This is a genomic window from Dyella sp. AD56 (assembly GCF_002878475.1).
GTDB lineage: Bacteria > Pseudomonadota > Gammaproteobacteria > Xanthomonadales > Rhodanobacteraceae > Dyella.
Window position 1 is genome coordinate 166,431 of the sequence record NZ_NRDP01000025.1, and the last position, 55,514, is coordinate 221,944.

57 protein-coding genes, 1 other RNA gene and 1 riboswitch (2 of these 59 cut by a window edge) are annotated in these 55,514 nt (G+C 63.3%); of the genes, 26 read left to right on the top strand and 32 right to left on the bottom strand.

What is annotated here, in order from left to right; all coding sequences use genetic code 11:
- Window positions 1-68 carry the 5' portion of a phosphodiester glycosidase family protein gene (locus tag DyAD56_RS16970; RefSeq protein WP_102304019.1) on the bottom strand. 748 nt of this gene lie to the left of the window's left edge, so the window shows 68 of its 816 coding nt (coding positions 1-68); the start codon lies at window positions 66-68; the stop codon falls past the left edge of the window.
- Window positions 69-181: 113 nt separating this feature from the next.
- Here DyAD56_RS16970 and DyAD56_RS16975 point away from each other — a divergent pair, with 113 nt between their 5' ends.
- The 3 genes from DyAD56_RS16975 to DyAD56_RS16985 are packed head-to-tail and all read left to right on the top strand — an operon-like array spanning window position 182 to window position 1,489.
- On the top strand, window positions 182-547 hold the full coding sequence (locus DyAD56_RS16975) for a VOC family protein (protein ID WP_102303936.1): 366 nt from the start codon (window positions 182-184) through the stop codon (window positions 545-547).
- A gap of 46 nt (window positions 548-593) precedes the next feature.
- Window positions 594-1,082: an 8-oxo-dGTP diphosphatase gene (locus DyAD56_RS16980; protein ID WP_102303937.1), complete on the top strand. Its 489-nt coding sequence runs from the start codon at window positions 594-596 to the stop codon at window positions 1,080-1,082.
- Entirely contained in the window at window positions 1,079-1,489 is a 411-nt protein-coding gene (locus tag DyAD56_RS16985) for an NUDIX domain-containing protein (RefSeq protein WP_102303938.1), read from the top strand. Before DyAD56_RS16980 ends, DyAD56_RS16985 begins: the two co-directional genes overlap by 4 nt.
- Before the next feature lie 106 nt (window positions 1,490-1,595).
- On the opposite strand, the gene DyAD56_RS16990 is transcribed toward DyAD56_RS16985, so the two are convergent.
- On the bottom strand, window positions 1,596-2,810 hold the full coding sequence (locus DyAD56_RS16990) for a beta-ketoacyl-[acyl-carrier-protein] synthase family protein (protein ID WP_102303939.1): 1,215 nt from the start codon (window positions 2,808-2,810) through the stop codon (window positions 1,596-1,598).
- Between the two features lie 3 nt (window positions 2,811-2,813).
- Window positions 2,814-3,065, bottom strand: coding sequence for a phosphopantetheine-binding protein (locus tag DyAD56_RS16995; RefSeq protein ID WP_102303940.1), 252 nt, complete (start codon window positions 3,063-3,065; stop codon window positions 2,814-2,816).
- A gap of 233 nt (window positions 3,066-3,298) precedes the next feature.
- Here DyAD56_RS16995 and DyAD56_RS17000 point away from each other — a divergent pair, with 233 nt between their 5' ends.
- The 3 genes from DyAD56_RS17000 to DyAD56_RS17010 all read left to right on the top strand — a co-directional run bounded on the left by DyAD56_RS17000 (window position 3,299) and on the right by DyAD56_RS17010 (window position 6,151).
- Complete coding sequence (locus DyAD56_RS17000; protein ID WP_102303941.1) at window positions 3,299-4,357, top strand: GNAT family N-acetyltransferase; 1,059 nt, start codon at window positions 3,299-3,301, stop codon at window positions 4,355-4,357.
- A complete protein-coding gene (locus DyAD56_RS17005; RefSeq protein WP_102303942.1) occupies window positions 4,344-5,219 on the top strand; it encodes a hypothetical protein in 876 nt (291 codons plus the stop codon). Before DyAD56_RS17000 ends, DyAD56_RS17005 begins: the two co-directional genes overlap by 14 nt.
- A gap of 116 nt (window positions 5,220-5,335) precedes the next feature.
- A complete protein-coding gene (locus tag DyAD56_RS17010) occupies window positions 5,336-6,151 on the top strand; it encodes a type II CAAX endopeptidase family protein (RefSeq protein ID WP_158241373.1) in 816 nt (271 codons plus the stop codon).
- Between the two features lie 9 nt (window positions 6,152-6,160).
- Here DyAD56_RS17010 and DyAD56_RS17015 read toward each other — a convergent pair whose 3' ends face one another.
- From DyAD56_RS17015 to crcB, 10 genes are all read right to left on the bottom strand, one after another.
- On the bottom strand, window positions 6,161-7,408 hold the full coding sequence (locus DyAD56_RS17015) for a DegT/DnrJ/EryC1/StrS family aminotransferase (protein WP_102303944.1): 1,248 nt from the start codon (window positions 7,406-7,408) through the stop codon (window positions 6,161-6,163).
- A complete protein-coding gene (locus tag DyAD56_RS17020; protein ID WP_102303945.1) occupies window positions 7,359-7,802 on the bottom strand; it encodes an EamA family transporter in 444 nt (147 codons plus the stop codon). The genes DyAD56_RS17015 and DyAD56_RS17020 overlap by 50 nt, the downstream gene beginning before the upstream one ends.
- Window position 7,803: 1 nt before the next feature.
- Window positions 7,804-8,169, bottom strand: coding sequence for an EamA family transporter (locus DyAD56_RS17025; protein WP_102303946.1), 366 nt, complete (start codon window positions 8,167-8,169; stop codon window positions 7,804-7,806).
- 9 nt (window positions 8,170-8,178) lie between these two features.
- Window positions 8,179-9,018 carry an alpha/beta fold hydrolase gene (locus DyAD56_RS17030; protein WP_102303947.1) on the bottom strand — a complete coding sequence of 280 codons (840 nt, stop codon included), beginning with the start codon at window positions 9,016-9,018 and terminating at the stop codon, window positions 8,179-8,181.
- 293 nt (window positions 9,019-9,311) lie between these two features.
- Complete coding sequence (locus DyAD56_RS17035; protein ID WP_102303948.1) at window positions 9,312-9,827, bottom strand: hypothetical protein; 516 nt, start codon at window positions 9,825-9,827, stop codon at window positions 9,312-9,314.
- Window positions 9,828-9,971: 144 nt separating this feature from the next.
- A complete protein-coding gene (gene parC, locus DyAD56_RS17040; RefSeq protein ID WP_102303949.1) occupies window positions 9,972-12,209 on the bottom strand; it encodes a DNA topoisomerase IV subunit A in 2,238 nt (745 codons plus the stop codon).
- A gap of 167 nt (window positions 12,210-12,376) precedes the next feature.
- Entirely contained in the window at window positions 12,377-13,252 is an 876-nt protein-coding gene (locus DyAD56_RS17045) for a TraB/GumN family protein (protein WP_102303950.1), read from the bottom strand.
- Between the two features lie 104 nt (window positions 13,253-13,356).
- Entirely contained in the window at window positions 13,357-14,502 is a 1,146-nt protein-coding gene (gene cfa / locus DyAD56_RS17050) for a cyclopropane fatty acyl phospholipid synthase (protein WP_255409228.1), read from the bottom strand.
- 24 nt (window positions 14,503-14,526) lie between these two features.
- Complete coding sequence (locus tag DyAD56_RS17055; RefSeq protein WP_102303952.1) at window positions 14,527-14,871, bottom strand: DUF190 domain-containing protein; 345 nt, start codon at window positions 14,869-14,871, stop codon at window positions 14,527-14,529.
- Window positions 14,872-14,880: 9 nt separating this feature from the next.
- Window positions 14,881-15,264, bottom strand: coding sequence for a fluoride efflux transporter CrcB (crcB, locus tag DyAD56_RS17060; RefSeq protein ID WP_102303953.1), 384 nt, complete (start codon window positions 15,262-15,264; stop codon window positions 14,881-14,883).
- A gap of 77 nt (window positions 15,265-15,341) precedes the next feature.
- Window positions 15,342-15,422: riboswitch (Fluoride riboswitch) on the bottom strand.
- A 91-nt stretch (window positions 15,423-15,513) separates the two neighbouring features.
- Here crcB and DyAD56_RS17065 point away from each other — a divergent pair.
- The gene (locus DyAD56_RS17065; protein ID WP_102304020.1) at window positions 15,514-16,782 is read left to right on the top strand and encodes a multidrug effflux MFS transporter; all 1,269 of its coding nucleotides are present in this window, start codon (window positions 15,514-15,516) and stop codon (window positions 16,780-16,782) included.
- 58 nt (window positions 16,783-16,840) lie between these two features.
- On the opposite strand, the gene DyAD56_RS17070 is transcribed toward DyAD56_RS17065, so the two are convergent.
- Window positions 16,841-18,865, bottom strand: a complete 2,025-nt coding sequence (locus DyAD56_RS17070) for a serine protease (protein ID WP_102303954.1) — start codon at window positions 18,863-18,865, stop codon at window positions 16,841-16,843.
- A gap of 200 nt (window positions 18,866-19,065) precedes the next feature.
- Between DyAD56_RS17070 and DyAD56_RS17075 the strand changes: the two genes are divergently transcribed.
- The 3 genes from DyAD56_RS17075 to DyAD56_RS17085 all read left to right on the top strand — a co-directional run bounded on the left by DyAD56_RS17075 (window position 19,066) and on the right by DyAD56_RS17085 (window position 21,788).
- The gene (locus DyAD56_RS17075) at window positions 19,066-19,944 is read left to right on the top strand and encodes a pseudouridine synthase (protein ID WP_102303955.1); all 879 of its coding nucleotides are present in this window, start codon (window positions 19,066-19,068) and stop codon (window positions 19,942-19,944) included.
- A gap of 66 nt (window positions 19,945-20,010) precedes the next feature.
- Window positions 20,011-21,078, top strand: a complete 1,068-nt coding sequence (locus DyAD56_RS17080; RefSeq protein ID WP_102303956.1) for a methyltransferase — start codon at window positions 20,011-20,013, stop codon at window positions 21,076-21,078.
- The gene (locus DyAD56_RS17085) at window positions 21,075-21,788 is read left to right on the top strand and encodes a 16S rRNA pseudouridine(516) synthase (protein ID WP_102303957.1); all 714 of its coding nucleotides are present in this window, start codon (window positions 21,075-21,077) and stop codon (window positions 21,786-21,788) included. Before DyAD56_RS17080 ends, DyAD56_RS17085 begins: the two co-directional genes overlap by 4 nt.
- 26 nt (window positions 21,789-21,814) lie before the next feature.
- Here the strand turns inward: DyAD56_RS17085 and DyAD56_RS17090 are convergent, their stop codons facing one another.
- Entirely contained in the window at window positions 21,815-22,015 is a 201-nt protein-coding gene (locus DyAD56_RS17090; protein ID WP_102303958.1) for a hypothetical protein, read from the bottom strand.
- 224 nt (window positions 22,016-22,239) lie between these two features.
- Between DyAD56_RS17090 and DyAD56_RS17095 the strand changes: the two genes are divergently transcribed.
- A complete protein-coding gene (locus tag DyAD56_RS17095; RefSeq protein WP_102303959.1) occupies window positions 22,240-23,799 on the top strand; it encodes a YdiU family protein in 1,560 nt (519 codons plus the stop codon).
- Window positions 23,800-23,802: 3 nt separating this feature from the next.
- Here DyAD56_RS17095 and trxC read toward each other — a convergent pair whose 3' ends face one another.
- Window positions 23,803-24,240 carry a thioredoxin TrxC gene (trxC, locus tag DyAD56_RS17100; RefSeq protein ID WP_102303960.1) on the bottom strand — a complete coding sequence of 146 codons (438 nt, stop codon included), beginning with the start codon at window positions 24,238-24,240 and terminating at the stop codon, window positions 23,803-23,805.
- A 130-nt stretch (window positions 24,241-24,370) separates the two neighbouring features.
- On the opposite strand from trxC, the gene DyAD56_RS17105 reads away from it, so the two are divergent.
- Window positions 24,371-24,781, top strand: a complete 411-nt coding sequence (locus DyAD56_RS17105) for a hypothetical protein (protein WP_233202553.1) — start codon at window positions 24,371-24,373, stop codon at window positions 24,779-24,781.
- A 13-nt stretch (window positions 24,782-24,794) separates the two neighbouring features.
- On the opposite strand, the gene DyAD56_RS17110 is transcribed toward DyAD56_RS17105, so the two are convergent.
- The 6 genes from DyAD56_RS17110 to DyAD56_RS17140 form a co-directional block, all read right to left on the bottom strand.
- On the bottom strand, window positions 24,795-26,195 hold the full coding sequence (locus DyAD56_RS17110) for a glycosyltransferase (protein WP_102303961.1): 1,401 nt from the start codon (window positions 26,193-26,195) through the stop codon (window positions 24,795-24,797).
- Window positions 26,196-26,511: 316 nt separating this feature from the next.
- Window positions 26,512-27,291, bottom strand: a complete 780-nt coding sequence (locus tag DyAD56_RS17115) for an SH3 domain-containing protein (RefSeq protein WP_102303962.1) — start codon at window positions 27,289-27,291, stop codon at window positions 26,512-26,514.
- A gap of 67 nt (window positions 27,292-27,358) precedes the next feature.
- Window positions 27,359-28,672, bottom strand: coding sequence for an amino acid permease (locus DyAD56_RS17120; RefSeq protein WP_102303963.1), 1,314 nt, complete (start codon window positions 28,670-28,672; stop codon window positions 27,359-27,361).
- Window positions 28,669-29,757, bottom strand: a complete 1,089-nt coding sequence (locus DyAD56_RS17125) for an aromatic ring-hydroxylating dioxygenase subunit alpha (RefSeq protein WP_102303964.1) — start codon at window positions 29,755-29,757, stop codon at window positions 28,669-28,671. The genes DyAD56_RS17120 and DyAD56_RS17125 overlap by 4 nt, the downstream gene beginning before the upstream one ends.
- Before the next feature lie 928 nt (window positions 29,758-30,685).
- A complete protein-coding gene (locus DyAD56_RS17130; RefSeq protein WP_102304022.1) occupies window positions 30,686-32,512 on the bottom strand; it encodes a 3'-5' exonuclease in 1,827 nt (608 codons plus the stop codon).
- Between the two features lie 293 nt (window positions 32,513-32,805).
- Entirely contained in the window at window positions 32,806-33,729 is a 924-nt protein-coding gene (locus DyAD56_RS17140) for an oxygenase MpaB family protein (RefSeq protein ID WP_102303965.1), read from the bottom strand.
- A 253-nt stretch (window positions 33,730-33,982) separates the two neighbouring features.
- Between DyAD56_RS17140 and DyAD56_RS17145 the strand changes: the two genes are divergently transcribed.
- Window positions 33,983-35,080, top strand: a complete 1,098-nt coding sequence (locus DyAD56_RS17145; RefSeq protein ID WP_102303966.1) for a 3-deoxy-7-phosphoheptulonate synthase — start codon at window positions 33,983-33,985, stop codon at window positions 35,078-35,080.
- 12 nt (window positions 35,081-35,092) lie between these two features.
- Here DyAD56_RS17145 and DyAD56_RS23965 read toward each other — a convergent pair whose 3' ends face one another.
- Window positions 35,093-35,938 carry an intradiol ring-cleavage dioxygenase gene (locus tag DyAD56_RS23965; protein WP_158241374.1) on the bottom strand — a complete coding sequence of 282 codons (846 nt, stop codon included), beginning with the start codon at window positions 35,936-35,938 and terminating at the stop codon, window positions 35,093-35,095.
- Window positions 35,939-36,272: 334 nt separating this feature from the next.
- Here DyAD56_RS23965 and DyAD56_RS17165 point away from each other — a divergent pair, with 334 nt between their 5' ends.
- Entirely contained in the window at window positions 36,273-36,548 is a 276-nt protein-coding gene (locus DyAD56_RS17165) for a GNAT family N-acetyltransferase (protein WP_102304023.1), read from the top strand.
- A gap of 136 nt (window positions 36,549-36,684) precedes the next feature.
- Entirely contained in the window at window positions 36,685-37,374 is a 690-nt protein-coding gene (locus DyAD56_RS17170; protein ID WP_102303969.1) for a DUF1345 domain-containing protein, read from the top strand.
- Window positions 37,375-38,579: 1,205 nt separating this feature from the next.
- On the opposite strand, the gene DyAD56_RS17175 is transcribed toward DyAD56_RS17170, so the two are convergent.
- On the bottom strand, window positions 38,580-39,062 hold the full coding sequence (locus DyAD56_RS17175) for a YajQ family cyclic di-GMP-binding protein (RefSeq protein WP_102303970.1): 483 nt from the start codon (window positions 39,060-39,062) through the stop codon (window positions 38,580-38,582).
- 108 nt (window positions 39,063-39,170) lie between these two features.
- On the opposite strand from DyAD56_RS17175, the gene DyAD56_RS17180 reads away from it, so the two are divergent.
- Both DyAD56_RS17180 and DyAD56_RS17185 read left to right on the top strand, forming a co-directional pair.
- Complete coding sequence (locus tag DyAD56_RS17180; protein WP_102303971.1) at window positions 39,171-40,349, top strand: NAD(P)/FAD-dependent oxidoreductase; 1,179 nt, start codon at window positions 39,171-39,173, stop codon at window positions 40,347-40,349.
- A gap of 64 nt (window positions 40,350-40,413) precedes the next feature.
- Window positions 40,414-41,301 (top strand): NAD(P)-dependent oxidoreductase, encoded by an 888-nt coding sequence (locus tag DyAD56_RS17185; RefSeq protein WP_102303972.1) that lies wholly within the window; start codon window positions 40,414-40,416, stop codon window positions 41,299-41,301.
- 30 nt (window positions 41,302-41,331) lie between these two features.
- Here the strand turns inward: DyAD56_RS17185 and DyAD56_RS17190 are convergent, their stop codons facing one another.
- A complete protein-coding gene (locus tag DyAD56_RS17190; protein WP_102303973.1) occupies window positions 41,332-41,799 on the bottom strand; it encodes a YaiI/YqxD family protein in 468 nt (155 codons plus the stop codon).
- Complete coding sequence (locus DyAD56_RS17195) at window positions 41,796-42,677, bottom strand: PhzF family phenazine biosynthesis protein (RefSeq protein ID WP_102303974.1); 882 nt, start codon at window positions 42,675-42,677, stop codon at window positions 41,796-41,798. Before DyAD56_RS17195 ends, DyAD56_RS17190 begins: the two co-directional genes overlap by 4 nt.
- Window positions 42,678-42,808: 131 nt before the next feature.
- Between DyAD56_RS17195 and DyAD56_RS17200 the strand changes: the two genes are divergently transcribed.
- The 5 genes from DyAD56_RS17200 (at window position 42,809) to DyAD56_RS17220 (ending at window position 46,106) form a co-directional block, all read left to right on the top strand.
- Window positions 42,809-42,885: non-coding RNA, sX9 sRNA (locus DyAD56_RS17200), on the top strand.
- Between the two features lie 101 nt (window positions 42,886-42,986).
- A complete protein-coding gene (locus DyAD56_RS17205) occupies window positions 42,987-43,589 on the top strand; it encodes a rhomboid family intramembrane serine protease (protein WP_102303975.1) in 603 nt (200 codons plus the stop codon).
- Between the two features lie 129 nt (window positions 43,590-43,718).
- Window positions 43,719-44,459 (top strand): histone H1-like repetitive region-containing protein, encoded by a 741-nt coding sequence (locus DyAD56_RS17210; RefSeq protein ID WP_102303976.1) that lies wholly within the window; start codon window positions 43,719-43,721, stop codon window positions 44,457-44,459.
- Window positions 44,460-44,587: 128 nt separating this feature from the next.
- Entirely contained in the window at window positions 44,588-44,971 is a 384-nt protein-coding gene (locus tag DyAD56_RS17215; protein ID WP_102303977.1) for a hypothetical protein, read from the top strand.
- 97 nt (window positions 44,972-45,068) lie between these two features.
- Window positions 45,069-46,106 (top strand): aminopeptidase, encoded by a 1,038-nt coding sequence (locus tag DyAD56_RS17220; RefSeq protein ID WP_102304024.1) that lies wholly within the window; start codon window positions 45,069-45,071, stop codon window positions 46,104-46,106.
- Between the two features lie 8 nt (window positions 46,107-46,114).
- On the opposite strand, the gene DyAD56_RS17225 is transcribed toward DyAD56_RS17220, so the two are convergent.
- Window positions 46,115-46,930: a cytochrome c gene (locus tag DyAD56_RS17225; RefSeq protein WP_102303978.1), complete on the bottom strand. Its 816-nt coding sequence runs from the start codon at window positions 46,928-46,930 to the stop codon at window positions 46,115-46,117.
- A 336-nt stretch (window positions 46,931-47,266) separates the two neighbouring features.
- Here DyAD56_RS17225 and pncB point away from each other — a divergent pair, with 336 nt between their 5' ends.
- Window positions 47,267-48,463, top strand: coding sequence for a nicotinate phosphoribosyltransferase (gene pncB, locus DyAD56_RS17230; RefSeq protein ID WP_102303979.1), 1,197 nt, complete (start codon window positions 47,267-47,269; stop codon window positions 48,461-48,463).
- 124 nt (window positions 48,464-48,587) lie between these two features.
- Here the strand turns inward: pncB and DyAD56_RS17235 are convergent, their stop codons facing one another.
- The 3 genes from DyAD56_RS17235 to DyAD56_RS17245 form a co-directional block, all read right to left on the bottom strand.
- Entirely contained in the window at window positions 48,588-49,397 is an 810-nt protein-coding gene (locus tag DyAD56_RS17235) for a MetQ/NlpA family ABC transporter substrate-binding protein (protein WP_199179015.1), read from the bottom strand.
- A gap of 93 nt (window positions 49,398-49,490) precedes the next feature.
- Entirely contained in the window at window positions 49,491-50,174 is a 684-nt protein-coding gene (locus tag DyAD56_RS17240) for a methionine ABC transporter permease (protein WP_102303980.1), read from the bottom strand.
- The gene (locus DyAD56_RS17245) at window positions 50,171-51,199 is read right to left on the bottom strand and encodes a methionine ABC transporter ATP-binding protein (RefSeq protein ID WP_102303981.1); all 1,029 of its coding nucleotides are present in this window, start codon (window positions 51,197-51,199) and stop codon (window positions 50,171-50,173) included. Before DyAD56_RS17245 ends, DyAD56_RS17240 begins: the two co-directional genes overlap by 4 nt.
- A gap of 126 nt (window positions 51,200-51,325) precedes the next feature.
- Here DyAD56_RS17245 and DyAD56_RS17250 point away from each other — a divergent pair, with 126 nt between their 5' ends.
- Complete coding sequence (locus tag DyAD56_RS17250; RefSeq protein WP_102303982.1) at window positions 51,326-51,802, top strand: glutathione peroxidase; 477 nt, start codon at window positions 51,326-51,328, stop codon at window positions 51,800-51,802.
- A gap of 26 nt (window positions 51,803-51,828) precedes the next feature.
- Here DyAD56_RS17250 and dacB read toward each other — a convergent pair whose 3' ends face one another.
- Window positions 51,829-53,439 carry a D-alanyl-D-alanine carboxypeptidase/D-alanyl-D-alanine-endopeptidase gene (gene dacB / locus DyAD56_RS17255; RefSeq protein ID WP_102303983.1) on the bottom strand — a complete coding sequence of 537 codons (1,611 nt, stop codon included), beginning with the start codon at window positions 53,437-53,439 and terminating at the stop codon, window positions 51,829-51,831.
- Window positions 53,440-53,599: 160 nt separating this feature from the next.
- Between dacB and DyAD56_RS17260 the strand changes: the two genes are divergently transcribed.
- Together DyAD56_RS17260 and DyAD56_RS17265 are read left to right on the top strand one after the other, a co-directional pair.
- Window positions 53,600-54,082 (top strand): peptidylprolyl isomerase, encoded by a 483-nt coding sequence (locus DyAD56_RS17260; protein ID WP_102303984.1) that lies wholly within the window; start codon window positions 53,600-53,602, stop codon window positions 54,080-54,082.
- 98 nt (window positions 54,083-54,180) lie between these two features.
- Window positions 54,181-55,359, top strand: a complete 1,179-nt coding sequence (locus tag DyAD56_RS17265; protein WP_102303985.1) for an NAD(P)/FAD-dependent oxidoreductase — start codon at window positions 54,181-54,183, stop codon at window positions 55,357-55,359.
- Between the two features lie 6 nt (window positions 55,360-55,365).
- On the opposite strand, the gene DyAD56_RS17270 is transcribed toward DyAD56_RS17265, so the two are convergent.
- Window positions 55,366-55,514, bottom strand: the 3' end of a protein-coding gene (locus DyAD56_RS17270) for a phospholipase A (protein ID WP_102303986.1). It continues 973 nt past the right edge of the window; 149 of the gene's 1,122 nt are visible here — the last part of the coding sequence; its start codon lies beyond the right edge, outside the window; its stop codon occupies window positions 55,366-55,368.

A 55,514-nucleotide genomic window follows, 5' to 3' on the forward strand; every position in this document is an offset into this window, starting at 1 on the left:
GCACAGGGCAGCAACCAGCGCAGCGAACGGCGCAGACAGGGCAAGAGGTGGCCTGGGACGATGGACATGCCACGATGGTCGCCGCCCAGACCGGGCGGATGCAAGTCCGGCGAGACGCATGATTGAAGAAAGGAAGCCAGCTAGCATGTCTGGCCATCCCCATAGAGCTAAGGAGCGGCGCATGCGTGATCTGGATACGGTGGAGATCAAGGCGTTCGTCCCGGCGCGGGACTACGCGCTCAGCCAGGCGTTCTACCGCGACTTGGGCTTCGAGGAGGGCTGGTCTGATAGCAACCTCACCTACTTCCGGCGCGGCCACACCAGCTTCTTGCTGCAGAACTTCTACGAGGAGGCGTTGGCGGGAAACTTCATGATGCACTTGCTCGTGGCGGACGTGGATGCATGGTGGGCGCACGTACAAGACTGCGCCGTCATTGACCGCTATGGCGTGCGGTTTGTGCCGCCGCAGGATCAGCCTTGGCGCATGCGCGACTTCGTGCTGACCGATCCTAGCGGGGTACTGTGGCGGATCGCGCAGAACCTCTGACACCCGGCCTGACTATACTGGCTGCTTTCCCCACCGTAGCGTATCGATGCCATACACACCCATCGTCGCGACTCTCGGCTATGTGTTGTCGCCGGATCGTCGGCAAGTCCTCATGATCCACCGCAACTCGCGGCCCGATGACATGCATCTGGGCAAGTACAACGGGCTGGGTGGCAAGATGGAGCCCGAGGAAGACATTGCCGCCTGCATGCGCCGCGAGATTCTTGAGGAGGCTGGCATCATCTGCGAGTCGATGTCGCTGCGCGGCACGCTCAACTGGCCGGGTTTCGGCAAGCAAGGCGAAGACTGGCTGGGTTTCATCTTCGTGATCGACCGCTACAGCGGCACGCCCCTCACTTCCAACCCCGAGGGCACGCTGGAGTGGGTGCCCGTGGACCGGTTGATGGAGCTGCCGATGTGGGAGGGCGACCGCCACTTTTTGCCGCTGGTGTTCGACGGCGACCCGCGGCCGTTCCATGGGGTGATGCCGTACAAAGACGGTCGCATGCAGTCCTGGGCGTTTTCGCGACTGTGAGCGGACAGATCATCCGTATCGTTGCGGCGGTGATCCGCGATGAACAGGGCAGGGTGTTAATGGTGCGTAAGCGTGGCGCGGCCGTATGGCAGCAGCCGGGTGGCAAGCGCGACGCGGATGATCATGATGACTTGCACACGTTGGCGCGTGAGCTGCACGAGGAACTGGGGTGCGTCATGCGGCGTGAGGGTGCGCGATGGTTGGGGCGGTTCAGCGCACCGGCGGCTAATGAGCTTGGGCATGTCGTCGAGGCCGAGGTTTACGAGGTCGCGGCGGACGGGCCTTTCGTTGCACAGGCGGAGATCGAGGGCGTGTGTTGGGTCGATCCGGCGGCGCCGGGTGATTTGCCGATTGCGCAGTTGAGTCGGGTGTCGATTTTGCCGTTGGTGGTGGAGGGGGCTTTGTAGGGGGAGAGGGCGTTGCTGTTGGCTCTCTGAGCGAGGGGTTTGACGGGGTGCGCGTGAGGGTTTGTTGTTCTCTCTCCCTCTCCCCGCAGGGGAGAGGGACTAAACCTCACCCCATGCGCCTAACTGCGACCACCGCATTCAACCCGCCAAAAGCAAACGAGTTACTGATCGCCACATCCACCTTCCGCTCCCGCGCCACATTCGGCACATAGTCGAGGTCGCAGGCTGGATCGGGTTCGAGGTAATTGATCGTCGGCGGCACGATACCGTCATGAATCGCGCCAATGGCCGCCACCAGTTCCAGTGCACCACCAGCGCCGAGCGCGTGGCCGTGCATCGCCTTGGTGGAGGACACCAGCAGCTCCCGCGCATGTGCGCCGAACACGCGATGGATGGCACGCGTCTCGGTGCTGTCGTTGGCTACGGTGCCGGTGCCGTGGGCGTTGATGTAGTCCACGTCTTCCGGTGACAGGGCGCCATCGCGCAGGGCCATGTTCATCGCAGCGGCTGCGCCGACATCGGATGGCGCGGCGATATCACCTGCGTCCGAACTCATGCCGGTGCCGACCAGTTCGCAGATGATCTCCGCACCGCGCTTCTGCGCCGATTCGAGTGTTTCGATGACGTACATGGCTGCGCCTTCGCCCAGCACCAAGCCGCGACGGCCCTTGCTGAAGGGGCGGCAGGTGTCGGGTGCGAGCACACGCATGGCTTCCCATGCGCGCAGCGTACCTAGCGTGATGCAGGCTTCGGTACCGCCGACCACCGCGGCATCGACCATGCCGGAACGGATCATCATGGCGGCTTGTGCGAATGCGTGATTGGAGGACGCACAGGCGCTCGCCACCACGAAGGCGGGGCCGGTGATGCCGTAAACCATGCTCACCTGGCTGGCCGGCGCGTTCATCATCATGCGCACGATGCCAAGCGGGTGGAATCGGCCCTGGTGTTCGCCGTAAAGACGCTCGTAGAGATCGTCGCGTGTCGTTTCGCCACCGACGCCCGTACCGATGACCACCGCCGTGCGCGTTCCGGCCTCGCCCTGAAAGCTAATTCCCGATTGGCGAATGGCCTCGTTGGCGGCGATCAGCGCGTACTCGCTGAACGGGTCCAATAGCGTGCGGCGTGCTTCATCGAAGAAGTTGGCGGGATCGTAATCCGCGACTTCCGCCGCGATGCCGCCGTTACGCAGCTGTCCGGGCTGGATGTGGTGGATCGGGCCGATGCCGGCCCGGCCTTCGGTCATCGCTTTCCATACGGAAGGCGCGTCGTGGCCGAGCGCGCAGATGGCGCCCATGCCGGTGATCACGATGCGGCGCATGAGTTATTCGCTGGCCTTCAGGGCAACCTGGCGTTCGATGGCTTCGACGAGCTGGCCGACGGTACCGTTATCGAAGTCGGTGTCTTCGTTGGGCAGGTTGATGTTGAAGTGCTCTTCGATGTCGAAGATCACTTCGATGGCGTCCAGGGAAGCGATGCCCAGATCCTTCAGGGTGGACTCCGGCTTGATCGTGTCGAGCTCGATCTTGGCCTGCTTGGCGATGATGTCGAAGGTTTCCTGCTGAACATTGCTCATGTTTGCTTTCCTGATTCCCATAGCGCCGGGTCACGTGGCATCCCCCCGGATACCATTACCCAAGCCTGACGAACCGTCAGGACAAAGTCCAGAACGCTACCTCACAAAGCAGCACGTTCCATGCTCCCCCTGGTGCCTTTCACCAGTCTTTTCGGTGGCAAAAGCCTCGCTGACCGTGCTTGGGCGGGGTGGGGCGTCGTATCCTATGGCCTTGTGACTCGTGGGACTGTCGCGTGCGGTACCTCAATCAGCTCGAGCCGGACGCACTGGTGGCCCGGTTCGACGAACATCCACCTATCGATTTCAGTGTCATGCGGGTCGCGGATACGCCGGCCTTCGTCGCGCCGTTTGATCTCTTGACCACCGCCGACGATGACGTGCGGAAAAAGCTGACGGGGGCTCCAGGTTATCGCTGGTGGGGTCGCTTATTGCGCTGGCGTACCGCGTTTGTGGGGACTACGGTGTCCGAGTACGCGCTGTTTCCCCGCGATGCACAGCCTGACGCCTTGGCCAAAGCCTTGCGCGAGCAACTGGGCCGGCGCCAGCGGCTGATGATCGTGAAAGACGTTCCGCAGGCATCCCCGCTGTTTGACCGTGCCACCAACGACTGGTGCGCACAGTTCATGGATGCCTGTGATTCGAACGGTTTTGTGCTGCTCGAAGGGCAGGCACTGGCCTATGTCCCGATCGATTTTCAGAGCGAAGACGAATACCTCGCGCGCCTGTCGTCCGGCCGGCGCAAGGACATTCGCCGCAAGTTGCGTAAGCGTGATGACGTGGCAGTGGAAGCCATCCGTTGTGGCGACGCTGTGTTCGATGACAATGCCGTCATTGATGCCTACTACGCGCTTTACGAGAACGTCTTCGCACAAAGCGAAATCCACTTCGACAAACTCAGTCGCGATTTTTTTTCCGCCGTGCTGCGCGACGTGTCGAACGGCGGCGTAGTGTTCGTATATCGCCACGAGGGCGTGATGATCGGCTGGAACCTCTGCTTTGTGGTGGAAGGCAAGTTGATCGATAAATACGTGGGCTTTGCCTATCCGCAGGCACGCGAGCAAAACCTCTACTTCACCAGCTGGTTCCACAACCTGGCATTTGCGCGTGAACAAGGGCTGACGCATTACGTGGCGGGCTGGACCGATCCGCAGATCAAGTCGTATCTGGGCGCACAATTCACCCTGACGCGGCACGCGATCTATCTGCGCAATCCGCTGTTGCGAGCAGCCGCGCGCAAGTTGGGCAAATTCTTCGAGAGCGACAGCCAATGGGCAGCGAATGAACAGGCGTGAACCGCTGATTCTGGATTTCGACGGCTCGGTCGGCCCGATCCCGGGCGCGACGGAGATCGCGTTGTCCGACTGGCAGGAGGCCATCCGCTTCGGCTGCACGGTGCGCACGTTCAATCGTCTGCGTGACTACCTCGATCGGACGCTGCCGGAAAACTACGGCACGGTGTTGATGGGGTCGGGTGACTACCACCACCTGACATGGCCGTTGGTGCAACGTCAGCGTGCTCGCGGCCCATTCCAATTGGTGGTGTTCGACAACCATCCCGACAACATGCGTTTTCCGTGGGGCATCCACTGTGGATCGTGGGTTCGCCGCGTGGCCATGTTGCCGTTCGTGACCCACGTGCACGTGGTGGGCATCACCTCGGGCGACATCAGCGCTAAGCACGCGTGGGAGAACTACCTGCGTCCACTTCAAGCGGGCAAGCTGACCTACTGGTGCATGGATGTGGACGTGGATTGGGCGGCGAAGCTGGGGCTGAGTGATGCTTTCCGTCGTTTCGACGATCCTGACGCGCTCACCTGCGCGTTCGTGCAGCAATTGAAACAGGCGCCGCAGTCGACGTACCTATCCATCGATAAGGATGCTTTCAGCGTCGATACCGCGCGCACCAATTGGGATCAAGGGCGCCTGGAAGAGTCGCATGCCATGGCCATCATCGAGGCTCTGCGAGGCCGCATTGTGGCGAGTGACATCAATGGCGAGGTGTCGGCGTACCGGTACCGCGCTTGGTGGAAGCGCCTGCTGAGTGGCATGGACGGACAGGAGCCTGTGCCACAGAGCGAACTGGATGCATGGCAGGCGCAGCAGCGATCATTCAATACGCGCCTGCTGGCGGCCATTGCCGAAAGCAGCGTGTAACCGAGGGCGTTGACCATCGTCCCTGCCGGTAGTTGCGTGGTTGCCGGCCAGGACAGGTGATTTGCAGGCGTGTCGAGAGCCGGCTTGTTCCGGCGTTATCCGAAGCGATGCCACCCATGACCGAACACTTTCCCGCCAGTCGCCGTGCACTCGTGTATCTCGCCATGGCCTTCGGCATTACCTGGGTGGCATGGGGCATCCTGGTCGTGCTCGCCCAGCGGCAGTTCACGAGCTATGGCGCATGGCCCTTCATGACGTTGTACGTGTTGGGCGGATTGGGGCCGACCATCGCCGCCTACCTGGCCGTGTGGCGCACGCCGGAACAGGCGCCGGTGCGTGAGTTCAATCAGCGCCTGTTGCGCTGGCGCGTGCGTCCCGTGTGGTATCTGCTGGCGCTGGGCCTGCCCCTTGTATTGGGCTTCATCGCCATTGGCGTCGCGGTAGCGCTGAAGCCTGCGCTGGGAGCCTCGGTCGATATCAAGTCGTGGTATCTGTTTCCGCAGTACCTGCTGATGACCATCATCGGTGGTGGACTCGAAGAATTTGGCTGGCGTGGTGTCACGCAAGAGGAATGGGGGCGAGTCATCGGCCCTACGCGTGCAGCGCTGCTGATTGGACCGATCTGGGCGCTATGGCATTTGCCGCTGTTCTTCCTGCCCGGTGTGGTTCAGTACCACGCGAGCTTCGCGCTGTTCCTGGTGGGCATCATGGGTAATGCGCTGCTGTTGGGCTGGCTCTACAGCCGCACGCGCAGCATTCTGCTGTGCGTGCTCATGCACGCGGCAATCAATGCGGTGCTGATGATGGGCATAAACGTGCCGACGGGCATGGGTATGGGCCTGGTCGGTCCGTGCATGAGCCTTTGCGTTGGCGCCCTGTTGTTCCTGTCGATGGGACGGCGATCGGAGCAGCAAGAGACCGCCGCGCGCTGAGCATGGTCGTCAGGTTGCGGCGCGCTCCAGCGTCGTGCAGATCGACTCGAACGTCGTCTCATCCAGCCACGGGCTGTTGGTGATGGTGAGGGACCGCGCAGCGAAGCTGCGCGCATTCGGCAGTGGCGTATCGGCGACGATCTCGCGCAGATAGCCGTAGTCGGGCAGGGCATGGATAAACAGCCGGCTGACGCCGAGTCCGGCGGTCCACAGCGTTTCCAGCGCGGCATCGCGCCTTGCCTCGTCCCGCAGCGTAAGTAGCAGGAATGGCCACACACCCTGCAGGCCGGGCCTGTCGTCGAACACGGTGATGCCGGGAATCCGGCGCAGGCGTTCCACGCGGCGTAGCGCCTGCTCCCGTGTTGCGTCGAGGAAGGCCGGCAAACGCGGCAACGCACGTGCACCGACGGCCTGTCGCCATCCACTCACCGTATGCAGCGGAATATCCGGGCCGAAATCATCGCCGACGGCGGCGACGGGATCGTTCTCTGCCAGCGCCTTGCGCAGTGGGCATCCATAGGCGAGCGACAGCAGCGATGGGCGATAGGCCAGCGTGTAGCCGATCAGCTCCAGCGCGCGTTGCCAGTCCATCTTCGCGTCTGGGTGAATAGTGGCGTCATGGCTGGCGGCGAACGCATCGCGCAACACCGGGTCGCGCGTTAGTAGCAGGCCGCCCTCGAACAGCGTGAGGCCTTTGCCCACGGCGAGACTGAAGAAACCGGCGTCCCCGAGCAGGCCGACGGTGTGTTCGCCGTGCTTGGCGCCGAGTGCCTGGGCGGCGTCTTCCAGCACGTAGGCACCCACGCGATGGGCAACGTCGAGCGCTGCGTTTACGTCGGCCACGCGGCCCGCGAGATGCGTCGGTACGATGGCCAGCGTGCGTGGCCCTGCCAGGGTGCAGAGCTGGACGAAGTCCATGTCGAAATGATCGGTAGCGAGATCGCACAAGCGAAGCTTGAGCCCCGCGCGATGGATGGCAAGTGCCACCAGCGGACAGGTCCACGCGGGAACGATCACTTCGTCGCGTTGCGGGCGCAGGCGATGCATGGCGCGCAACGCCACCACCATGGCGGCGGTGCCGGAGCATTCGAGTTGCAGATGATCCACGCCGAGCCAGTCGGCGACACGTTGGGCGAACGGCGCGCGACCGGGCCATAGGTCGGTCAGGCGTAGCGGCAGTCCAGCAGTGGGCGGCAGCTCGCGCACGTCATTCTCCGGCGGCGACGCCCAGCGCACCCTTGGCTTCGGTCGGTGCATCGCCTTCCGGATGCGCACCGCTCTCCGCGAAGGCCAGGCAGATGATGCCCGCCACGATGGTGGCCGCCCCGAGTACACGCGGCAAGGTCAGCGGCTCATGGAACAGCCACACGGAGAACAGCATTACGCTCACCACTTCCAGATGGGTCACGGCGAATGCGGGACCGATCGGCGCGTGCTTGAGCAGCGTCATCCAAGTGAAGAAGTTGCCGACGTAGCCGATCACCGCGACGTAGATCCACGGATGGCCGAACACGCGCACGATCCACGCCCAGTTTGCTTCGGGCGGGAAGGCGTGGTCGCCGGCGTACTTAAAGCTGAGCTGCACGAGCGTGTCGAACAGCACCAGGATGGTGAAGCCGATGGCGTAGAAACGGACAAGACTCTTCGTCATTTCAGCCGCCCCCCGCCACGCCGACAATGCATACACCCGCTGTCACCAACAGGATGCCGGTCACGCGCAACGGCGTCAGCTTCTCTTTGAACAGGATACGTCCTGCGATCATGACCACCACGATGTTGATCGAGCCCAGCAGCACGCCTTCCGACAGATCGACCAGCGACAGGAAGGCGATCCACACCAGGAACTCGGCGACGTACGAAAACACGCCGATCCAGATCCACGGCCGTGCGGCCATGTACTTCCAGCGGGCGAGACCGTCACCGGCACGCGGATCGCCTGCCGCTGCCTTGAAAGACAGCTGGCCGACGGTGTCGAGCGTGACGTTGAGCAGCCACAACGCAATCACCAAAGGACTCATCGCGAGTCCTCAGGCCGCAGCGCGGGCGGCGGGTTCGTAGGTGGCGGCAATCTGGCGGAAGAATTCCGCCGAACGGTCAGTCAGCAGGCGACGTTCCCGGTCCACCGTGATCATGTGGTAGCTGTCCTTCAGCCACAGCGTTTCCACCGGGCCAGACACCGATCGCTGCACGAGGTAAGCGTTCTCGATGCTGGCGATATCGTCCTCGGTCGCATGGGCGATCAGGCAGGGCGCGGTCACCTTGGGCAGCTCGCGCTTCACCACGGCGGCCATGTTGTACATCTCAGCCAGCGACGGCCACGGGTTGCCGGGCAGGCCGGCTGCGGCGCTGTCGCCGCTCAGCATGGCGCCGCTGATCTGCGCGCGCAGGCGCTCGTCGCGGATGCCGTACGGTTCCTCCTCGTGCACCATGCGGTGCTTGCCGATGCCGAGCTTATGCAGCATCGGCAGCAGGAACGAGAACTTGCCGAACCACGGAATCGCCCAGCCGTCATAGCGGAAGGTGGCGCCATACACGCCCACGCCCTTCACCCATTCCGGGCGCTCGGCGGCGAGCTTGAGCGCCAGCACGGCACCCATGGACAGGCCGGCCACGAACAGGTGGTCCACCTCGTGACGGTACTTCTCCGCCGCGGCTTCCACGCTGGCGTACCAGTCTTGCCAGCCTGTTTTCAGCAGGTCGTCGACATCGCCGCAGTGACCCGCGAGCTGCATGCCGTAGACCGAATAGCCGGCGCGGTTAAGCCCCTTGCCGAGGAGACGCATCTCCGTCGGGGTGCCCGTCAGGCCGTGAATGAGCAGCACGCCGCTGCGACCGCCTTCGTAGCGGAACTCAACATTCTGAATCACAGGAGAGCTCCGGTGCCGCAGGCGATGGGGGTAGGGCGGCGCGATGCGCGCAGGGAAAAGGGACCGTAAACCATGAAGCCAGTCTGAGGGTCCACCCTTTCCAAGAACTTTCGGCTTTCCGGACCGGGGGTTAGGAGGCGTCTGATAGGCGCCGTATCACCATGGGTTCAGGCGCGGCCGTTGCCTGCGCCACTGCGTCGAAGATGGTCTTGTTCGCGGCACGATGACCGATAGTTACGGACAGATGGCTACCGGAAGCGAACAGATGGCGTTGAGTCACCACATCACGGAGCTCAGCGGCCAAAGTGCCCCTGGCTGCCGCTGACCGAAATGCTCATGCCGCCGCTTGGATGCTCGCAGCTGCCAAAAGCCTGGCTGACTGTGACGCCCGCCCCGCCGTAGCTGCCGCTCATATGGTTGCCGGCCACGACGCCAGTGGTCACTGCACCATGAACCTGCGGCTGGTTGTAGGTGGCGTCGTCGCAGGGGACGGTGCCCGGGGCAGGGCCGGCGGCGGCCTGGGTGTCGCCCAGCGCGCCGCTGGTGTCGCCGTAGTAGGTGCCCGGCGGGTCCTTGGTGTAGGCGCCGGTTTGCGCAGCAGCATTGGCCTGTGCTGTCGCGTTAGCGTTACCAGACACCGCCTTGCTGGCGTCGGTGGGCGCCGCGGTATTGGAGGCGGCCGCGCTGGCGCTGGAGGCGGGCAGATTGGCCGGCAGCTTGAGGTTGAGCGGCGTCTCGCTGTTCTGGGCCCAAGCCGTGGCGGCGAGCAGGCTCGCGGCAACGAAAGCGGTGGTGCGGACGATCTTCATGGGGAAAAACTCCGGGAGCTTAGGGCCTATAACGCATCACCGTCGCCGATGTGCACACATTGTCGTTGGATTCCCGAGCAAGCGGTGAAGTTCCCGCATCCGTGTAGGAGTGCACCTGTGCACTCCTACACGGATGAAGCGGCGTCAGCCGGTCGTCTCGATGCGCTCCACGCGGCGCAGGCCCTGCGGCAGCAGACCGCCGCGGGTGGCACGGCTGCCGCCGTACTCGACCAAGTTCGACCATTTCAGTGTGAGCTTGCGCTGGCCGGCGTAGAGCGTGACTTCGCCCTTGCCCTCCGCGACTACCGCAACGCCGACAACCCTTACGCCTGCGGTGAGCTTGGCCTTGGGTACGTCGATCAGCTTGTTGCCCTTGCCCTTGTCCAGCTCCGGCAGTTCGGCCACCGAGAACATCAGCAAATGGCCTTCGGTAGTGACCACCACGATGCGATCGCGCGCGGGGTCAGCGCTGACCTGCGGCGTCAGTACCTTGGCACCGTCACCCAGCGTGATGATCTGCTTGCCGGCCTTGTTGCGGCCAGTGAGTGCCTCGAAGCGGGTTACGAAGCCGTAGCCGTGGTCGGTGGCCAGGATCAGGCGTGTATCGTTGTCACCGGCGGTGAGTGCGTCGAAGCTGGCGCCCGATGGCGGGCTGAAGCGGCCGGTAAGCGGGTCGCCGTTGCCGCGCGCGGAGGGCAGGGTGTGCGCAGGCGTTGAGTAGCTGCGGCCGGTGGAGTCGATCACGGCAATCTGCTGCGTGGTGCGCGCCTTTACCGTGGCGAGCAGGCTGTCGCCTTCGCGGTAGTTCAGTCCATCGGCGTCCACGTCGTGGCCCTTGGCGGCGCGGATCCAGCCCTTCTGGCTCAGCACCACGGTGACCGGTTCGCTGGCGACCAGTGCGCTTTCGTCCAGTGCCTGCGCGGCGACGCGCTGCACCAGCGGTGAGCGGCGGTCGTCGCCGAACTTGGCGGCGTCGGCGCGCAGCTCTTCCTTGATCAAACCCTTGAGCTTCGCTGGTGACTTGAGCAGCACGTTGATGCGCGCGCGCTCTTCTTCCAACTGGTCGCGTTCGCCATTGATCTTCATTTCCTCAAGGCGAGCCAACTGGCGCAGCCTGGTCTCGAGGATGTAGTCGGTCTGCTCTTCGCTCAGGCCGAAGCGTGCCATCAGCACGCCCTTGGGTTCGTCCTCGGTACGGACGATGCGGATCACTTCGTCCAGGTTGAGGTAGGCAATGCGCAAGCCTTCCAACAGGTGCAGGCGACGCTCAACCTTCGCCAGGCGATGCTCAAGGCGGCGCGTGACGGTGGTGGTGCGGAAGCTGAGCCACTCGGTGAGGATGCGCTTGAGATCCTTCACCTGCGGGCGGCCATCCAGGCCGATCATGTTGAGGTTGATGCGGAAGCTCTTTTCCATATCCGTCGTGGCAAAGAGGTGCTGCATGACCTCGGCCGCATCGATACGGTTGGAGCGTGGCACCACGACAAGGCGAATCGGGTTTTCGTGATCGGACTCGTCGCGCAGGTCTTCCACCATCGGCAGCTTCTTCGCGCGCATCTGCGCGGCGATCTGCTCGAGGATCTTGGACGGGCTCACCTGGTGCGGCAGCGCCGTGATGACGATGTTGCCTTCGTCCACGTGATACACGGCGCGCGCGCGCACCGAGCCCGTGCCGTTCTGGTACATCGCCAGAAGGTCGTTGCGCGGCGTGATGATTTCCGCCTCGGTCGGATAATCCGGGCCCTGGATGTGCTCACACAGGTCCACGATGGTGGCGTCCGGATCATCCAGCAGGCGGATGCACGCACTCACCACTTCGCGCAGGTTGTGCGGCGGGATATCGGTGGCCATGCCCACGGCGATACCCATCGAGCCGTTGAGCAGCACGTGCGGTATGCGGGCCGGCAGCCAGCTGGGTTCTTCCAGCGTTCCGTCGAAGTTGGCTACCCAATCCACCGTGCCGTGGCCTAGTTCACCCAGCAGCGCTTCGGCGATGGGGCTCAGGCGCGACTCGGTGTAGCGCATCGCGGCGAAGCTTTTCGGGTCATCCGGCGAGCCGAAGTTGCCCTGGCCATCCACCAGCGGGTAGCGGTACGAGAACGGCTGGGCCATCAGCACCATCGCCTCGTAGCACGAGGTGTCGCCGTGCGGATGGAACTTGCCGATGACGTCGCCGATGGTGCGCGCGGACTTCTTGGGCTTGGCCGAGGCAGCCAGGCCAAGCTCGCTCATGGCATAGACGATGCGACGCTGCACCGGCTTCAGGCCATCGCCCACGAAGGGCAGGGCGCGATCCAGCACCACGTACATCGAGTAGTCGAGGTAAGCCCGCTCAGCGTATTCCTTGAGCGGGATCTGTTCGAAATTGGCTTGCAAATTCATTGGGTTGCATCGTTGGCGTGCGCGCGGGCGGCGCGCTTAACCGGACGATGTTGCCAGAAAGGGGGGCCGGGGGGCGAGGGGCAGGGGCCAATCCCCGGTGGCGGCGCCCTTGGGCGCGACCGGGTATCACGATGGTGCAAGAAGCCGGAAGCCGCCGGGGCTCGCGGTTATTCCTGAATGCGGGAGGTCTTGATGCCCAGCTTGCGCAACTGCTCCTGCAGGCTGTCGGGCCCCGCGAGATGACCGGCGCCCACGGCCACGAAGCTCACGCCGGGTTGCTGCATGCGCTCGGCGATGGTCTTCGCCCAAGCCTGATTACGCTCGACGATCAGGCGCTGGTAGAGCAGCGGGCTGTCCTTGCGCAGATCTTCGTCTTCAATGTGGGCGATGGCCGCGGTATTGCCGTTGCGCCAGGCGTCGATCAGTTCGCGCAGCTTCGCCGGGCCGTCGGCCACTTCCTTGAAGGACTGACGCAGAAAATCCAGCTGCATGGACTCGGGCAGGTCGGCCAGCATGACGATCTGCTGTTCGGCCGTTTCCAGCCCGTCGACCGGCTTGCCGGCCTGTTGCATGCGGGCCTTGAGCAGCTTGTCCACGCCCTGGTTTGGATCCAGGCCAGCCTGCATCAGCGGCGCCATGGTTAGCGTGAGGGCCGCCAGCCAGGGGCGCATGGGTTGAAGCGCCGCCACGCCGCCGGGAAGCTTGGCGGTTTCCGCCGCCTGTTCCAGCTGCGTGCGCTCCTTCTCGTCGAGCTTGCTGGACAACGGTTGGCTGAGATCCAAGCCGTGCTGCATGACCAGCGTCTGCATGGAGGCCGCGTCGTCGTCGACGATTTCGATGCTCAGGCGCTGACTTTCGTCCAGCGCCTTGTCCAGCGCGGGTGATTTCCAGTTCGTGTCCGCGGGCAGCAAGTGCACCGTGCCGAACAGGTAGACCGTGGCGTGGTCGTTCTTGGCCACCCACAGGCCGGGCAGAGCCGCCGCTGCCGTGACGAGCAGGAAGTTCAGAGCCAGCGCGGCGGCCAATCGTCGAAACAGTTTCAATGCAAATCCCGGAGCAAAGGCGGACAACGTGTTATGGCGGGCATGGGCCTTCAGCCTGCAGATAAGGGCACTATCGTGCGCTGCGTGGCCTGCTGCAAGCGAAATCAGCGGGGAACGCGATAGCCGCCGGGGACGCCGTGGGGGCTGAGCGTCAGCTGCCAGAGCTGGTCGCGTCGGCTGCGGAATACAGCAGCGGATACGGCGAGATAGAAACGCCACATGCGCCGGAAGCGGTCGTCGTAATGCGCCGAAAGCTGTGCCCAAGCCGCGTCGAAATTGGCGCGCCACGCGGTGAGCGTCAGGTCGTAATCGGCGCCGAAGTTGTGCCAGTCCTCCACCACGAACAGATTCTGCAGCGCCTCGGTGACCTGACTGGCCGCCGGGATCATCGAGTTGGGGAAGATGTACTTCTCGATCCACGGATCGGGGCGGCCGGGTGTGCCGTTGCTGCCGATGCAGTGGAGTACCAACAGGCCGTCGTCGCGCAGGCAGCGGCGCGCCACCTCGAAAAAGGAACGGTAGTTAAGCGCGCCCACGTGCTCGAACATGCCGATGGAGAAGACAGCGTCAAACGGTTCGTTGAGTTCGCGGTAGTCCTGCAGGCGAATCTCCACTGGCAGGTCGCCGCATAGCTCACGCGCATAGGCGGCCTGTTCCTGCGAGACGGTAATGCCTACGCCCTGCACGCCATAACGTTCCGCCGCAAATTTCAACGCCATGCCCCAGCCGCAACCGATGTCCAGCACGCGTTGTCCAGGCTGCAGGCGCAGCTTGCGGCAAATCAGGTCGAGCTTGGCTTCCTGGGCGTCGTCGAGGTTGTTTGCCTCTGCCCAGTAGCCGCAGGAATACATCAGCCATTTGCCCAGCATGGCCTCGAACAGGTCGTTACCCAGATCGTAATGCGCGCGACCGATCTCGAAAGCGTGATCTCCGCGCTGCATGTTGATGAAGCGCGCCTTCAGGTGCGCCAGCATCGTATCGAGCGTCTTCAGCTCAGTGTCCAGTTGCGCACCGAGGATGCGCGTGAACATGCCCGGCAGATCCTCGCTGTCCCACCAGCCGTCCATGTAGCTTTCGCCCAGGCCGAGCGAGCCGTGCGCGAATACGCGCGCGTAGAGACGTTCGTCGTGCACGTGCATGTCGGTGGGGCGTGCTCCGTCGAGGCGAATGCCGGCATGTTGGAGCAGGCTGGCAGCCCGTGCCTTCAGTGAATCCTGGCTCATGCGTTCCTCGTTTGACGTGGTGACGATGCGAACAGGAGCGGCATGGCGGCTTCAGCTGGCGCCTGGTGCCTTGCTCAACAAGCCGAAGCTTGCGGAAGCGATTGCATACACCGCGTCGACACGGCTGTCACGCACCGTTTGCAGCAACGCCTGGGCCTGCGCCTCGCTCAGCAGAAACTCCACTTTCACGGCCAGATCATCCGCGAGCTCAAAGAACTGTTCCTCGCGCAGCACGCCGTGTCGACCGAATCCACAGATGGCGCGGAACGCCGAGCCGCCGCCAATGCCCTGTTTGCGCGCGTGTTCAAGCAGCCACTCGTAAACCAGCTTGCCGTCGTGGCATGCCCGCGCATGGGTGTAGAAGCTGAGTAGTACGCCTTGGTGAAGGTTTTCCATAAAGCACCTCTAGCGCAGCACGGTGCGGGTGAGGGCGATGCCGGAGATGGTCATCGCGATGGAGCCGACCAGATGGAGGGCCATGTGGCCGCCGAACCAAAGATACTGCTGACGTAGTAACAGCGTGGTTGATTCCGCCGAGAACGTGGAAAAGGTGGTGAGGCCGCCCAGAAAGCCCGTGGCGGCAAACAGGCGAAGCTCGGGCGGCAGGGATTGGAAGTGGTCAAATACACCCAGTACCACGCCCATCAGCAGGCCGCCGACCAGGTTGGCGGCCAAGGTGCCCAGCGGTACGGTGGGAAAGATGGGGTTGAGCAGCACGCCGAGCATCCAGCGTAACCAGCACCCCAGTACGCCCCCCACGCCGACGGCGAGAAATCCGGTAAAGCCCACGTTGTCGTCTCCTCACTGAAGAACTTCGCTGGAAGGACTTCCTGGAAACAGGCACGCGCCTGCGCCCCGGAAAGTCCGGCGGTGCAGGCATCATCAACCCTAAGGGAAGGGTGGTTCGCCCCGGCTGGGGCCGGAGGCATGCCATCTCCGTGTGCCAATCATCGTAGCGGATGATCCCTCGAACGTCATGGCTCGGGAGCAGGGACGCCACCGCTATACTCGGTGCTCCTCGCCCGCCGTGCCACGCTCATGACATCTTCCCCGCGCCCCGTCCGGCGCAGCCTGCCGTGGCTGCTGGCGGGCCTGTCGATGATCGGTCCGTTCTCGATCGACGCCGTATTTCCGGCATTCCCGCTGATCGGCGAGCGTTTCGGCGTGGACAGCTCCGGGCTGCAGCAACTGATCAGCGTGTACCTGATCACCTACGCCGTGATGAGCCTGTTCCATGGTGCCATCTCCGATGCGATTGGCCGCAAGCCGGTGATCGTTGCCGGCATGCTGGTCTATGCGCTGGCGTCCGCGGGCGCGGCGATGTCGACCTCCTACAGCATGCTGCTGACGTGTCGCTGCCTGCAGGGTGTCTGTGCCGGCGCCGGTCTGGTTGTTGGGCGCGCCATCGTGCGCGACAGCCTGGAAGGGGCGGCGGCGCAGCAGATGATGTCGCGGGTGATGATGATCTTCAGCGTCGCGCCGGTGATCGCCCCGATCGTCGGTGCACAGTTGCTCTTTCTCAATGGCTGGCACGGCATCTTCTGGGTGCTGATGGGGTTCACCCTGATGATCGCGGTGGCCCTGGTGCTGTTCCTGGAGGAAACGCATCCGCCAGCGGCACGCACACCGTTCAACGCAACCACTCTGGTCCGCGGCTACGTGAGCTTCGGCAAGGATCGCCCGTTCTGGCCGTTGCTGTTGTCGTGCACAGTGAATTTCGCGGGCCTTTTCCTGTACATCGCCTCCGCGCCGCACATCATTCGCGACCTCCTGCATCTGTCCGCGCAGGGATTCCCGTGGCTGTTCCTGCCCACCGTGGCGGGCCTGATGATTGGCGCGTGGATGTCGGGACGCATGGCCAATCGCCGCAGCGTCAGGTACACGGTGAACCTGGGTTATGGCGCCATGTTGGCGGCGTGCGGGCTGCACGTACTGATGGCGCTCATCACGTCCGAGCCAGTGTTGCCATGGTCCATGTTGCCGCTGGTGCTGCATGGCATCGGCGTGCAGCTGGCATTCCCCACGCTCACCCTGTTGCTGCTCGACCGGTTTCCACAGCGCCGTGGCGGCGCGTCGTCAGTGCAGGCATTCTGCAGTCTGTTGCTGTGCGCGATCGTGGCCGGCGTGCTGTCGCCGCTATTGTCCGGGCACATGGCCTATCTGGCGCTTGGCGCAAGCGTGCTGACGTTGGTCGGCTGGTTCGCGTGGCGCTGGTACCTGCGACTGGCTGAACGACCGCGCGTGCCGCATACCGCAGCGGCCGAGGTCGAGGTGGAATTGCAGACGGAAATCACCGAGCCGCGCTGACGCGTGGCGTTACGCTTATGGTCGAGGCGCGGAGTCATGCGACTCCGCGCCTGCCTTATCAGTGCTCGTTGACCTGCAGCTTCTCCAGCAGCAGGTTGAGCTTGCCCTTCATGGCCTCTTCGGGGCGTGGTCCATCCACGCCGTAGAACGCCGTATAGAGCACTTCCGGCTTGATGTCGGCACTGGCTTGGGTGCCGCCCACGGCGCCGATGTAGGTCATGTCGTTCTCGCTGTACGGCACGCCATCGTCGGGGTGGCTGCGATTGACGATCTTGCCCCAGTGGTTGCGGAAGCTGTCGTCCAGATCGTCCGAGGGCGCGACGTGGCGGCCGACGGTCACGCGCTCGGCGTTCTCCACGTTGGATCTCACCTCGACCTTCGAGACGTCCCAGATCGTCTTGCCGCGGTCCTGGAAGTAGGACATGCCAAGCACGAGCTGGCTGTCCGCATCGATCTTCTGCAGCGATGGCGTATAGGCGAAACCGATGCGCTTAGACTGGTACTTGAAGTCGTCGCCGTAGTTGAAGCGGATGGCGATGTCCGACAGTACGCTGGGCAACAGGTCGGTGTTGGCCAGAAACTCTTTCCACTGCGCCAGCGTGCCGCTGTAGGACAGGTAGACGAAGTTGGCGAGCTGCGTCAGGTCCGCCATGTCTTCGTGCTCGGTGCGGTTGTTGGTGATGCGGACCACGGCCGCATAACCGTCCGGCACCGGCAGCAGGAAAGCTATCAGCAGCCCATTGTTGTACGCCATCGGCCATTCGCGGATCTGCCAGCGACGCTGGTAGGCATCGGTGTAGTCGCGCTCCAGCGACGGCTTGCCGAGCGAGGTGATCTTCACTTGCTCTGCGCCCACGCGGCGCTGCAAGGGGGCGGCCTTCAGCGCCAGATCCATGAACAGCTTCGAGTCAGCGTAGAGCTGCTTGCTGGTGACATCGTCAGGCTTACGCAGGTGGAACATCATCTGTTGACCCACCACAGCCCGGCTCAGGTATCCGTTGCGCGGCAGCACCGCCTTGCTTTCATTGGCTGTCGCAATCGTCCAGTCGCCGTTGCTGTTGCGGTGAAGCAGGGTGGGGAAGGCATTGAGATTGGAGTTGCTGTGCAGCAGGCGGCTCGATCCGGCGCCATTGGGGAACAGGGTGGCGGCATTCTCGGTGAGCAGGTCGTGGAGCTTCTGGTCAACGTCGGCGTTGTGCAGCTTCTGGTAGGTGGCGCTGAAATCCGCGAACGACTTGGGAAGCGGAAACTGCGCCTTGAACGCGCCGGTGTGCTTCTCCTCGATCACATCCAACTGATAGCTCTCGCGCGTGTCGATTTCGCCGAGATTGGCCGGGGCCTTCAGTACCAGGTCGATAGGCAGCGCATAGTTGAGGTTCTCGTCGGGCGACTTCATCACCACTACGCCGACAACCTTGCCATCCTTGTCCAACAGAGGGCCGCCACTGTTGCCGGGCGAAGCCGCCGCGGAGAAGCGTAGCCATTTCCAGCGACCATCCTGCTCTTCCGGCGTCTGCGAGGTGTAAAGGCCGTCGCGGATCACGATACCGGTGCCCAGCGCGTTGCCAACCGCGTAAACCACTTCGTTCATTTCGGGCTGGGTGTTTACCGCGAGCGGGGCGACCTTGGGTGGATCTTTCAGCGTGAACTCGACGAAATCCTCGTGCAGCGAGTAGCGCGTGATCTTGTCGATGGCGTAGACGTGGCCGCTGGCATCGCGCAGGGCCGGTTCGCCCATCAGGCTGTCGATGCCTATCGCGATGACGTGGCCGGCGGTGACGTAACGGTTCTCGCCAATGGCGAATGCGGTACCGACGGAGTAGTACTTGTCCGTGCGCTCCTGATACGGCAACTGGTCGAGCGGCAGCGGCTTTTCGTAGGTAAGGGGGTCCTTACCGGGTTTGGGGATGACCACCTCGAAGGTCGCGGCCTGCACCTGCGGCAGCACGGCTGGGTCCATCGTTGCGGCATGCAGCGGCGACAGGGTCGCCAGTGCCAGTCCGGTCAGCCATCCAACACGTCGCCATGCGCGCGGGTGCTTCGAAGTAAGCGCTTGCCGTGCGTTGGTTGCCGGCTTATCCATGTGCTGCCTCGTTGTGTTGTCGGCGCGCTGGGTGGCGCCATCCCCTGGGCATGAAAGCCCTGTCCCGCCCGTGAGTTTATCCAACGGATCGGGCGTTGGAATGGTGTACGTCGCAAGTTGTGCCGATGACACGTCAGTAGCTTGAGCACCAGTACACCCGAACAGGTTTAAGCTGCGAGCCGCTTCCGTGGAGCCGTCCCATGTCACGCCCGCCCGCTGCCAGTACCGTGCATCTGCCGCAGGGCTCATGGGATTCCGTGCTGGACGCCCTGTGCGCGCTGTTTCCCCGAATCGAACGCGCCACCTGGGCGGATCGTTTCGCCCGTGGGCGCGTGCTCGACGAGGCGGGCCAGCCGATGCGCGCCGACGTGCCCTACCGCGCGGGGCTATGCGTGCATTACTTCCGCGAGGTGCCGCAGGAGGCGCCGATCCCGTTCCACGAAACCCTGCTGCACGTCGATGCCCATCTGGTGGTGGTGGACAAGCCGCATTTTCTGCCGGTGACGCCGGCAGGTGGCTTCGTGGAAGAAACGGTGCTGGCGCGGCTGACCCGCACGCTCAGCAACACCGACCTCGTGCCGTTGCATCGCATCGACCGGCATACCGCAGGGCTGGTGATGTTTTCGGCCAATCCGGCTAGCCGTGCCGCCTATCAGTCGTTGTTCCGCCATCGGCACATCGAGAAGGACTACGAAGCATGGGCATCGCCGCTGCCGGCACAGTCCTTTCCGTTGGTCCGTCGTTCGCGCATCGAAGCGGGCGAGCCGTTCTTCCGCATGCACGAAGTGCCAGGCGAGCCCAATAGCGAAACGCGCGTCGCGGTATCGGAGCGTCACGGCGCGCACTGGCGTTACGCGCTGCAACCGGTCACCGGGAAAAAGCATCAACTGCGGGTACATATGGCAGCGCTGGGCGCGCCGATTCTGCACGACCCGTTCTACCCGGATCTGCCGGAACCCCAGCCGGACGATCACGCGCGCCCCCTGCAGTTGCTGGCCCGGCGGCTGTCCTTCCTCGATCCGCTCAGCGGCGCGCCAAGAGAATTCGTCAGCGAACTGGAGCTGCTGCCCATCGCATGACCGCGCATGGGGCAGGGCGGTCGCGGTTGGTAACATAGGCGACCCATCCAAGGATCGACCTGCCCGATGCCCGCTTTGTTTTCTCCTGCTGCCCACGACGTGGCGCTGGAGGCCCTCTTCGTGCCATTTGATACCGGCAAGTTGCTGCGCCCGGCCGACGGACGCGTGTTGTTTCTGCGCGCACGCGACGGTTTCCGGTTGCGTGAGATGGCGGGAAGGGGCTGGGTGTGCGAGCAGAGTTTCAAGCCATTCGCCGACGCTCTGGTGCGCAGCGGTCTGAATGTGTCGCCGCCGGGTAGCGAGGAATGCTTCCCGATGGTGTTGGTGCTGCCGCCGCGCCAGCGCGACGAAGCCCGCGCGCTGTTCGCGCAGGCCTTGCGCAGGGTATCGGCTGGGGGCGTGGTGCTCGCTGCCGTACCCAATGCCGAGGGCGCTAAATCTGCTGAGGGCGATCTGGCGAGCCTGGCGGGGCCGCTGCAGCACCTGTCCAAGCACAAATGCCGCGTGTTCTGGACGCAGCCTGTCGGCGCGCAGGTGGATGCCGGCTTGCGGGACGCCTGGGCGTTGCTCGATGCACCACGCCTCAACGATGCGGGCTACATCAGCCGTCCGGGTCTGTTCGCCTGGGACCGGGTCGACACTGCGTCGGCCTTGCTGGCCGCGCAATTGCCCCGCGATCTCGCAGGCGACGTGGCCGACCTTGGCGCGGGTTATGGCTATCTGTCGACGCAGGTGGTCACGCATTGCCCGGCCGTGTCATCCATCGACCTTTATGAAGCCGAGGCGCGGGCGCTGGAGCCGGCCCGGCAGAATCTCGTGCGTGCCCAGGAAACCTGTGGTCGGGCCGTGGCGTTCTCGGTGCACTGGCACGATGTCACGCAGGGCCTGCCGCGCCGCTACGACGCCATCGTGAGCAATCCGCCTTTCCATCAGGGGCGTGCCGACCTTCCCGAGCTCGGTCGCGCTTTCATCGATACCGCCGCCAATGCCTTGTTGCCGCACGGCAGATTCTGGCTGGTGGCCAATCGCCATCTTCCCTATGAGGCCACGCTGGCCTCACGTTTCAACGAGGTACGTACAGTGGTGACGCAGGACGGTTTCAAGGTAATCGAGGCTCGCGGAGTGCGCGTATGAAGCTGGTCAAACTGATCGCCAACCTCGGCTATGGCAGCCGGAAAGACGTTGCGCTGATGTTCCGCGAAGGACGCATCACCGATCCGGATGGCGAGGTGCTCTACGCCGACGACAAGGTGGCGCACGAGCACATCCGCGTCGACGAGGAGCCGCTGGATCCGCCGACGGGCCTGATTCTGATGATGCACAAGCCGTTGGGCGCGACGTGCTCGCGCAAGGACATCGGACGCGTCGTCTACGATCTGCTGCCGCCGCGTTACCGCATGCGCGACCCCTCGCTTTCCACCGTGGGACGCCTCGATCGCGATACCTCGGGGGTGCTGCTCTTTACCGACGACGGCGCACTTTTGCACCGGATCATTTCGCCGAAGGCGCGCGTCGCCAAGGTGTACGAAGCCACGCTGGCAAACGACCTACAAGGCGATGAAGGCACGCTCTTCGCGAGTGGCACGATGATGCTGGAGTCGGAGAAAGAGCCACTGGAACCTGCGGTGCTGCAGGTACTGGAGCCTCGTCGCGTACGCCTCACGCTCACGGAAGGGCGTTACCACCAGGTGCGTCGCATGTTCGCCGCCGTGGGCAATCACGTGGAAACGCTGACGCGTATATCTGTGGGTGCGCTGACGCTGGGTGATCTGCCGCCAGGCGAGTGGCGCGCCCTTGAAGAGCGGGATATCGCGCGCATCTTTGAACCACCGGCGGACGCTTGATGCGCACGCGCGCATCGGGCGTTCTTTCAGCCGAACGGATTCTGCCGGCGACGCGCGATTTCGTCCTCGCGTCGGGAATGTGCGCCAGGTTGCCAGGAAATCAGCTGGAAGCTGCCTTGCCCTTGGCGTTGGTTATTGCGGACGTCCTGGCTGTCCTTGAGGTTCAGCATCCCTGCCACCAGCTGCATTCCGCGCCCGAGGGCGGAACGTGCGAGAAGCATGTGCATGTTCAGACTCCCGACCGCCCCTGTGCGGCCGTTTCGACCTCATATAACCAGCTTCACGTGCGATACACAAATGCCAATTGGCACTGAATATCGGCGTAAGTTCTTAGCAAGGTTGTCACAATTTCTACCAAGGTAAATCACGCAATGTTCTGCGTTTTTCAGGCGAGATCTCCGCTGTTTGTGGCCCGTCCATGGATGGGCGGCCTCCCTGGCCGCGTGTTGTCATGACTCGCCTGACGTTCGACAACGCTTTCGTCCGCGAACTGCCGGCCGATGCCGGGCAGGGTTCGCACCCGCGCCAAGTGCTGGGTGCCCTTTATTCAAGGGTCGAGCCCACGCCGGTGGCGGCACCGCAGGTGGTGGCCTGGTCGGCCGAGATGGCGCAGGCCTTGGGTCTCGATCCAGCAGAGATGGCGAGCCCGGAATTGGCCCAAGTGCTGGGCGGCAATGCGCTGCTCGAAGGCATGGAGCCGTTTGCGGCCAACTATGGCGGTCACCAGTTTGGCGTCTGGGCGGATCAGCTGGGTGACGGGCGGGCGATCTCGCTGGGCGAGGTGCTTACGCATGCCGGCGAGCGTTGGGAGCTGCAACTGAAGGGCGCCGGCCGCACACCATACTCGCGTGGCGCCGATGGACGCGCGGTGCTGAGGTCGTCCGTTCGCGAGTTCCTGTGTAGCGAAGCGATGCATCACCTCGGCGTACCGACGACGCGCGCGCTCAGCCTGGTGGTGACGGGTGACACCGTAGTGCGCGACATGTTTTACGACGGGCATCCGCAGCAAGAGCCGGGTGCCATCGTGTGTCGCGTCGCTCCTTCGTTCATTCGCTTCGGTAATTTCGAATTGCCGTCGGCGCGCGGAGATATCGCGCTACTGAAACGCTTGGTCGACTTCACCATCGCTCGCGATTTCCCCCACCTGCAAGGAGCGGGTGAACCGCTGTACGCGCAATGGTTCGCCGAGGTGTGTGAGCGCACGGCACGCATGGTGGCGCATTGGATGCGCGTGGGTTTCGTGCATGGCGTGATGAACACCGACAACATGTCCATCCTCGGGCTCACCATCGACTACGGCCCATATGGTTGGATCGACAATCTCGATCCGGAATGGACACCCAATACCACTGATGCAGGACGCCGACGCTATCGTTTCGGTCAACAGCCGAACGTGGCGTGGTGGAACCTCAGCCGTCTTGCCATGGCGCTGGCGCCGCTGTTCAGCGGCACGGAACCTTTGCAGGCTGGTCTCGATCGTTACGCCGCCGCTTACGCGGAAGCCGATCGCGCCAACATCGCTGGCAAGCTGGGCCTGTCGGCGTGCAAGGACGAGGACGTGGAGCGCATGGGAGAGCTGTACGCACTGCTCACGGAGGCCGACGTGGACATGACGCTGTTCTTCCGCGCCCTGGCTGATGTCGACCCAGCCCAGCCCTCACTGGCGCCGCTACAGGAATCGTTCTACGACGATGCCAAGCGAGAGCAACACGAGCCCGCCCTCCAGGCATGGCTCGACAACTACGCATTGCGCATACGTGAGGACGAACTTTCCGGCGAAGAGCATCGCGCGCGCATGCGTGCTGCCAATCCGCGCTACGTTCTACGCAACTATCTCGCACAGGAAGCTATCGATCGCGCGTCGGAAGGCGATTACAGCGGCATCCAGGAATTACTCGACGTCATGCGCCGTCCTTACGATGATCAGCCGGGGCGCGAGCGATTCGCACGGAAGCGTCCGGAATGGGCTATGCACAAGGCTGGTTGTTCGATGCTTTCCTGCAGTTCATAAGCCTTAGCGCAGCGTGTTGGCGAGGAACTGGCGTAGCTGCATACCGTTGAGCGCGCCGGCTTGACGTGCCACTTCGCGACCGTTGCGCATCACCAGCAAGGTCGGGATGCTGCGGATGCCGAAGCGCTGGGCCAGTGCCGGTTGTGCTTCCGTGTCCACCTTGGCCAGCCGCAGTTGTGGCTCCAGGCTCGCTGCCGCTTCGGCGAAGACTGGTGCGAAGCCGATGCACGGGCCGCACCAGGGCGCCCAGAAATCGATCACCACGGGCAGGTCGCCGCGTGCTGCCACTGCGTCAAAGTTGTTCGCGGTGAGCGTTGCCGGCTTGCCCTCGAACAACTTCAGCTTGCAACGCCCGCAAACGGGCTGTTCGCCCAGGCGGCTCTCCGGCACGCGATTGAGGGCCGAGCAGTGCGGGCAGGGAATGGACAGCGTGGTGGACATAGCGGGCCTCGTTGGCCAAAACTCATTACAGCGCCAGATGGCGTTCCCTGCATCAGGAAACAAGGGAGGCGACGTGCGCGAGCGAGGGCCAGGTTCACATGCAGGCCGCTGGGCCGGCCTGGCGGCTGGCGTGATTTGGACCTTGCCCAACAGCCTGCTTGGGCTGGTGGCGGGGCTCGCCTGCGTGCCCTGTGGTGCAAGACCCGAGTGGCGCAGCCGCGACTATGCGCTGGCTTTCCGCCGCATGCCGTCCTGGGGCGCTGGAGGCGCACTGACGCTGGGCAACGTGATTCTCTACTCCTGCGATACGCTCGACACGCCGTGCTTCACTTACGCCCATCGCGCCGGCCTTCGCCAGGAGCCGCGCATTTCTCTGGCAGACCACGAACGAGCGCACGTATTCCAGTTCATGGTGCTGGGGCCGTTGTTTCTTCCGTTCTACGCAGCATGTGGCGGTATCAGCGCACGCAATCGTTTCGAGCGCGCTGCGGATCGTTACGCCCAACGCGAAGGTGGCTGGTGGCCGTGGCCCATGGCGTGAGCCGTGGTGCTCGTCAAACGCGATGGCGCGCGTGTCGTGGAATGAGGCACGAGAGATAGCCCGCGATGCTCACGGGCTTGAGCAGCAGCCCGTAGATCAGTGCATAACCGAGCAACCCCAGTGGATTTCTGCGCACGTTGAGCCCAAGCGTGTGGAACATACGCGATTGCACGGCGTAGATAACGAGGTTGCCAAGCAGAGCCATGGGTACCGCGAACACCAATACGGGACCGGCCAACCAATAGATGCCAGTGCATGCGAGAACCGTGGCGGGTATGAGCGCTACGGTGTAGATCAGGTCGGTGTAGAGCAACAGCAGGTTCCACCAGATAAAGAAGGTGCTCAGCTTGCGCCGGAATAACAACGAGCCGTAGGTCTTAAGCGCTTCGACAACGCCGCGCGACCACCTCCGGCGTTGTTCAAAAAATGATGCAAGCGAAGTGGGCACGCGGACGAAGGCGATCGCGTCCTCCGCATACCCCACACGATGATGGTCGCGCAGGATGGCCCAGGTCAGCACGATGTCTTCGCCCGCGCATTCGGGCCATCCGCCGACGACGCGCAGGATGTCGGTGCGATAGAGCGAAAACGTTGCGGGCGCGACCAGCGTGCCCTGGCAAAGGCTCTGCACCCGCCGGGTGGCCGAGATGCCTTGGAAATAGTCCCACTCTTGCATGCGCGTCATGGGGTTTTGCCGCGAATTGCCTACCAATACCGCACCGGCGACCGCCGCAGTATTCGGGGGATCGCTCAAGTAGCGCGTCACGAGTTGCCGAAGCGCTTGCGGATGCAGGTGGGCATCGGCATCCAGCGTTACGGTGATGGGATGCGCGGCCAGCCTCAGGCCTGCATTGAGCGCTCTCGATTTGCCGCCAGCGCATGCGAGGTCGAGCACTTCCAGCCATGGGTAGCGCGCGCTGCGCAAACGGTCGAGCGTGGCATCGGTGGATCCATCGTTGATCACCATCACTTCCACAGGCGCGGGATAGCGCTGCGCTGCAATGCTGGCCAGCGTGTCGAGGATGGTGTCCTGCGCATTGTGGGCAGCGATCAAAATACTCACCGCGGGAAAATCACCGTCGGCGAAGTGAGAACGCACGGGGCGCCGATCGAGCAGCAGGCCAGTCGCCAGGAACACACTCATGAAAGCCGGAAGTACGGCGATGCCAAGGATGAGCAACTGAGCCAGTAGTCGCGTTCCGGTGGATTCCAAACCGGCAGTCCAATGGGACGACAGAACATACGCAAACGTGGCCCATCCGAACGAGACGGCGAACGCCAGCATGAACTTGAAGACCACCGGCACGTAGCGCGGGCGATGCATCGAGATGTCGTTGGCGGCAGCAAGCGGCAGGCGGACCGTTATCGGAAACGGCCGTCGTCTTGTTGACCAGTCTTGTGCGTTGACACTCATGCGCGAGCCTGCTGCTGCAATGGCCTGTCGCGTGCCTGTGACGGATGATGCGCCCGCCCGCGACTGCGGGAAAGCGCTTCACACGCCTGGCGCACGCACGCCGGGTTGGCCCTGTGGCTTCTTGCCATAACTCGGCCTCTCGTTAGTTTGAGGGCAAGAGTTGTGCCAGTGGGGTGGCGCGGCAATATCGCGACAATCTCCGGGAAAAGCGGTCAATTCACCCGTGATGGCCCATGGCTTGGCTGGGGCGGCAGACGCGCATCGACACAAACCGACGCGCGACGGCGCATGCGTATCCCTGGGCGTACACGCAAGTTCAGGCGGCCTGATTGCCGCCTTGGTTGCCCGGTGCCGGGCGCGGCTGCGGTCGGGGTGCGGGGCGCTGGTTGCCTTGTCCCGGCGATGGCCGGTTGCCGCCCTGGTTCGGCGGCGGGCGATTGCCCTGGGGCGGACGATTGCCACCTTGGTTCGGCGGTGGGCGATTGCCTCCCGGCGGCCGGGGATTCTGTCCCGGGGGACGGGCTCCCGGATTCGGGCTCGGACGATTGTTCGAAGGCGGTCGGTGGGCTTGCGACGGCGGTGGGCGATTGCCCGACGGCGGGGGACGGTGTCCACCGCCGGATGGCGGACGATAGCCAGGGCCGGGCGGCCGATAGCCGGGACGCCAGCCTGGCGGCCGCGGCGGCGGACGTGGTGCATATGGACGGCCATACCAATAATCGCGATTGCGATAGAACGGCCGGTTAACGTAGTACGAGCCCCAGTAAGCGGCGATCGAGAAGGTGACAATGGGAATGCCAATGCGTGCACCGTAGTCGGCCACATACACCGGCTGGTTCTGATAGGTGTACTGCACGTACGTGCCGGCCACCCAGCCGCGCATGCCCATGGTGATCACATCGCACCAGCCCCAGCCCGCGGTACAACCTTGGATCGCCACGCTGGCGCCGGCGGGCAGTTGCGCGATAGTGGGGTAGCTGACGTCCGGCCCTGCGTACAGGTCGACGTACGCGGTGACCACGCCATTCGTTTGCGCGAAGGCCGCGGGACTCGCCAATCCGAACAGCACCAACACGGTCCAGACGATCCGTTTCATGGCTGCCTCTCCCGGGTATACAGGTCGATGAGACTGCGCCGACCGCGAAGGGGGCGTCAACAGAAGATCACGTCGGTTGGTCAGGCGAAAGCGCCGTCTTGCGCGTCATGAGCCGCCAGCACAGGTAGAACGGGCCACCCGCCAGCAGCAGCACAGCACCCCACATCAGCGGCTCCGTGCCGGCACCGGCGAGCGCCCAGAGCGAGAAGGCCAGGGCGAACGCGGCTACCAGCCGACGGGTCCAGGCCGCGCGGCCACTTTCCAGGCGCCACCAGGCCAGCGTGGCGACTAGGTAGGGCAGCAGGTTGGTGGCGGTCGACAGCAGGATCACGAAGGTGAACAGTGCCACCAGCGAGCGTGTGAAATTGGCCCCGATCAACAAACTGGTAAGTACGCTGCTGATGAGCAGGCCGATCCACGGCGTGCCGTGGCGGTCTACGCGTGCGAACAGCCGGGGAAACATGCCGTCCTGCGCCGCTGCCATGGTGGTCTGCGCTACTAACAGCACCCAACCATTGAGTGTGCCGAAGCACGACACGACGGCCACGGCCGCCACGCCGATGCCGGCCATGGTTCCCCATGCGTGTGTGGCCGCTGCTGCCATCGGCGCCGCGGAAGCGGCGAGCTGATCACGCGGAAGCATGCCAATCACCACCGTGCAGGCCAGCATGGTGGCAATGCCAGCGACGATGGTGCCGATCATGGTGGCGCGTGGCACGGTGCGCAGCGGATCCTTCACCACGCCGGTGGGCACGGTAGCCGTTTCCAGCCCCAGCAACGCCCATAGCGCCAGCGTGGCGGTGGATAGCGCCACCCCGGGTAGCGACAGCCCGTCGGGGTTGAATGGGCGATACGAGCCCGCGTGCAACGTGCCCAGCCCGATCAGGCCAAACAGCAATAAAGGCACGAGCTTGAGCAGCGTCGTCACCATCGCGACGCGACCGGCTTCGCGCACGCCGGCCAGCGTAATGCCGGTACATATCCACAATGCGGCTAGCGCGCACAGCGCGCTGCGCAGCGGCGTCGATGTGGCGGCCGGCCACAGGGCGCCAAGGCTGCCCGCAAAAGCCACCGCCAGCGCGGCGTTCGCCGACCAAGTGCAAATCCAATAACTCCACGCCACCAGAAAACCGGTGGTGTCACCGAAGGCGCAACGCGCATACGCGTAAGGGCCACCATGATTGGGAATACCTTGCGCCAACCACGCGAATATCTGCGCCAGTGCGAGCGCGCCGCACAGTGTTATCGCCCAGCCGAGCAGACTTGCCGCGCCAAACGGTGCCATGGCCGCGGGCAGTACGAAGATGCCGGAGCCAATGATGTTGCCGATTACCAGCGCGACCAGTGTCCACTGGCCGATCACACGCGTGGTGCCGCTCATGCGTCGGCCTTCGTTTCGCGATAGGCGCGACGCACCATCTCGTGAAAGTGGTGCACTGCATTTTCCCGCAGCGGATTCAGGCGGCCGGCCTCGTACGAGCCCGATGCCAATCCGCGCTGTACGTCCGCGCAGATGGTGACGTCTTCGTCCTGCACTTCGTCGCTGAACTCGACGTCGCGTGCGCGCCGCGCCTGTGCTTCCGGACTGTCGTCGGGTGGGTAATAGAAATCGAACTCTACGCGGCAGCGATCTACGCCCAGTGGCAGCACGCGGTTGGTCTGCAAGCGCGCGGGCAAGATATTGAGCATCGTGTTGGGATGGATGAAGTAGTACAGCGCCTCACCGCTGCCATACAGGTCCCCCGAACTTTCCAGCGGGCTGTACTGGAACGAATACCACTGCGCCGTTTCGGTGATGTAGCTGCGGTAATCAAGCAGGCTGTTGAGGCCAGGGTGAATGTGCGGGACGTGGTAACCCTCCAGATAGTTGTCCACGTACACCTTCCAGTTGCAGGCCACGTCGTAGCTCGCGCGATGGTGGAACTGATAGTTCTCCAGCGAGCGTTCCGGACCCAACCGTTCATCGATGCCGGCCACCAGCTCGCGGAAGGGCGGCGCCTCACCGATCGCCACAAACACCAACCCCTGCCACACCTGTACACGCACCTCAGGCAGGCGGATATCCGACGGATTGAAATCCTGCGCGCGACCCATCTCGGGTGCACCGCGCAACACGCCGTCGAGGCCGTACGTCCAGCCGTGGTAGCGGCAGCGCAGCGCCTTCGCGCCACGGCCATCGCAACTGGCGATAGGGCCCGCGCGGTGGCGGCATACGTTGTGGAAGGCACGGATGATGTTGTCCTCACCGCGCACGATGATCAGCGGCAAGCCGGCGATCTCCGTGACCACGTGATCGCCTGACTCAAGTATTTGCGACTGGTGGCAAACCAACTGCCAGCTGCGCGCGAAGATGGCGCGTGCGTCCAGGTGGGGCATGCGCGGATCGGTATAGAAGCGGGCGGGTAGTGTCAGCGCGTAGTCGAGCGGCTGGGGCGCAAGAACGGAGTCGTCGAGCAGGTCACGCATGGACACATCACCGGCAGCTATTTGTCCTACTATTTAAACCTAAGGGGGCGGCAAGGGAAGGGGGTATGCGGCCGGCGCCTCAAATGTGGGGTGGTTGCTCGCCTCATCGTTTCGATGAAACCGTCATCCCTGCGTAGGCAGGGACCCAGTAGCCGTGGGTATGGTTGTCGCTTCGTACGTTCCCGCAATCTGGCCGCTTACGCAGCGGGCGTTTCGACCTCCTGCCGGAGGCCGAGTCACTTTTCTTTTGCTGGCCCAAAAGAAAAGTAACCCAAAGAAAATGGCCGATAAGGCCAACGCCCGCAGCATTACCTTGGGATAAGCCCGAGCGTTCGAGGAACGTTGCTGCTTGGCAACCTTCGCCGCTACACAGCAGGTACTTCAGAGCGCTTCGCAACGCGCCGTCGCGGAGAGGACTTAAAGCAGGCTTCGCTACGCTTCCCGACCGGTGTGGAGAACTCGCCACACAACGGCACTCCATTTCTTCCCTAACTTTCCTAACCTTGTGCACCAAGGCAGGAGCAACGCGACTTGCCGCGATACGATGTGCTGCGAAGCTGCACGAGCCGTCGGCTCGGTGCTTTTGACCTTCGGGCCCCCTGTGCGGCGGTGAGGGGTGGACGAGAAGGCCCGCAGGGGGATCGGCAAGGATGCCGATCCCTTTTCGCCGGGGCAGGAGCCCCGTCGAAAAGCCCGGCCGCCCCTCACGAACTGGCCGGCGCAGCCGGCCAGCGCCAAGTGGGGGTGCCTTTCTCTTTGGTTACTTTCTCTTGGGCAAGCAAGAGAAAGTGACCCGGCCTCCGGTAGGAGGACGGAAGCCCGCCGCAGGCGAGCCAAGTCGCCGCATCGCTAAAATCAAGCGATAAAACCAAATCCTCGCGTTAGCGATAAAAAGCAGCACAAACGACAGAAGACGCCAACCAACCCATCAAGCCTCAGCCAACTGCTGCTGCACCTCATTAATCGAATTACGAATACGCTGACTAAAAATCGAATCCTCGTGATGGATCAACACCAGCCGCTCCGTCGCCCGCGTCATCGCCACATAAAGCAAGCGCGCCTCCTCCGTTTCATTCTTGCCCGGCTTCGGCAACGACCCAAGCCCCGGAATGATCACCAACGGAAACTCCAGACCCTTGCTGGAATGCATGGTGATCAGTTTCACCGTGTCGTCCACGACAAAGAGCGAGCTGGCACCATTGCCTTCCGCCAGTTGGCTGGGAATACCTGCTTGCTGCAAGGCCTCATGCAGTTTCTCTCCCTCCCAGCTGTTGCGGAAAATGACCGCCATGTCCGGCAGGCGCCGTCCGGCGGTTCGTTCTTCGCGCAGGCGATGAATAATCGCGGGAAGTTGGTCCTTCTGCTGTTCGACGCGGATAAGTTCGGGCAGCGCGCCGCGACGTCCGGCGCTTTGCGGTTCGATCAACGGAATGCCGTCATCGTCTTCGTCGTGCCCCAGTAGCAGCTCGTTGGCGAATACGCGTGCCACGGAGAGGATTTCCAGGGTGTTGCGGTAATTGAGCTTGAGGATGGTGGTGCGGCCTTGCGCTTGCACGCCCAGGCTCTTCCAGCTGAGCTTTTTGCGATTGGCCTGGCCGTAGATGTTCTGCGCGTCGTCGTACAACACCAGCAGCGAGTTGGTGTTGGGATCGATCATCTGCACGATGAGCTTGTACCACTCGGGTTCGAAGTCGTGGCCTTCGTCGATCAGCACCGCGCCGTACTGGAAGCGCGGGATCTGGCCGCTATCCACGCCTGCGATAACGGCGGGCGGCAGCTCTTCGGCGACATGGGGGCCGTCTTCCGGCACCGGCACGTGGTAGGCGGTGAGCATGCTGCGGCACCACCGGTGGAAGTTGTAGACCTGCACTTTGTCGCTGAGGCCGCGTTCGCCCATCAGTTGCTCGAGCCGCGCGGCGAGTGCCGTGTTGTAGCAGAGCACGAGGATAGGCTTGGATAGCGTGCGCGCCAATTCCATGGCGCGGAAACCCAGGATCATCGTTTTGCCCGAGCCCGCGACGCCGTGAATGATGCGGTGTTCGTCGCCCAGCGAACGCGCCAGCATTTCCTGCTGCGCGTCCATCACTTGGATCAGGTCGGGAATGGCTACCTTGCTGACTTTGCTGCGCGCACCGGCGGCGAACAGGCCGAACTGACCTTCACCGGCCTCTACGCGGATATCGGGGAACAGGTGCCAGCGCACACGGTCGATCTGCGGCAGCGTGAGCGCGGTAGGGAATATCTGCGGGAACATTGCCCACAGGCGCTCCTGAAATGCCTCCGATTCCACCGACTCGAACATCTCGTCCTGACAGATCGCGAGGTGCGCGGGAATCGCCGACTCGAGCTGACCAGCCTCGAACTGCTTGCGGCTGATATTGGCGAGCACCACGCCATGGCCCAGCGGCATCTGCAGCCGACCTTCATAGGCATGGCCCGGCGGATAACACAGGGCGGGATCGCGCTGCAGCATCTTGGCGATCTCGTTCGCGCCGTCGCGGGCCTGCATCAGCGGGTTGTGTTCCTTCAGGCTGCTGTTGCCGGCGATCAGGGTGAACAAGGTGCGGTCAGCCTGCTGGATGCTGCCAGGCTTCCAGTCCTTTACCTCCAGCACCAGCAAGCCACGCCGTGGGTGGAACACGATGAAGTCGGGGCGGCGCTCTTTCGGGCCGATGGCCACGTCGTACCACAGCAGGTAGTCGGCCTCGAGTTTCTGCTCCAGGCGTTCGGAGAAGCGTTTTTCGCCGCCGGTCATCTCGGGCAGGCAGCTGTTTCGGGATGGAATGAGCGTCGCCACTGGGAGCTGCCTCTTGCCTTTCCTTGGGTGTACGCGGGGCGTTTCAGGTCCGGCGACGTTAACGGATCGGCGGGAGGAGTCAATCTAGCCGGCCTGTCACCGGGAGGGGGCTGGGATTTTCGCCAAGACGCCGATCTGGCACCGTGCGTGATCCCTTGGGTCACGAATGGCTGGTGGGGCACGAGATCGAGAAGGTCAGCGCCGAGGAAATGCAGCGGCGCTACGACGCGGTTACCGCTGAGTGTTAGGCCTTAACGCCAACGATGAAGCGTGTCGCCTGCGACACCGACACGCGCGCATGCGCGGCTGGCGATGCCGTCGGGCAGCGCCATGCGAAACACCGGGGCGACTGACCATAGCGCCCGTGCCGCCAGTCGCGACTGTGCACGTTGCAGTGGTGTGCGCTCCAATAAAGCATCCGCCCACGGGGGCAATAAGGCGGCGCCCGCTTGCAGAAAAACGTCGCGCGACAAGCCCGCCACCGGCACGGGGAGCCGCACGCGATACAGCACCGCCAGCACCTCGCGCGAGCGTTCGGTAAAACGCAATTCGAGGCGCATGCGTCGGAAGTAGGTAGTGATCTCCGCTTCGGATGCCGGTACGTCGCGCGCGCCCAGCGCCTCGGCAATGCGTCGCACCTCGTCGTAATAGCGATCCGCTGCACCGGCAGGAAGATTGATGTGGCTATAACGACGATAGCCCTGCAAAAAGCTGTAGGCCTCGGTGACATGCACCCAGGTGAGGAGGTCCGGATCATCGGCGGCGTATGGCCGTCCATCTTCACCTACGCCTTTCACCTGTGCGTGAATCTGCTTCACCCGCTCGATCAGCATCTGCGCCTGGTCGAGCGGCGCGTAGCTGGTGCCGCTAACGAACGACGTAGTGCGGCGCAGGCGGCCGATCAAGTCCTCGCGAAAGTTGGAGTGATCCCACACGCCTGCGAGTGCGAGCGGGTGCAAAGTCTGCAGCATCAATGCCGCAAGGCCGCCTGCAAGCATGCCCGGGAAGTCGCTGTGCACGCGCCAAGTGGCGCTGTCTGGGCCAAACAGGCCTGGATCACCGACCGGATGATCGTAGTCGACGTACCCGCCACCGCCGCGTGGAAACGCGCTGAGCACCCAGCGTCGGGTGGGTTCACGGGCAGGGCGGGTAAGTAGGTTCCACGGTGAAGTCATGCGGGCAGTTTAGCGTTCGCCAAGCGTGTTGGTTTCAAATGCATCCTTTGCATGCGCGAAAAGCCTGTGTTATTCCTTATCGCCATGACCTTCCACGCCACCCGCCAGTATTTTTGGTTTTACGGCTATCCGATGCCGCTGGCGGAGGGTTGGTCGCGATTGTCTTAACGACAAGACACCATTCCCAAAAAGGCCGCCAGCCTCCACTGGCGGCCTTTTTTATGGTCGCCAGTGGCCCCCCAAGGAGACCACAGTGAACCCTTCTACCGACGATTTACGCATCCGCGCCATCACACCGCTCAGCACCCCGGCTGAGGTGATGCGCGATTGCGCTGCAAGCGTGCACGCCGCGCATACCGTGAGCGCCTCGCGACAGGCCTTGCATCGCATCCTGACGGGCGAGGACGACCGCCTCGCCGTGGTGATCGGCCCTTGCTCGATCCACGACACCCGTGCCGCGCTGGAGTACGCGGAGCGGCTCGTGGCGCAGCGCAGGCAGTATGCGGGGGAGCTTGAGATCGTGATGCGCGTGTACTTCGAAAAGCCGCGCACCACGGTGGGTTGGAAGGGGCTCATCAACGATCCCGACCTCGACGGCAGCTTCCGTATCGACAAGGGGCTGCGGCTGGCGCGTGGCTTGCTGCGCGACATCAACGAACTGGGCGTGCCGGCGGGCTGCGAGTTCCTGGACATGATCACGCCGCAGTACATCGCCGATCTCGTGGCCTGGGGCGCCATCGGCGCGCGCACCACGGAAAGCCAGGTACATCGCGAATTGGCGTCCGGTCTTTCGTGCCCGGTGGGTTTCAAGAACGGTACCGATGGCAACGTGAAGATCGCCGTGGATGCGGTCAGCGCGGCATCGCAGCCGCATCATTTCATGGCAGTAACCAAGGGCGGCCAGACGGCCGTCGCTACGACCACGGGCAATGAGGACTGCCACGTGATTCTGCGTGGCGGCAAAACGCCGAACTACGATGCACCCAGTGTGGATGCAGCATGCCTTGCCATCGCCAAGAGCGGGCAGGCGGCGCGCGTGATGATCGACGCCAGCCACGCGAACAGCAACAAGCAACCGGAAAACCAACCGTTAGTGATCGACGACATCGCGGAGCAGTTATCGGTGGGCGAGCGGCGTATCGTTGGCGTGATGGTCGAAAGCCACCTCGTTGGCGGTCGGCAGGATCTGGTGGAAGGACAACCACTGCGCTATGGCCAGAGCATCACAGACGGCTGCATCGACTGGGACGCCTCGGTGCAGGTGCTCGATCGTCTCGCCCAGGCGGTGCGCGCACGCCGCATCGCGCGGCAGGCGGCACAGCGAACGGCGCGCGTGGCCTCCGGCTGCTGACCGAAAGCATGCTCAGTGCATGCTTTCACGGCTGGTGGCGCTGGGATCGACGGCGAGCGTCAACGTCGCCACCTGCAGGTTTCCCTCGAGGGACATCTGCGCGATGGAATCGCTGCCATGCTGATTCGTGTAGACGTTGTCTTCCGTCAGCGTAGTGCGCTCAAGGCCGTGCCGCTGATAGGCCTCGCCGGCCATGGCGTCGAGCGATGACGCTTCGGGAAAGAATAGCTGCCCCGTGTGCACCACCGTGCCGCCGCGATAGTGGCCGTCCTGCATCTTTCCGCCTGCGTGAAGCTTGAGGTGGATGTGATTGCAGCGGCCCGCGTAGTAGCCGGGGAAGATGGTGTGGAACGTGACCGCGCCTCGCGCATCAGCGATCTGCACGCCGCGCAGGAAGGTGAGCTGGTCCGAGGGCACGCTCCTCGGCGGTGCGCCACGTGGACCGCCGGTCAAGCCCGGTGGCATGCCGCCCGGCGGCGGACCCGGGGGAGGCGTGCCGTGTGCACCTCCGGGCGGTGGGCCCATGCCGTGACCGCCGGGCGACATGTGGGTGAAGCCGGAGTAGAGGCCCTGCGCATCGCAGTGCCAGATTTCCAGTGCGGTGTCGCTCAATGGGCGGCAGGTGCGGCTGTCCAGTACCTCAAAGCGCAGTGTGAGCGGCAAGCCGGGTTTGCCTTCCGTGATGTCCTGTCGCAGCAGGGCGCGATCGAGGTAATAGGGGCCTTCCGTCTGTTCCGCGCTCAGGCGGCAGGCCGGACGTCCATCCGGTAAGGCGCGCGCCACGCGAGAGAAGGGCAGGGCGGCGACGCCGCCAAGGCACATCTGCAGAAAATGACGTCGATTCCAGGTGATTTTCACTACGCGTCCTGAGCGGATGACGGGCGCCGCGATGGCGCAACTCTTCATCGAACGCGTTGGCGCGCGCGAGGATGACACGTGTGAACGATTCGTTGACGCGATGACTATTGTTCAGTCTTCCAATTACGCATCAAGGTTGATCGTCGCCTTGAGCACGTTGGATACCGGGCAACCTTCCTTCGTCGCACAGGCGATGGCATCGAACGTGGCCGCATTGCCAGAGCTTGCCGAAAGTTCCATGCACGAAATGCGAACGCCGAAGGCAGACATCTTCACGCGTGGTTCGCTGCCATTTGATTTACTCTCCGCGCCTTGCTTCATCAGGGTGCATTTCATGTTTGCCGATATCAACCACAACCCCAGGGCGCATCGTTTCGAAACCAAGGTGGATGGTGTGCCTTGCGTGTTGGACTACACGCTCGAAGATGGTGTGATGACCATCACCCACACCATTGTGCCGTCTGCTGTCGGTGGCCGCGGCATTGCCTCCAACCTTGTTCGCACGGCGCTGGATACGGCCCGCGAAGAGCATTGGAAAGTGGACCCGGCTTGCTCGTATTCCGAGATATGGATGACCCGCCATCCGGAGTACCAGGATCTGCACGTCTGAGTTGGCGTTTTCGCCTGTGATCGGGCGCGGATGATGGGGATAGGGCCAGCAGGCTCTAAGATGCGCCATGCCCGATGTCGGGTCATGGAGAGATCGTTGTGTCGACGAGTTACCTGAACGTCGCGGAGATGCCCGCATGAGCGTTACGCCCGGTGAAACCCGTCCACGGGCGCGCGGCTTCGTCCCGTTCCGGATACTGCGTGCGCGCCCGCGCTTGATGATTTCCGGGGCTGTAGCGTTGTTGACCGGTGTGTCGCTCTGGCATTGGGCGGAACTGAAACCAGCGAAGGCGCTGTTGCTCGGGTTCGACCTTGGCGTGGCGGTCTATCTGATCGCGCTTGCCATCCTGTTCTGTCGTACGACATCGGTGGAGCTGATGCAGGGACAGGCGCGCAGGCAGGACACCGGCCGTTGGGGCGTGCTGTGGACGGCAATGTTACTGACTGGTTTTGTATCGCTCGCGCTCACCACCGAAATGGGAGCGGCCAAGGGTGGTGATGCCAAGGCGCTGGCGATTGCCGCCGTGAGTATCGTGCTGTCGTGGCTGTTTTTGAATGTGATGTTCGGTATGCACTATGCGCATGGTTATTACGGTGACTTCGGCAAGAAGCACGAAGGGCTGGAATTTCCGGGAACGCATGAGCCGGACTACTGGGACTTCATGTACTTCGCGATCGTGATCGGCATGACTTTTCAGGTTTCTGATGTGCAGATCAGTAGTCGCTATTTGCGGCGCGTTGCGCTGCTGCATGGTGTGATCGCGTTTTTCTTCAACGTGTTTATTATTGCGATCAGTGTGAATATTGCGGCGGGGTTGGCGGGGTGAGGTTCGATTTCTGCTGAGGTTTTGTAGTTGGTGTTGTCTTGGCGCGCACTGGGGTAGTCAGGATAGGACCAGCGTCGAGTGCACCAGTTACCTCAGTTCTTCTCCCTCGCCCCTTTGGGGAGAGGGTTGGGGAGAGGGTTGGGGAGAGGGTTGGGGTGAGGGGCGGGTGCTCGCTGTATCGTTTCATCTGAGCCGTCATCCCTGCGAATGCAGAGATCCAGTAGTCGTGAGTGTGGTTATCGCTTCGTGCGCTGCCGCGACCTGGCCGCTTACGCAGCGGGCGTTTCGATCGTCTGCCGACGCTCGAGTCACTTTTCTTTGCTGGCCCAAAGAAAAGTAACCCAAAGAAATGGCCTGACAGGCCAACGCTCGTGGCAGGCCGATGGGATAAGCCCGAACGGGTGAGGAACGTTGTGGCTTGGCCACCTTCGCTACTACACAGCGGGTACCTTCATGCGCTTCGCAACGCGCCATGGCGGAGAGGACTTAAAGCAGGCTTCGCTACGCTTCCCGACCGCTGAGGCGAGATAAAGGGAGCGCTACGCTTTCCCACCACTGGGGCAAGGTAAAAGGGACGCTACGCTTCCCTACCGGTGTGGAGAACTCGCCACCTAACGGCATCGTCCGTCTGCCTCGACTTTGTATCTCAGGTTTGTGCTCTTTTGTGCTCTGAGGCAGGAGCAACGTGACCTGCCGCGACGCGATGTGCAGCGAAGCTGCACGAGCCTTTGGCTTTCGCTTGTGACCTTCCGGGCCCCCTGTGCGGCGGTGAGGGGTGGACGATCAGGCCCGCAGGGGGATCGGCAGGACGCCGATCCCTTTTCGCCAGGGCAGGAAGCCCTGTCGAAAAGCCCGGCCGCCCCTCACGGACTGGCCGGCTTTACCGGCCAGCGCCAAGTGGGGGTGCCCTTTCTTTGGGTTACTTTTCTTTGGGCAAGCAAAGAAAAGTGACTCGAGCGTCGGCAGACGATCGAAACGCCCGCTGCGTAAGCGGCCAGTTCACGGTACCGCGACAGCCAAGCGATACAGAAACTGGATCCCTGCCTGCGCAGGGATGACGAGACACACGGTGAGGCTAGATTGACCCCTCACCCCAACCCTCTCCCCAAAGGGGCGAGGGAGTACAACTGAGGCATTCCGTATGCTTCGCCTTTGTAGGCCACACGCAGCAGCGTCCACCCCCTCAGCGACAGCACACCCCATCTTCAATCGCGGAAATTATCAAACTGCAACGGCAACTCCACGTCAGCCTTGCGCAGCACCGCCATCGCCAACTGCAAGTCATCGCGCTTCTTGCCTGTCACGCGCAGCTTGTCACCGTTGATCTGTGCCTCGACCTTGATCTTGGCTTCCTTCAGCGAAGCCACCAGCTTCTTGGCGATGGGCTGTTCGATACCCTGCTTCACGGTGACCTTCTGACGCGAGCCACCCAGGTTGGTTTCGGCGTCGCCTACGTCAAGTGCGCGGATGTCGATTTTTCGCGAGATGAGGCGGCCGCGCAGGATGTCCAGCATCTGTTCCAACTGGAATTCGCTGGGCGCGGACTGGGTGATCTCGAACTTGTCCAGCTCGAACTTCGCATCGGTGCCCTTGAAGTCGAAGCGGCTGGCCAGTTCGCGGTTGGCCTGGTCGATGGCGTTGGTCAGTTCGTGCTTGTCGACTTCGGAAATGACGTCAAAGGAAGGCATGGTGGCGGTTCCGGCACAAAGGAAAGCCGCAGTGTAAGCGATGTGGCCTCTCCTGACGGATAATACGCAGCCATCGGGATAGGAGCGGGTTATGACAGCGGTGTGCGCATGAAAGTGGATGTACTCATCATCGGTGCCGGCGCAGCCGGGCTGATGTGCGCCATCGTGGCCGGGCAGCGCGGGCGCAGCGTGCTGGTGGTCGATCATGCCAACAAGGTCGGCAAGAAGATCCTGATGTCGGGTGGTGGGCGCTGCAATTTCACCAACACGGGTGTGACGCCAGCGTGCTATCTCTCTGCCAATCCGCATTTCGCCAAGTCGGCGTTGGCCCGCTATACACCGTGGGATTTCATTGCGATGGTGGAGAAGCACCGCATCGCGTACCACGAGAAGGAACTTGGTCAGCTGTTCTGCGATGAATCGTCGAAACTGATCGTGCGCATGTTGCTGGACGAGTGCGCGCAGGCCGGTGTGCGTATCGAAACCAGTTGTGGCGTGCAGCGCGTGCGCAAGACGGACGAAGGATTCAGCGTCATCACCGCGCACGGCGAGGTACATGCGCAATCGCTAGTGGTCGCCACGGGCGGCTTGTCGATTCCGACCATGGGCGCCACCGGATTCGGTTACGAATTGGCGCGTCAGTTCGGCCATGCGGTGTTGCCTACGCGTGCAGGTCTGGTGCCGCTGACGCTGAGTGGCAAACACCAGGAGCGCTATCACGACTTGTCAGGCGTTGCCTTGCCCATGGTGGAGGCGCGTGTGGGTAAGCATTCCTTCCGCGCCGGGATGTTGTTCACGCATCGGGGTGTCAGTGGGCCTGCCATTCTGCAGATTTCTTCGTACTGGCAGCCGGGTGACGACTTGCGTATCGATCTGTCGCCCGCACTTGATCTAGGTGAATGGTTGCAGGAACAGCGCAACGTGCGACCGGCAGCAGAGCTGAAGAATGTGCTGGGCGACGCGTTGCCTCGACGGCTCGCGCAGCGTTTGTGCGAGCTCTGGTTCGAAAGCAAGCCGATGCGGCAGTACCGCGAGGCAGAGCTCAAGAACATTGGCGAGCAATTGCACGATTGGCCTGTGGTCGCCAGCGGCACGGAAGGCTACCGCACGGCGGAAGTGACGTTGGGTGGCGTGGATACCGACGGCCTGTCGTCGTCGACCATGCAATCCAAACTCGTGCCCGGCCTTTATTTTGTCGGGGAAGTGGTCGATGTCACCGGCTGGTTGGGCGGTTACAACTTCCAGTGGGCTTGGGCTTCAGGGCATGCGGCGGGTGAAGTGGTGTGATTTCGCGTTGGTTGAACGCACGGCGTGATCCACTGCGCCTGTTGTTTTGTTTGGAGGATGTCGCATGAAGGTAGGTTTTATCGGTCTCGGATCCATGGGCAGTGCCATGGCGAGCAACTTGATCAAGGCCGGGCACGAGGTGACCGTGTGGAATCGCTCGCCGGGCGCGACCGAGCCGCTCGCATCGCTGGGCGCGAAGGTGGCGAAGACGGCGGATCGCGCGGCGCAGGGTGATGTGCTGTTCAGCATGCTAGCCAATGATCAGGCCGTGCGCAGCGTGTTCTTTGACGGTGGCCTGTTGGATGGCATGGACAAGGGCACCGCACACGTCAACCACGCCACTATTTCGGTGGCGCTGGCTCGTGAGATGGCGGAGGCTCACGCCGCTCGTGAGATCGACTATGTGGCTGCGCCGGTCTTTGGCCGGCCGGATGTGGCCGCCGCGGGCAAGCTGAATATCCTTGCGGCGGGAAAATCGCATGTAATCGATCGCGTGCGCCCGTTGCTGGAAGCGATGGGTAGTCGCATCTGGCCGCTGGGCGAAGCGCCCGAGCGGGCGAACGTGGTGAAGATTGCCGGTAACTTCATGCTTGGTGCGGCCATCGAAAGCATGGCCGAGGCGTCTGCATTGACACGTGCACACGGCGTCAGCGCAGCGGATTTTCTTGAAGTGATGACCAGCACCTTGTTTGCTGCGCCGGCTTATCAGGGGTACGGCAAGCTCATCGCGGAGTCGCGTTATACGCCAGCGGGCTTTGCGCTGCCGCTGGGCTACAAGGACATCGGCCTTGCATTGGCTGCTGCGGATGCCACCCGTGTGCCGCTACCGCTGGCGGGTCTGTTACGCGACAGCCTGCTTGAAGCGCTATCAGCGGGCGATGAGGACGTGGACTGGTCGATCCTGGCGCAGGTCGCCGCGCGTCGCGCGCATCTGGACGAGCGGAAGCTCTGAACAAAACGTCGCGTGGTTTCGTGCAGGCGCTCAGCGCGCCTGCCGGAACTGCACCAGCCAACGATCCAACTGGTTGGCAAAGGCCTGTTTGTCGCGTGCATGGAACGCCGCGGGGCCGCCGGTATCCACACCTGCGCCGCGCAGTTCGTCCATGAAGTTACGCATGGAGAGCCGCTGGGCGATGGTGTCGGGCGTGTAGAGCTCGCCACGCGGATGCACGGCGAGCGCGCCCTTGGCGATCACGGCGGAGGCGAGCGGAATGTCTTGTGTGACGACCAGATCGCCGGCGACGACGCGCTCGACGATCTCGTTGTCCGCCACGTCAAAGCCGCCGGGTACCTGGATGGCACGCACGAAGCGTGAGGGCGGCGTGCGCAGCCATTGGTTGGCAACCAGGGTGACGTGGACCTGCTCGCGTTCCGCCGCACGGAACAGCACTTCCTTGATCGGCGCGGGGCACGCGTCGGCATCCACCCATATTTGCGGTCGCGTGCTCAATCGCGACCGCTCCAGTGCAGCGAGCCATCGATGATGGTGTTGGTGTGGCCGCCGATCCACACGGTGGCGCCGTCGATACGCGCGATGAGACTGGCGTCGTGGCCGATCTCACGGCCCTGGCTCACTACGTAGCCGCGGGCCAGCGGACCCTCAGGCTCGGCATGGGCGATGTAGGCGGCGATCAGCCCGTTGGCTGCGCCGGAGGCGGGGTCTTCCACCAAGCCGACGCCAGCGGGCAGGGCACGCACCACCAGTTGGTAGTCCGGGTGCGAGCTGCGCGCGAAGACGCACAGGCCCATGCTGTCGGTGGCCTTGGCCAGCGCGCCGATGGCGTCGTGGTCGGGCTTCCATTGGCGCAACGAGGCTTCGTCCGCGCATTCGGCCAGCCACCAGTGGCGGCCACCGGACACGTAGGCTGGCGGTAGCACGCCCAGTCCGATGCCGGACAGGGCTGCATCCAGCAGCGGATGCGCGTCGCGTCCGGTTTTCTCTACGGTGGAATGGGGTGATTTCAACAGTAACTGTTGTTTGCCACCGTTTTCTTCCACACGAATGGGGAGCACACCGGCACCGCATTCCTGCCACAGCAGGCCATCCACGGGCTGGGCCAGTCCGCACAGCAACACGGCGTGCGCGCTGCCGATGCTCGGGTGGCCAGCAAAGGGAATTTCCTTGTATGGCGTGAAGATACGCACGCGATAGCTGGCGTCAGGCTGGCTGGGCGGTAGCAGGAACGTGGTTTCGACGAGGTTGGTCCAACGGGCGAAGGCTTGCATGCGGGCGTCGCTCCAGCCGGTGGCGTCGGTGACGACGCCCAGATGGTTGCCGCCGCCGGGCGTGGCGGCAAAGACGTCCAGATGCAGGTAACGGATCGACATGGAGGGGGCCTGGGGCGTGGGGAGACGCGGGAAGCCGGGGATAATAGTGCGGAATGTGGCGCTGCGCTTAGAGTCGCCAACAAAACTACTGCGCGACCGCCAGGCGGGCGCGGTCGGTGCTCGGAATCCTCATGTACGTAAAAGTACACTCCGGTTCCTGCGCGCCGCCCGCACCCACCTAGCGGCCGCTCGCTACGTTTTGTTAGCGACTCTTAGACTTTTCCGCTATGTCGGCAGTCGACAAGCGCTCCCCGCGCCGCCAAGATGCAGGGTCTTTGCCGCTGCCTTCAGCCCCATACGGAACACCGCATGATCACCCTGATCATCATCGCCATCACCGCCGTCGTGTCTTTCATGGCGTTCAACAACGCCCGCCTGATGAACGATCTGATCCTCTGGCCACCGGCGATCACGCGCAATCGCGAGTATCACCGCCTGGTGACCTACGGCGTGGTGCATGCCGATTTCGGCCACCTGTTGTTCAACATGATCACGTTGTTCTTCTTCGGTCGCCAGATGGAAGGGTTTTTCGCCGCGCGGCTGGGCATGATGGGCTTTGCGCTGTTCTACATTTTGGGGCTGGTGGTCTCGATACTGCCGACGTATCTGAGCAACAGGAATAACCCGAACTACCGCAGCCTGGGCGCATCGGGCGCGGTGTCGGCGGTGCTGTTCTCGTTCATCCTGCTGGCACCGTGGTCACGCATTGTCGTGTTCGTGATTCCGATGCCGGCCATCATTTATGCAGTGCTTTACGTGGTCTATTCGATCTACATGGATCGTCGCGGGCAGGGCAATGTGAATCACAGCGCGCACCTGTGGGGTGCCGCGTACGGCATAGCGTTTACGCTGCTGGTGCGGCCTGAAGTGCTCTCGCATTTCCTCTCCGAACTCTCGCGCCCGAGGTTCTGAGCGTGCTGCCGATGCAGGAAAAACACGGCTTTGCTCACACCTGATACATCTTTGCGGTGTTACTTCTCGGTTTAGCCTGGCGTGATTGGGGGCGTCGGGCTTTCTCGACTACCGCAGGAGTGAAGACGCATGGCAACGACGCGCAAGCCGGCCGCGAAGAAATCCTCGGCCAAGAAAACAGCAACCCGCAAATCCACTGCCAAGAAAAGCACCACCCGCAAGCGCGCAGCCGCCACGACTCGCGGCGCCGTTCGCAAAACCGCTGCACGCAAATCGGCCACCCGCAAGACCGCCACTCGCAAAGTAGCCACCAAGAAAAAAGTAGCCGTCAAGAAAACCGCCACACGCAAGACGGCGACGCGTAAGGCCGCTACCCGGAAAACGACAGCGCGCAAGACCACGGCCCGCAAGACAGCCACGAAGCGCGCCGCGCCTCGTAAGGTAGCGGCCAAGAAGACGGCCGCCAGAAAGACTGTGCGCAAGTCCGCGACGGCGAAGAAGGTGGTCAAGAAGACCGCCCGAAAAGCGGCGGCCAAACGCTCTGCGCCTCGCAAGGCGGCGACCAAGAAAGCGGCGGCAAAGACGGTGCGCGCGACGGGTCGGAGCCGCGCAATACCGGTATCCGCCAAGACGCGCCCACGGCGTCCGGCGCGCAAGCACATCTCGCCGCAGGAGGCGGTGGCGCAAATCCAGGCCCTGCTCGAAGCGAAGCAAGAGCGTGTCCGGCAGGGCCCCACGTGGCCGGGCGCGGACGAACATCCCGCCGAAAGTAACGGCAACAAAGGGACAGGTGCAGGGAACGTTGGCGTATCCAGCGAAGCGGTGTACGGACACATCCGCCAACCACCCGAGCACAGCGGCAATAACTGAACCGGCCAACGCGCCCAGGTCACGGTATGGCCGGCAGGTAACTGTCTGTCGGCCATGTCGGAATCGTTCAGTGCGCACTCAACGGCGTAGGTTCAAAGTGAAGCTGTCTTCCCCGAAGGCCTTATGTCATGAAACGCGTGCTTGCCGGTCTCGCCTTGGCGGTCGCCACCGCGGCGCTATCTGGTTGCTATTACGACCCGGGTTACAGCTATGTTCGCCCGGTTGCGACTGGCGGCGGTGATGCCTACTACGGTTCGGCTGTCACCTATAGCGGCGGTTACTATGCCTCGCCGTATTACTACCCGAGCTACGGTTACTACGGCTGCTGCTATGCCCCTGCCGTGAGCATCGGCATTGGCGGCTACTACGGTGGCGGTTATTACGGTCGCGGCTATTACCGTGGCGGTTACTACGGGCACGGTTATTACCACGGCGGTGGCGGTTATTACCGTGGTGGTGGCCATGGCGGTTGGAGCGGTGGCCACGGTGGCTGGAGCGGTCACGGTCACTGAACCATGAACGCCTAGATCAAGGCACAATCGCGGCATGAGGTTGTCATGCCGCGTATCACGAATACTCTGGATTCCCAGGCCCGTCATCGCGTTGATGATGGGCCTGGCGCTTTCTGCCTGCGGCACGGTCGATTACTACGCCCACGTGGCCAAGGGGCAGGGCGAGTTGGTGGTGAATCGCCGCGACGTCAGCAAGGTGCTGCGTGATCCCTCCACCGATGCCACGACCCGGCAGCGCCTGGCGCTGTCGCAGGAGGCACGGCGTTTTGCTACGGATCACCTGGGCTTGCCGGACAACCGCAGCTACACCAGCTATGTAAAGCTGGATCGGCCCTACGTGGTGTGGAATGTCTTCGCCGCGCCCCGGTTCTCAGTGTCGCCAGTGCAGCATTGCTTTCCCTTCGCCGGGTGCGTTGCCTATCGCGGGTACTTCGCCAAGCAGAAGGCCCAGGCCGAAGCGGCGAGGCTGGAGGCCAGTGGCGATGATGTCTACGTCGGCGGCGTGCCGGCCTATTCCACGCTGGGCTGGTTCTCCGACCCCATCCTCAGCAGCATGATGCGTTGGGACGACGACGAGCTGGCCAGCACCATCTTCCACGAGCTCGCGCACCAGCTGATCTACGTGAAGGACGACAGCGCCTTCAATGAATCCTTCGCCAGCTTCGTACAGGAGGAGGGCCTGCGCGAATGGCGACAGTCGCGCGGCCTGCCGCCTCAGGACGACCACGAAAAGACGATGGACGACGGTTTCACCTGGCTGGTGATGGACCTGCGCGACCGCCTGAAGAAGCTCTACGCCAGCGGTGTGGGCGAGCAGGCCATGGCCACTGGCAAGCAACAGGTGATCGACGATTTCCGCGTGCGCTACGTGCAGTGGCGCGATCTCGACTGGCCGAACGACCATCGCTACGACGCCTGGGTTAACGGGCCGATCAACAACGCCCGGTTGTTGCCGTTTGGTATCTATGACCGTTGGACACCTGTGTTCCTGGCCCTCTTCCGCCATGCGGAAGGGCAGTGGCCCGCGTTCTACGCCAGCGTCCGGCAGTTCGCGCGCCAGCCTTATGCGCAGCGGCAGAAGTCGCTGCAGCAATGGCTGGACTCCACCAGCAGCCCCACGGCGGCACCGCCCTGACCCCGGCCCTAGGGCTGGACCTTCCGCCCCGCCATGTGGCGCAGGTAGACGAGCAGGTCGTCCAGGTCCTGGTCGGACAGTGACTTGCGGTCGAAGCCCGGCATCCGCGCCTGTGGCCAATGGCGCAGGGATTGCGGGTCGCGGATGTAGGCGCGGAACAGGTCCTCGCGCAGGTATTCAGTTGGGCTGTGCGGAATGTTGAGGTCCGGCCCCAGCTTGGCGTCGCCCTGCCCGTTGAGGGTATGGCAGGCAAAGCAGGTGTGCTGGAACACCGCGAAACCGCGCTGCACGGGGCTGTCGGCCTTCAGGGCGGGGTCGGGCAGGATGGCCGGGAAGCGTTCGGCCACTGACGGCTGGCGGCGGATGCTGGCCAACTGGAACGGCCACTGCTCCGGGCCGACCTTCATGGCTTCCGGATCGGTCCACACCACATAGAACGGACCCGCGTCACCCTTGATCTCGTCCAGCGTCGGCCAGGGGTGGGCGGGGTCCTCAACCGCCAGCCAGGCTTGCGAACCCTGGGCGCGGACGATCAGCGCAGCGGGAATCTGCGCGGCGAAACCGTCGGAGGCAACGAACTGCAGGGTGTCCCCCGGCGATGCGCCATCCAGCAGAGCCTTCAGCGGCACCGCCCGATAGCGCATGGCGCGCTTGAATGCCACGTCGGCGGGAATGGTCACATCGCGTGCGTCGCTGCGCGCCAGCAGTTGCGCCGTCGTGTACGTCTTGGTGCCGTGCCCCAGGTCAATGACCAGGTCGGCCGCGTGCAGGGGCAGGGTGAGCCACAGGGCAAGCAGACACAGGCGGCGAAGCGTGCGAATCATTGGATGGCATTCCCTTTCCAAGAATCTAACGATTGTAGGCGCCTCGGCCAGCTTGCCAAAAGCTGAACGAAACGATGAAGACGCTTGAACTCGGTCCGCACCGGCCACACTAAGGATTCGTATCGCCGTGACGGCGACAAGAAGTGGTACAGCTTTATCGTGCCACTGAGGGGTCGGTCCTTTTCCCCTCTTTGTTTTGGACCAGGCCTGACAAACCCCGCTAGCCCCTCCCCTGGCTACCGGGGTTTTTATTTGCCTGCGGTTTGACGAGCAACTCCCCGCGATCGATGCAGGGCGAGGATAATCACGCTACTCCCCGTGGCGCGTGAGCGACCGATGATCGTTACCTCCCTGCTCGACACCGATCTCTACAAGTTCTCCATGATGCAGGTTGTGCTGCATCACTATCCGGCCGCCCAGGTCGAATACAAGTTCAAGTGCCGTAACCCGGGTATCGATCTGGTTCCCTACATCGACGAGATCCGTCGCGAGCTGCAAGACTTGTGCACGCTGCGCTTCACCCCGGAAGAACTGGATTATCTGCGCAGCTGGCGCTTCATCAAGAGCGACTTCGTCGACTTCCTGGGGTTGTTCCAGCTCAACGCCAAATACGTGGAAATCTTTCCCGCGCAGGATGGCCCCGGCGATATCGAGATACGCATTCGCGGCCCGTGGCTGCACACCATCCTGTTCGAAGTGCCCTTGCTGGCCATCGTCAACGAGGTGTACTTCCGCAACACGCAACCCCAGCTCGATTTGTCCGAGGGGCGCCGTCGGCTGCGCGAGAAAATTGCGCTGCTGCGCGATACCGAAGGGTTCCAGGATTGCCGGATTGCCGACTACGGCACGCGTCGTCGTTACTCGCGCGCATGGCACGAAGAAGTGGCCACTACTTTGCGCGAGGGCCTGGGTCGGCAAATGGCGGGTACGAGCAACGTCTGGCTGGCGTGGAAGCTGGGCCTGACGCCGCTGGGCACGCTGGCACACGAATACCTGCAGGCGCACCAGGCGCTGGGGCCACGGCTGCGTGATTCGCAGGTGGCAGCGCTAGAGACCTGGGCACGGGAATATCGCGGTGACCTGGGCATCGCGCTATCTGACGTCTACGGGCTCAGCGCCTTCCTGCGCGACTTCGACATGTACTTCTGCAAGCTGTTCGACGGCACGCGCCACGATTCGGGTGATCCGTTCGCGTGGGGTGAGCGCGTGCTCGCGCATTACCGCGCCAATCGCGTCGATCCGCGCAGCAAGGTATTGGTATTCAGTGATGGCCTGGACGTTCCCAAGGTCATGCGGCTGTACCAGCACTTTCATGGACGCTGCCAGCTGGCCTTCGGCGTGGGTACTAACCTCACCAATGACGTGGGGCCGGAGCCGCTGCAGATCGTCATCAAGATGGTTCGCTGCAACGGTCAGCCGGTGGCCAAGATCAGCGACACGCCGGGCAAGAACATGTGTGACGACAGCGCCTATGTCGCCTATCTGCGGCAGGTGTTCGAGATTCCCGTTGATCCCGAAGCCGTGCCCTGCTGAAAACAGAACAGGGGCGCACGAGTGCGCCCCTGTAGGAAGCAACGCGAGAGCGTTTTAGAGTCCTAACAAAACGTAGCGAGCGCCCGCCTGACGGCCGCGCAGTAGGTTTATTAGCGGCTCTTAGTTAGAACGCCGGCAGCACCGCGCCTTGATACTTCTGTTCGATAAACGCCTTGATCTCGGGGCTGGTCAGCGCCTTGGCGAGCTTCTGGATGCGCGGATCGTCCTTGTTGTCCGGACGGGCCACCAGATAGTTCACATACGGCGAATCCTTGTCCTCGATCAACAGTGCGTCCTTGGTCGGGTTGAGCCCGGCGGCGAGCGCGTAATTGGTGTTGATCAGGGCGAGATCCACTTCGTCCAGCGTGCGCGGCAGCATGGCGGCTTCCAGCTCGCGGAACTTCAGGTTCTTCGGGTTGGCCGTGATGTCCTTCAGTGTGGACATCTCGTTGGTCGGGTCCTTCAGCGTAATCAGACCATGCTTGGCGAGCAGCAGCAGCGCGCGGCTGTTGTTGCTGGGGTCGTTGGGCAGGGTCACCGAGGCGCCGTCAGGCAACTGGTCGATGGACTTGAGCTTGCGTGAGTACGCGCCGAACGGCTCGATGTGCACACCCGTCACAATGGTCAGGTTGGTGCCACGCTCGCGGTTGAACGCGTCGAGATAAGGCTTGGTCTGGAAGTAGTTGGCATCGACCGACTTTTCCAGCACCTGCGTGTTGGGCTGCACGTAGTCGGCGAACACCTTGATCTCCAGGTCGATGCCTTCCTTCGCCAGGATGGGCTTGACCTGCTTGAGGATCTCCGCGTGCGGCACGGCCGTGGCGGCCACTACCAGCTTCTGGCTGCCGGCGTCGCCATTGCCATTGGACGAAGAGCAGCCGGCCAGCGCGAGCAGCACGGAGAAAATGGCTATGAGCTTATGCAACTTTGTCATATGGGGCAGGCACTTGATGCGGTGCACCAGAATAGCCGTCCATACCGCCGGATGCAAAAAGGCCCGGCGGTGTGCCGGGCCTTTCTCTGTCTCTCAGTGCCGCGTATACCGCGCCACGATGCGGTCGCCGGCCATCTGGAGCAGCTGCACCAGCACGATCAACAGCACCACGGTCACCACCATGTAATCCGACTTATAGCTCAGGTAGCCGTAGCGGTAGGCCAGGTCGCCCAGGCCGCCCGCGCCGATGGCGCCGCCCATGGCGGTATAGCCCACCAGGGCGATGGCAGTGACGGTGGTGCCGGCGATCAATCCGCCTCGCGCCTCCGGCAGCAACACATGGCGCACGATCTGCCAGATGCTGGCACCCATCGCCTGACTGGCCTCGATCACACCGCGCTGTACCTCACGCAGGGCGGTTTCCACCAGTCGTGCGAAGAACGGCGCGGCACCGATCACCAGCGGCGGAATCGCACCGCGGATGCCCAATTTGGTGCCGACCAGCACGTAGGTAAGCGGCATCAGTACGATCATCAGGATGATGAAGGGGATCGAACGCAAGATGTTCACCAGCAGCGACAGCACGGCATAAAGCTTGGGCATCTCGCGCAGCTGGCCTTTGCCGGTGAGATACAACAGCACACCCAAAGGCAGGCCAAGTATCACGGTGAGCAACAACGAGCCGCCCAGCATCAGCAGCGTGTCGATGCAGGCGTGGCCGATCTCGCCCCAGTCGTCGATATTGGGAAACAGGTTTTGCAGCAGCGGGGCGCTCATGCGTGGTGCTCCGGCGAAACGGTGATTTCTTCGATCTCGATGCCGGCCTCGCGAAGAGTGATCAATGCATCGTCCACGCGCTCGCCCTGCATGGCCAGCGTGAGCTGTCCGTACGGCAGGTCTTTGATGCGGTCGATGCGGCCGGCGAGGATGTTGAAGTCGACGCCGGTTTCGCGGGCCACGCGGCCCAGCGCTGGCGTCCAGGTGGCCTCACCGCGGAACGACAGCCGCAGGATGCGGCCCGGCACATGGGCGAACGGCATCTGCTCGCCAGCGGCTTCTTCTGGCAACGCCTCGTTGACGAAGCGGCGGGTGGTCGCGTGCTTCGGGTGGAGGAACACGTCCGCCACCGGGCCCGTTTCCACGATGCGTCCAGCGTCGAGCACTGCCACGCGATCGCAGACGCGGCGCACCACGTCCATTTCGTGCGTGATCAGCACGATGGTGAGTTTGAGCTCGCGGTTGATCTCGGCCAGCAGGTCCAGCACGGCGGCGGTGGTCTGCGGATCGAGCGCGCTGGTGGCCTCGTCGCACAGTAGGATCGACGGCCGGTTCGCCAAGGCGCGGGCGATGCCCACGCGCTGCTTCTGACCGCCAGAAAGCTGCGACGGGTATTTGCTCGCATGTGCCGTCAGGCCCACGCGGGCGAGCAATTCGTCCACACGCTGGCGGATTGCCGCCTCGTCGTGCTCCCCGGCCAGGCGCAGCGGAAAGGCCACGTTGTCGGCCACCGTCTGCGAGGCCAGCAGGTTGAAGTGCTGGAAGATCATGCCGATGCGTTGGCGCTTCTGGCGCAGCTGCGTCTCGGTCAACGCCGTCATGTCGGTGTCATCGATCAGGATGCGGCCGCCGCTGGGGCGCTCGAGCAGGTTGATCAGACGTATAAGCGTCGATTTACCCGCACCCGAATGGCCGATGATGCCGAAGACCTCGCCGTCGGCGATGTCTAGGTTGAAGGGTTGCAGTGCAGGGACGTCCCGGCCGTCGACACGGTAGGACTTGTGCACTTCATGGAATCTGATCACGGGGTACCTTCGGGGGAACCGGGGGAGGGGCGCGCCTCGAGGGGCGGCGCCGACCGGTGGCAAGCATAAGACACCCGGGGCATCCGTGGGGCTAGACTAGCGCTCTCACCGACTGGGATGGCTGCGATGACCTCTGTCTATGACTTTTCCGCTCGCGATATCGACGGCAACGAGCATTCGCTCGCCGAGTATCGTGGCAAGACGTTGCTGATCGTGAACGTGGCCTCCAAATGCGGTTTCACTCCGCAGTACACGGGGCTGGAGGCGCTATGGCGCGCCGATCGCGAGAAGGGGCTTGTGGTGCTCGGGTTTCCCTGTGACCAGTTCGGCCACCAGGAGCCGGGTGACGAAGCGGAGATCCGCAACTTCTGTTCGACCAGCTATGACGTGACCTTTCCCCTGTTTGCAAAGATCGACGTGAACGGCGAAGGCGCGCATCCGCTCTACAAGTGGCTCAAGAGCAAGGGCAAGGGCATCCTGGGCAGCGAGTCGATCAAGTGGAACTTCACCAAGTTCCTTGTCGACAGCAACGGGCAGGTGGTGAAGCGCTATGCGCCGACCGATACGCCGGAAAAGATCGGAAAGGACTTAGGGAAGCTCTGACCTCATTCAACGTAGGTGTCGCCGACTCAGTTGGCGGGATGCGTCGCCGCGACGGGCATCGCGGCCGAGCCCGTCGTGTTGCGTGAGCTGGCGAGCAGTTCGGCGATCTGGTCGATGTCCTTCGTCGCACTTGGCGCGCCGTTGGGTGGATCGTAATTGTTGAGCATGATGGCGAACGCCAGCCGCTCGCCGTTGCCGCTGGTGACGTAACCGGCGAGGCAATGCACGAAGCTCATGCTGCCGGTCTTGGCGTGCACGTTGTTCTCAGCTGGCGTGTTACGCATGCGCCACTGCAATGTGCCGTCGATGCCGGCGATGGGCAGGGCCTGCACCAGTGTGGGCCCATAGGGCTGGCTGGCGAGGAAGGCGAGCAGGCGTGCCATCGCATTGGGCGTCGCCAGATTCCGGCGCGACAGTCCTGACCCTTCTTCGATCAAGCTGGCCGCAGGGGCGATGCCGATCTGCTCCAGCATCTGATGCATCGCACGGATGCCCCAGCGCTCGCTGGTGATGAAGCCCATGCTCCCTTCGCGCTGTTCGGTGTCGGCCTGCGCCTTGACGCCAGCGAGCAGCAGCAGGTTCTGCAGATAGAGGTTCTGCGAACGCTTGAGGCCGCGCTCGAGGATGTCGCTTACAGGCGGCGAAAGCACTTCGGCCAGCGTGCGCGGCTGGTTCGGCAGGAAGGTATCGCGCCGCGGCCAGTGCATCGCGACCAGCTTGCCGTCCAACTGAATGCCATGACGCAACAGTGCCTGTTGCAACTGCCGGCCCGCAAACTGGGCGGGGTCGGGCAGGGCGAGTTTGTAGTTCTGAGCAGTCGATTTCGCCGCGATATTGCCGAAGGCATAAAGCGTGTCATCGCCCGGCGCGCGATAGAGATTCACGTCATTGCGCGTGCGCTGGGCGCTGGTGAGCACGTCGTTGGTTACGGCGGGGATGGCGTCGTCGGGGTCGAAGTGCAACAGCGCGGGTGCCCCTGCACCAACACCGGGGGCGACGGTCACTTCCACCTGGTTCTCGCCTACGCTCAGCGCGCTCGTCGGCACGGCGAACCAGCTTTGCAGGTCGGTAGCTTCCCAGCCGCTGCCCATCATGGGGCTGGCGAAGTAGGTGGCATCGGCGATCAGGTCGCCGTGCACGTGCTTAAGGCCTTGCGCGGCCAGTTGTTCGGCGAGTTGGTCGGCCCAGTGCAGGGTGGCTGCATCTACGCCGAGCGTGGGGTCACCCATGCCGTAGAGGATCAGGGGACCATCCAGCTTTCCGTTGTGGATCTCGCCACCGGCGAACACACGCGTGGGAATGCGGTAGTCCGGACCGAGCTCGCTTAGTGCCACCGCGGCCGTAAACAGTTTGGTGGTGGAGGCCGGCTGGAAAAGCTGGTCCGCGTGATGGTTGTAGATCGTGCGGCCCGAGCTGAGGGAGATCACGGCGATGCCCCAGTCGGCGCCCGCAAAGCGGGGCTGGCCGATGAGGTTGTCGATCTGGTCGGTCAGCGAAAGCGTCGTGGCGGCACGGGTGGGAGCGGACGTCGCAGGGCCAGGGGTGGGGGCCGTTTGTCCCGCCGTGGAAGGCATGACCAGCGCCATGCCAAAAAGCGCGGCGGTACAACGGCATAGCAGGCGATACGGTCGGGCCATGGGCGGAGTATCGCCAATCCTGGGCGCTTTCGGCTAGGGATGGGCGGGGTGTTGAGAACACCCCTGCTCGGCCACGTCGCCAGGGGTCTGCTACGCTTATTCCTTCGTGCCGGCCCCTGCCGGTGCTCCCTCCCTATTCGAGCCTATTTGAGATTCATCTATGCAGATCGCCAAGAACTCCGTCGTTTCCTTCCACTACACGCTGACCGACGACAACGGCCAGGTGCTCGACAGCTCGCAGGGTCGCGAGCCGCTCGTTTACCTGCAGGGCGTTGGCCAGATCGTCCCGGGCCTGGAGAAGGTGATGGAAGGCCGCCAGGTCGGCGACCAGTTCAAGGTCGACGTTGCGCCGGAAGAGGGCTACGGCGTGCATCACGCTGAGCTTGTGCAGGAAGTGCCGCGCGAGGCCTTCCAGGGCGTGGAAGACATCCAGCCGGGCATGCAGTTCCAGGGCCGCGGCCCGCAGGGCGTGATCAACGTCACCGTGACCAAGATCGAGAATGACACGGTGCACATCGACGGCAACCATCCGCTTGCCGGCCAGACGCTGCACTTTGACGTGGAAATCACCGACGTGCGCCAGGCCAGCGAAGAAGAGCTCGCCCACGGTCACGTGCACGGCGAAGGCGGCCACGACCACTGATGCATCACGCGGACGTTGGCCCTTGCGCCAACGTCCGCGAAGCACGGCATGATGCCGTTGCCTGACACCGGGTTGCACCCGGCTGGACAAGGAGTGTCATGCGAGGAAATCTGCATATCGCCGTGGTGGGCTATGGCGTGGCCGGGCAGGCAAGCTGCCTGTTGCTGGGTGCCGCAGGGCACCGCCTGACCGTCTTCGAGCAAGCAGCGTCACCCGGGCCCGTCGGCGCGGGGTTCTTGCTGCAACCGACAGGCCTCTCTGTGCTTACCCGATTGGGCCTGCTCGAACAGGCGCTGGCCAGCGGTCAGCGGATCGAGCGTTTGTACGGCTGTAACCTCGCAGGGCGCGCCGTGATGGACATGCGCTACGCCGAGCACGCTGCTGGTTGCTTCGGGCTTGGCATGACGCGTGGGGCCTTGTTCTCGTTACTCGATGGCGCTTGGGCAGGGCGCAGTGCGATACGCAGCGGCACGCGGATCGAACGCCTGTCGGATGATGGTCGCTATCTGATCGACGGCGAAGGCCAACGACACGGCCCGTTCGACCTGATCGTGGCAGCGGACGGCGCGCACTCCGCGCTGCGCCGACAGCCCGGTGTGGTCCGTCGCGAAGGGCTCTATCCCTGGGGTGCTATATGGTGCCTGTTGCCGGCCACGCACTGGCCGCATCACGACGTACTGCACCAGCGTTACGCGGGAACCCGGGAAATGATTGGCCTGCTGCCCGTGGGGCGCCGTGACGATACCGACGCACGATGGCTGACATTTTTCTATAGTCTGCCCGGCGCGCAGGTCGATGCTTTCGACGACGAAGCGCTGCAACGCATGCGTCATCGTCTCGGCGAACTCTGGCCTGAGGCACTGCCGTTGCTCGAGGGCATCCAGTCATCCACCCAGTTGCATCGCGCGCGCTACCGCGACGTGGTGCTGCACCAGACGACATGGAACAACGTCGTTTTCATCGGCGACGCTGCGCATGCGATGAGCCCCCAGCTCGGGCAGGGGGTGAACATGGCATTGCTCGACGCACAGGCGCTTGCCGATGCACTGGCGGAGCATGATGACCTTGCGTCGGGGCTGGATGCCTATCGACGGCAGCGCCGCACGCATGTCGGCATCTATCAACGATTGAGCCGCTTCCTGACGCCGTTGTTCCAATCGGATCGCGACATGGTGGCCGGCATTCGTGATCGCGCTTTCGGCCCGGTGGGACGCATGCCCATCGCGCGCGGAGAGATGCTGCGCATACTCACCGGTACCAAGCGGACTTGGTGGTAGCCGGCACTAGTACCAGTCGAGCAGCGAAATGCCGATGCCGAGGTAGGTGGCGTTGTGGTTGTAGTCGATCATGCTTTCGCCATAACCCTTGAACAACTCCATGTAGCCGCGCAAGTTGCCCGCCACCGGGAACGACCAGGTCAGCTGCGCCGCTC

Coding starts and splice junctions, on each gene's coding strand:
- DyAD56_RS16975 (WP_102303936.1), top strand. CDS start 182: ATGCGTGATCTGGATACGGTGGAGATCAAGGCGTTCGTCCCGGCGCGG.
- DyAD56_RS16980 (WP_102303937.1), top strand. CDS start 594: ATGCCATACACACCCATCGTCGCGACTCTCGGCTATGTGTTGTCGCCG.
- DyAD56_RS16990 (WP_102303939.1), bottom strand. CDS start 2,810: ATGCGCCGCATCGTGATCACCGGCATGGGCGCCATCTGCGCGCTCGGC.
- DyAD56_RS16995 (WP_102303940.1), bottom strand. CDS start 3,065: ATGAGCAATGTTCAGCAGGAAACCTTCGACATCATCGCCAAGCAGGCC.
- DyAD56_RS17005 (WP_102303942.1), top strand. CDS start 4,344: ATGAACAGGCGTGAACCGCTGATTCTGGATTTCGACGGCTCGGTCGGC.
- DyAD56_RS17010 (WP_158241373.1), top strand. CDS start 5,336: ATGACCGAACACTTTCCCGCCAGTCGCCGTGCACTCGTGTATCTCGCC.
- DyAD56_RS17015 (WP_102303944.1), bottom strand. CDS start 7,408: ATGCACCGACCGAAGCCAAGGGTGCGCTGGGCGTCGCCGCCGGAGAAT.
- DyAD56_RS17020 (WP_102303945.1), bottom strand. CDS start 7,802: ATGACGAAGAGTCTTGTCCGTTTCTACGCCATCGGCTTCACCATCCTG.
- DyAD56_RS17025 (WP_102303946.1), bottom strand. CDS start 8,169: ATGAGTCCTTTGGTGATTGCGTTGTGGCTGCTCAACGTCACGCTCGAC.
- DyAD56_RS17035 (WP_102303948.1), bottom strand. CDS start 9,827: ATGAAGATCGTCCGCACCACCGCTTTCGTTGCCGCGAGCCTGCTCGCC.
- parC (WP_102303949.1), bottom strand. CDS start 12,209: ATGAATTTGCAAGCCAATTTCGAACAGATCCCGCTCAAGGAATACGCT.
- DyAD56_RS17055 (WP_102303952.1), bottom strand. CDS start 14,871: ATGGAAAACCTTCACCAAGGCGTACTACTCAGCTTCTACACCCATGCG.
- DyAD56_RS17065 (WP_102304020.1), top strand. CDS start 15,514: ATGACATCTTCCCCGCGCCCCGTCCGGCGCAGCCTGCCGTGGCTGCTG.
- DyAD56_RS17070 (WP_102303954.1), bottom strand. CDS start 18,865: ATGGATAAGCCGGCAACCAACGCACGGCAAGCGCTTACTTCGAAGCAC.
- DyAD56_RS17075 (WP_102303955.1), top strand. CDS start 19,066: ATGTCACGCCCGCCCGCTGCCAGTACCGTGCATCTGCCGCAGGGCTCA.
- DyAD56_RS17080 (WP_102303956.1), top strand. CDS start 20,011: ATGCCCGCTTTGTTTTCTCCTGCTGCCCACGACGTGGCGCTGGAGGCC.
- DyAD56_RS17085 (WP_102303957.1), top strand. CDS start 21,075: ATGAAGCTGGTCAAACTGATCGCCAACCTCGGCTATGGCAGCCGGAAA.
- DyAD56_RS17090 (WP_102303958.1), bottom strand. CDS start 22,015: ATGCACATGCTTCTCGCACGTTCCGCCCTCGGGCGCGGAATGCAGCTG.
- DyAD56_RS17095 (WP_102303959.1), top strand. CDS start 22,240: ATGACTCGCCTGACGTTCGACAACGCTTTCGTCCGCGAACTGCCGGCC.
- trxC (WP_102303960.1), bottom strand. CDS start 24,240: ATGTCCACCACGCTGTCCATTCCCTGCCCGCACTGCTCGGCCCTCAAT.
- DyAD56_RS17110 (WP_102303961.1), bottom strand. CDS start 26,195: ATGAGTGTCAACGCACAAGACTGGTCAACAAGACGACGGCCGTTTCCG.
- DyAD56_RS17115 (WP_102303962.1), bottom strand. CDS start 27,291: ATGAAACGGATCGTCTGGACCGTGTTGGTGCTGTTCGGATTGGCGAGT.
- DyAD56_RS17120 (WP_102303963.1), bottom strand. CDS start 28,672: ATGAGCGGCACCACGCGTGTGATCGGCCAGTGGACACTGGTCGCGCTG.
- DyAD56_RS17125 (WP_102303964.1), bottom strand. CDS start 29,757: ATGCGTGACCTGCTCGACGACTCCGTTCTTGCGCCCCAGCCGCTCGAC.
- DyAD56_RS17130 (WP_102304022.1), bottom strand. CDS start 32,512: ATGACCGGCGGCGAAAAACGCTTCTCCGAACGCCTGGAGCAGAAACTC.
- DyAD56_RS17140 (WP_102303965.1), bottom strand. CDS start 33,729: ATGACTTCACCGTGGAACCTACTTACCCGCCCTGCCCGTGAACCCACC.
- DyAD56_RS17165 (WP_102304023.1), top strand. CDS start 36,273: ATGTTTGCCGATATCAACCACAACCCCAGGGCGCATCGTTTCGAAACC.
- DyAD56_RS17170 (WP_102303969.1), top strand. CDS start 36,685: ATGAGCGTTACGCCCGGTGAAACCCGTCCACGGGCGCGCGGCTTCGTC.
- DyAD56_RS17175 (WP_102303970.1), bottom strand. CDS start 39,062: ATGCCTTCCTTTGACGTCATTTCCGAAGTCGACAAGCACGAACTGACC.
- DyAD56_RS17180 (WP_102303971.1), top strand. CDS start 39,171: ATGAAAGTGGATGTACTCATCATCGGTGCCGGCGCAGCCGGGCTGATG.
- DyAD56_RS17185 (WP_102303972.1), top strand. CDS start 40,414: ATGAAGGTAGGTTTTATCGGTCTCGGATCCATGGGCAGTGCCATGGCG.
- DyAD56_RS17195 (WP_102303974.1), bottom strand. CDS start 42,677: ATGTCGATCCGTTACCTGCATCTGGACGTCTTTGCCGCCACGCCCGGC.
- DyAD56_RS17205 (WP_102303975.1), top strand. CDS start 42,987: ATGATCACCCTGATCATCATCGCCATCACCGCCGTCGTGTCTTTCATG.
- DyAD56_RS17210 (WP_102303976.1), top strand. CDS start 43,719: ATGGCAACGACGCGCAAGCCGGCCGCGAAGAAATCCTCGGCCAAGAAA.
- DyAD56_RS17215 (WP_102303977.1), top strand. CDS start 44,588: ATGAAACGCGTGCTTGCCGGTCTCGCCTTGGCGGTCGCCACCGCGGCG.
- DyAD56_RS17220 (WP_102304024.1), top strand. CDS start 45,069: ATGGGCCTGGCGCTTTCTGCCTGCGGCACGGTCGATTACTACGCCCAC.
- DyAD56_RS17225 (WP_102303978.1), bottom strand. CDS start 46,930: ATGATTCGCACGCTTCGCCGCCTGTGTCTGCTTGCCCTGTGGCTCACC.
- pncB (WP_102303979.1), top strand. CDS start 47,267: ATGATCGTTACCTCCCTGCTCGACACCGATCTCTACAAGTTCTCCATG.
- DyAD56_RS17235 (WP_199179015.1), bottom strand. CDS start 49,397: ATGACAAAGTTGCATAAGCTCATAGCCATTTTCTCCGTGCTGCTCGCG.
- DyAD56_RS17240 (WP_102303980.1), bottom strand. CDS start 50,174: ATGAGCGCCCCGCTGCTGCAAAACCTGTTTCCCAATATCGACGACTGG.
- DyAD56_RS17250 (WP_102303982.1), top strand. CDS start 51,326: ATGACCTCTGTCTATGACTTTTCCGCTCGCGATATCGACGGCAACGAG.
- dacB (WP_102303983.1), bottom strand. CDS start 53,439: ATGGCCCGACCGTATCGCCTGCTATGCCGTTGTACCGCCGCGCTTTTT.
- DyAD56_RS17260 (WP_102303984.1), top strand. CDS start 53,600: ATGCAGATCGCCAAGAACTCCGTCGTTTCCTTCCACTACACGCTGACC.
- DyAD56_RS17265 (WP_102303985.1), top strand. CDS start 54,181: ATGCGAGGAAATCTGCATATCGCCGTGGTGGGCTATGGCGTGGCCGGG.